Annotated in this window: 53 protein-coding genes and 6 pseudogenes (2 of these 59 running past the window's edge); 38 read left to right on the forward strand and 21 right to left on the reverse strand. The window is 71.0% G+C overall.

The genetic code is table 11. The features are described from left to right. From iolC to SSP29_RS37025, 19 genes are all read left to right on the forward strand, one after another. Positions 1 to 525: the 3' portion of a 5-dehydro-2-deoxygluconokinase gene (gene iolC, locus SSP29_RS36940; RefSeq protein ID WP_089105278.1), read on the forward strand. The gene continues 426 nt to the left of window position 1, outside the view; only the last 525 of its 951 coding nucleotides appear in the window; its start codon lies off the left edge, out of view; its stop codon occupies positions 523 to 525. 71 nt (positions 526 to 596) lie between these two features. Beyond that, on the forward strand, positions 597 to 1,472 hold the full coding sequence (locus SSP29_RS36945; protein ID WP_089105367.1) for a Cgl0159 family (beta/alpha)8-fold protein: 876 nt from the start codon (positions 597 to 599) through the stop codon (positions 1,470 to 1,472). 7 nt (positions 1,473 to 1,479) lie between these two features. Then, positions 1,480 to 2,295, forward strand: coding sequence for a 5-deoxy-glucuronate isomerase (iolB, locus tag SSP29_RS36950; protein ID WP_089105279.1), 816 nt, complete (start codon positions 1,480 to 1,482; stop codon positions 2,293 to 2,295). Further along, on the forward strand, positions 2,292 to 4,163 hold the full coding sequence (gene iolD, locus SSP29_RS36955; RefSeq protein WP_089105280.1) for a 3D-(3,5/4)-trihydroxycyclohexane-1,2-dione acylhydrolase (decyclizing): 1,872 nt from the start codon (positions 2,292 to 2,294) through the stop codon (positions 4,161 to 4,163). Before iolB ends, iolD begins: the two co-directional genes overlap by 4 nt. A 14-nt stretch (positions 4,164 to 4,177) precedes the next feature. Then, positions 4,178 to 5,680 (forward strand): CoA-acylating methylmalonate-semialdehyde dehydrogenase, encoded by a 1,503-nt coding sequence (mmsA, locus tag SSP29_RS36960; RefSeq protein ID WP_089105281.1) that lies wholly within the window; start codon positions 4,178 to 4,180, stop codon positions 5,678 to 5,680. 330 nt (positions 5,681 to 6,010) lie between these two features. After that, positions 6,011 to 7,408 carry an APC family permease gene (locus tag SSP29_RS36965; RefSeq protein WP_089105282.1) on the forward strand — a complete coding sequence of 466 codons (1,398 nt, stop codon included), beginning with the start codon at positions 6,011 to 6,013 and terminating at the stop codon, positions 7,406 to 7,408. 394 nt (positions 7,409 to 7,802) lie between these two features. Next, complete coding sequence (locus SSP29_RS36970; RefSeq protein ID WP_089105283.1) at positions 7,803 to 10,448, forward strand: CocE/NonD family hydrolase; 2,646 nt, start codon at positions 7,803 to 7,805, stop codon at positions 10,446 to 10,448. Continuing rightward, a complete protein-coding gene (locus tag SSP29_RS36975; protein WP_089105284.1) occupies positions 10,445 to 11,308 on the forward strand; it encodes an ABC transporter permease in 864 nt (287 codons plus the stop codon). The genes SSP29_RS36970 and SSP29_RS36975 overlap by 4 nt, the downstream gene beginning before the upstream one ends. 403 nt (positions 11,309 to 11,711) lie before the next feature. After that, positions 11,712 to 13,244, forward strand: coding sequence for a vWA domain-containing protein (locus SSP29_RS36980; RefSeq protein ID WP_089105285.1), 1,533 nt, complete (start codon positions 11,712 to 11,714; stop codon positions 13,242 to 13,244). 144 nt (positions 13,245 to 13,388) lie between these two features. Beyond that, positions 13,389 to 15,299, forward strand: coding sequence for an AMP-dependent synthetase/ligase (locus tag SSP29_RS36985; RefSeq protein ID WP_089105286.1), 1,911 nt, complete (start codon positions 13,389 to 13,391; stop codon positions 15,297 to 15,299). Between the two features lie 198 nt (positions 15,300 to 15,497). Then, positions 15,498 to 15,854 carry a hypothetical protein gene (locus tag SSP29_RS36990; protein ID WP_089105287.1) on the forward strand — a complete coding sequence of 119 codons (357 nt, stop codon included), beginning with the start codon at positions 15,498 to 15,500 and terminating at the stop codon, positions 15,852 to 15,854. 105 nt (positions 15,855 to 15,959) lie between these two features. Next, positions 15,960 to 16,244, forward strand: a complete 285-nt coding sequence (locus SSP29_RS36995; protein ID WP_150135617.1) for a hypothetical protein — start codon at positions 15,960 to 15,962, stop codon at positions 16,242 to 16,244. Between the two features lie 264 nt (positions 16,245 to 16,508). Next, positions 16,509 to 16,748: a hypothetical protein gene (locus SSP29_RS37000; protein WP_107436314.1), complete on the forward strand. Its 240-nt coding sequence runs from the start codon at positions 16,509 to 16,511 to the stop codon at positions 16,746 to 16,748. Between the two features lie 262 nt (positions 16,749 to 17,010). After that, entirely contained in the window at positions 17,011 to 17,256 is a 246-nt protein-coding gene (locus tag SSP29_RS37005; protein WP_089105290.1) for a hypothetical protein, read from the forward strand. 395 nt (positions 17,257 to 17,651) lie between these two features. Further along, entirely contained in the window at positions 17,652 to 17,948 is a 297-nt protein-coding gene (locus SSP29_RS37010) for a hypothetical protein (protein WP_089105291.1), read from the forward strand. Positions 17,949 to 18,254: 306 nt separating this feature from the next. Continuing rightward, positions 18,255 to 18,518 (forward strand): hypothetical protein, encoded by a 264-nt coding sequence (locus SSP29_RS37015; RefSeq protein ID WP_089105292.1) that lies wholly within the window; start codon positions 18,255 to 18,257, stop codon positions 18,516 to 18,518. Between the two features lie 136 nt (positions 18,519 to 18,654). Continuing rightward, a complete protein-coding gene (locus tag SSP29_RS37020; RefSeq protein ID WP_089105293.1) occupies positions 18,655 to 18,906 on the forward strand; it encodes a hypothetical protein in 252 nt (83 codons plus the stop codon). Positions 18,907 to 19,195: 289 nt separating this feature from the next. Then, positions 19,196 to 19,456, forward strand: coding sequence for a hypothetical protein (locus SSP29_RS52635; RefSeq protein WP_145968993.1), 261 nt, complete (start codon positions 19,196 to 19,198; stop codon positions 19,454 to 19,456). A gap of 67 nt (positions 19,457 to 19,523) precedes the next feature. After that, positions 19,524 to 20,354, forward strand: coding sequence for a hypothetical protein (locus SSP29_RS37025; protein ID WP_145968994.1), 831 nt, complete (start codon positions 19,524 to 19,526; stop codon positions 20,352 to 20,354). A 52-nt stretch (positions 20,355 to 20,406) separates the two neighbouring features. Here the strand turns inward: SSP29_RS37025 and SSP29_RS37030 are convergent, their stop codons facing one another. Both SSP29_RS37030 and SSP29_RS37035 read right to left on the reverse strand, forming a co-directional pair. Further along, complete coding sequence (locus SSP29_RS37030) at positions 20,407 to 21,672, reverse strand: NAD(P)-binding domain-containing protein (protein WP_089105295.1); 1,266 nt, start codon at positions 21,670 to 21,672, stop codon at positions 20,407 to 20,409. Continuing rightward, entirely contained in the window at positions 21,672 to 22,931 is a 1,260-nt protein-coding gene (locus tag SSP29_RS37035; RefSeq protein ID WP_089105296.1) for a carboxylate--amine ligase, read from the reverse strand. The genes SSP29_RS37030 and SSP29_RS37035 overlap by 1 nt, the downstream gene beginning before the upstream one ends. Before the next feature lie 164 nt (positions 22,932 to 23,095). Here SSP29_RS37035 and SSP29_RS37045 point away from each other — a divergent pair, with 164 nt between their 5' ends. Further along, positions 23,096 to 24,604 (forward strand): glycoside hydrolase family 26 protein, encoded by a 1,509-nt coding sequence (locus SSP29_RS37045; RefSeq protein ID WP_174856039.1) that lies wholly within the window; start codon positions 23,096 to 23,098, stop codon positions 24,602 to 24,604. Between the two features lie 32 nt (positions 24,605 to 24,636). Here the strand turns inward: SSP29_RS37045 and SSP29_RS37050 are convergent. The 9 genes and pseudogenes from SSP29_RS37050 to SSP29_RS37090 form a co-directional block, all read right to left on the reverse strand. After that, a pseudogene (locus SSP29_RS37050) lies at positions 24,637 to 25,737 on the reverse strand (GNAT family N-acetyltransferase); the annotation flags it as partial. 141 nt (positions 25,738 to 25,878) lie between these two features. After that, positions 25,879 to 26,520 carry a YveK family protein gene (locus SSP29_RS37055; protein WP_089105298.1) on the reverse strand — a complete coding sequence of 214 codons (642 nt, stop codon included), beginning with the start codon at positions 26,518 to 26,520 and terminating at the stop codon, positions 25,879 to 25,881. Further along, positions 26,517 to 27,668, reverse strand: coding sequence for a glycosyltransferase (locus SSP29_RS37060; RefSeq protein ID WP_089105299.1), 1,152 nt, complete (start codon positions 27,666 to 27,668; stop codon positions 26,517 to 26,519). Before SSP29_RS37060 ends, SSP29_RS37055 begins: the two co-directional genes overlap by 4 nt. Before the next feature lies 1 nt (position 27,669). Further along, positions 27,670 to 28,434, reverse strand: coding sequence for a polysaccharide deacetylase family protein (locus tag SSP29_RS37065; protein ID WP_089105300.1), 765 nt, complete (start codon positions 28,432 to 28,434; stop codon positions 27,670 to 27,672). Continuing rightward, complete coding sequence (locus SSP29_RS37070; protein WP_438363833.1) at positions 28,418 to 30,235, reverse strand: lipid II flippase MurJ; 1,818 nt, start codon at positions 30,233 to 30,235, stop codon at positions 28,418 to 28,420. Before SSP29_RS37070 ends, SSP29_RS37065 begins: the two co-directional genes overlap by 17 nt. Continuing rightward, a complete protein-coding gene (locus tag SSP29_RS37075; RefSeq protein ID WP_089105302.1) occupies positions 30,232 to 31,593 on the reverse strand; it encodes an O-antigen ligase family protein in 1,362 nt (453 codons plus the stop codon). Before SSP29_RS37075 ends, SSP29_RS37070 begins: the two co-directional genes overlap by 4 nt. 5 nt (positions 31,594 to 31,598) lie before the next feature. Next, entirely contained in the window at positions 31,599 to 33,029 is a 1,431-nt protein-coding gene (locus SSP29_RS37080; RefSeq protein ID WP_089105368.1) for an exopolysaccharide biosynthesis polyprenyl glycosylphosphotransferase, read from the reverse strand. Beyond that, positions 33,026 to 34,207 (reverse strand): glycosyltransferase, encoded by a 1,182-nt coding sequence (locus tag SSP29_RS37085; RefSeq protein ID WP_089105303.1) that lies wholly within the window; start codon positions 34,205 to 34,207, stop codon positions 33,026 to 33,028. Before SSP29_RS37085 ends, SSP29_RS37080 begins: the two co-directional genes overlap by 4 nt. 52 nt (positions 34,208 to 34,259) lie before the next feature. Continuing rightward, complete coding sequence (locus tag SSP29_RS37090; RefSeq protein ID WP_089105304.1) at positions 34,260 to 35,393, reverse strand: DUF3344 domain-containing protein; 1,134 nt, start codon at positions 35,391 to 35,393, stop codon at positions 34,260 to 34,262. A gap of 361 nt (positions 35,394 to 35,754) precedes the next feature. Between SSP29_RS37090 and SSP29_RS57020 the strand changes: the two are divergent. The 5 genes and pseudogenes from SSP29_RS57020 to SSP29_RS37115 form a co-directional block, all read left to right on the forward strand. Then, positions 35,755 to 35,972, forward strand: a pseudogene (locus SSP29_RS57020) (transposase family protein); the annotation flags it as partial. 136 nt (positions 35,973 to 36,108) lie between these two features. After that, the gene (locus tag SSP29_RS37100) at positions 36,109 to 36,348 is read left to right on the forward strand and encodes a hypothetical protein (protein WP_089105305.1); all 240 of its coding nucleotides are present in this window, start codon (positions 36,109 to 36,111) and stop codon (positions 36,346 to 36,348) included. Positions 36,349 to 36,651: 303 nt separating this feature from the next. After that, on the forward strand, positions 36,652 to 36,933 hold the full coding sequence (locus tag SSP29_RS37105) for a hypothetical protein (RefSeq protein ID WP_089105306.1): 282 nt from the start codon (positions 36,652 to 36,654) through the stop codon (positions 36,931 to 36,933). A gap of 85 nt (positions 36,934 to 37,018) precedes the next feature. Further along, positions 37,019 to 37,513 carry a tyrosinase family oxidase copper chaperone gene (locus SSP29_RS37110; RefSeq protein WP_150135622.1) on the forward strand — a complete coding sequence of 165 codons (495 nt, stop codon included), beginning with the start codon at positions 37,019 to 37,021 and terminating at the stop codon, positions 37,511 to 37,513. Next, positions 37,497 to 38,363 (forward strand): tyrosinase family protein, encoded by an 867-nt coding sequence (locus SSP29_RS37115; RefSeq protein WP_089105307.1) that lies wholly within the window; start codon positions 37,497 to 37,499, stop codon positions 38,361 to 38,363. The genes SSP29_RS37110 and SSP29_RS37115 overlap by 17 nt, the downstream gene beginning before the upstream one ends. A gap of 123 nt (positions 38,364 to 38,486) precedes the next feature. On the opposite strand, the gene SSP29_RS60320 is transcribed toward SSP29_RS37115, so the two are convergent. Beyond that, positions 38,487 to 38,831 (reverse strand): hypothetical protein, encoded by a 345-nt coding sequence (locus SSP29_RS60320; protein WP_245883458.1) that lies wholly within the window; start codon positions 38,829 to 38,831, stop codon positions 38,487 to 38,489. A gap of 52 nt (positions 38,832 to 38,883) precedes the next feature. Beyond that, a pseudogene (locus SSP29_RS60325) lies at positions 38,884 to 39,090 on the reverse strand (NAD-dependent epimerase/dehydratase family protein); the annotation flags it as partial. Positions 39,091 to 39,219: 129 nt separating this feature from the next. Between SSP29_RS60325 and SSP29_RS37125 the strand changes: the two are divergent. From SSP29_RS37125 to SSP29_RS37150, 8 genes and pseudogenes are all read left to right on the forward strand, one after another. Next, complete coding sequence (locus SSP29_RS37125; protein ID WP_150135626.1) at positions 39,220 to 39,591, forward strand: dehydrogenase; 372 nt, start codon at positions 39,220 to 39,222, stop codon at positions 39,589 to 39,591. Next, entirely contained in the window at positions 39,588 to 39,749 is a 162-nt protein-coding gene (locus SSP29_RS58795; protein ID WP_167450081.1) for a hypothetical protein, read from the forward strand. The genes SSP29_RS37125 and SSP29_RS58795 overlap by 4 nt, the downstream gene beginning before the upstream one ends. Then, a pseudogene (locus tag SSP29_RS37130) lies at positions 39,746 to 39,973 on the forward strand (cation:proton antiporter); the annotation flags it as partial. The gene SSP29_RS58795 and the pseudogene SSP29_RS37130, both read left to right, overlap by 4 nt. A 151-nt stretch (positions 39,974 to 40,124) precedes the next feature. After that, positions 40,125 to 40,784 (forward strand): hemerythrin domain-containing protein, encoded by a 660-nt coding sequence (locus SSP29_RS37135; RefSeq protein WP_089105309.1) that lies wholly within the window; start codon positions 40,125 to 40,127, stop codon positions 40,782 to 40,784. A 60-nt stretch (positions 40,785 to 40,844) separates the two neighbouring features. After that, positions 40,845 to 42,314: an MFS transporter gene (locus tag SSP29_RS37140; RefSeq protein WP_089105310.1), complete on the forward strand. Its 1,470-nt coding sequence runs from the start codon at positions 40,845 to 40,847 to the stop codon at positions 42,312 to 42,314. A 144-nt stretch (positions 42,315 to 42,458) separates the two neighbouring features. After that, a complete protein-coding gene (locus tag SSP29_RS37145; protein WP_368669279.1) occupies positions 42,459 to 43,379 on the forward strand; it encodes a MarR family winged helix-turn-helix transcriptional regulator in 921 nt (306 codons plus the stop codon). A 114-nt stretch (positions 43,380 to 43,493) separates the two neighbouring features. Then, positions 43,494 to 43,787, forward strand: coding sequence for a hypothetical protein (locus SSP29_RS52640; protein ID WP_145968995.1), 294 nt, complete (start codon positions 43,494 to 43,496; stop codon positions 43,785 to 43,787). Positions 43,788 to 43,962: 175 nt separating this feature from the next. Continuing rightward, the gene (locus SSP29_RS37150; protein ID WP_089105312.1) at positions 43,963 to 44,610 is read left to right on the forward strand and encodes a TetR/AcrR family transcriptional regulator; all 648 of its coding nucleotides are present in this window, start codon (positions 43,963 to 43,965) and stop codon (positions 44,608 to 44,610) included. Between the two features lie 72 nt (positions 44,611 to 44,682). On the opposite strand, the pseudogene SSP29_RS57025 reads toward SSP29_RS37150, so the two are convergent. Continuing rightward, positions 44,683 to 44,826: pseudogene (locus SSP29_RS57025) on the reverse strand (TetR/AcrR family transcriptional regulator); the annotation flags it as partial. A 20-nt stretch (positions 44,827 to 44,846) separates the two neighbouring features. Then, positions 44,847 to 44,966, reverse strand: a pseudogene (locus SSP29_RS60330) (TetR/AcrR family transcriptional regulator); the annotation flags it as partial. Positions 44,967 to 45,297: 331 nt separating this feature from the next. Between SSP29_RS60330 and SSP29_RS37160 the strand changes: the two are divergent. Then, positions 45,298 to 48,114, forward strand: a complete 2,817-nt coding sequence (locus tag SSP29_RS37160) for an ATP-binding protein (protein WP_089105313.1) — start codon at positions 45,298 to 45,300, stop codon at positions 48,112 to 48,114. A gap of 416 nt (positions 48,115 to 48,530) precedes the next feature. On the opposite strand, the gene SSP29_RS37165 is transcribed toward SSP29_RS37160, so the two are convergent. Together SSP29_RS37165 and SSP29_RS37170 are read right to left on the reverse strand one after the other, a co-directional pair. Further along, positions 48,531 to 48,776, reverse strand: coding sequence for a hypothetical protein (locus SSP29_RS37165; RefSeq protein ID WP_089105314.1), 246 nt, complete (start codon positions 48,774 to 48,776; stop codon positions 48,531 to 48,533). Positions 48,777 to 48,784: 8 nt separating this feature from the next. After that, positions 48,785 to 49,243 (reverse strand): hypothetical protein, encoded by a 459-nt coding sequence (locus SSP29_RS37170; RefSeq protein ID WP_150135629.1) that lies wholly within the window; start codon positions 49,241 to 49,243, stop codon positions 48,785 to 48,787. Between the two features lie 743 nt (positions 49,244 to 49,986). Here SSP29_RS37170 and SSP29_RS37175 point away from each other — a divergent pair. Beyond that, the gene (locus tag SSP29_RS37175; protein ID WP_089105315.1) at positions 49,987 to 50,205 is read left to right on the forward strand and encodes a hypothetical protein; all 219 of its coding nucleotides are present in this window, start codon (positions 49,987 to 49,989) and stop codon (positions 50,203 to 50,205) included. Continuing rightward, a complete protein-coding gene (locus SSP29_RS37180) occupies positions 50,192 to 50,602 on the forward strand; it encodes a type II toxin-antitoxin system VapC family toxin (RefSeq protein ID WP_089105316.1) in 411 nt (136 codons plus the stop codon). The genes SSP29_RS37175 and SSP29_RS37180 overlap by 14 nt, the downstream gene beginning before the upstream one ends. Positions 50,603 to 50,646: 44 nt before the next feature. On the opposite strand, the gene SSP29_RS37185 is transcribed toward SSP29_RS37180, so the two are convergent. Beyond that, entirely contained in the window at positions 50,647 to 51,777 is a 1,131-nt protein-coding gene (locus SSP29_RS37185; protein WP_089105317.1) for a hypothetical protein, read from the reverse strand. A gap of 128 nt (positions 51,778 to 51,905) precedes the next feature. Between SSP29_RS37185 and SSP29_RS37190 the strand changes: the two genes are divergently transcribed. Further along, a complete protein-coding gene (locus SSP29_RS37190) occupies positions 51,906 to 53,219 on the forward strand; it encodes a helicase-associated domain-containing protein (RefSeq protein WP_150135630.1) in 1,314 nt (437 codons plus the stop codon). 9 nt (positions 53,220 to 53,228) lie between these two features. Here SSP29_RS37190 and SSP29_RS37195 read toward each other — a convergent pair whose 3' ends face one another. Both SSP29_RS37195 and SSP29_RS37200 read right to left on the reverse strand, forming a co-directional pair. Next, a complete protein-coding gene (locus SSP29_RS37195; RefSeq protein ID WP_145968996.1) occupies positions 53,229 to 54,527 on the reverse strand; it encodes a hypothetical protein in 1,299 nt (432 codons plus the stop codon). After that, a complete protein-coding gene (locus tag SSP29_RS37200; protein ID WP_145968997.1) occupies positions 54,524 to 55,684 on the reverse strand; it encodes a hypothetical protein in 1,161 nt (386 codons plus the stop codon). The genes SSP29_RS37195 and SSP29_RS37200 overlap by 4 nt, the downstream gene beginning before the upstream one ends. 99 nt (positions 55,685 to 55,783) lie before the next feature. Between SSP29_RS37200 and SSP29_RS37205 the strand changes: the two genes are divergently transcribed. Continuing rightward, positions 55,784 to 56,488 carry a UPF0158 family protein gene (locus SSP29_RS37205; protein ID WP_089105320.1) on the forward strand — a complete coding sequence of 235 codons (705 nt, stop codon included), beginning with the start codon at positions 55,784 to 55,786 and terminating at the stop codon, positions 56,486 to 56,488. Positions 56,489 to 56,499: 11 nt separating this feature from the next. Here SSP29_RS37205 and SSP29_RS37210 read toward each other — a convergent pair whose 3' ends face one another. Continuing rightward, positions 56,500 to 56,513 carry the final stretch of a hypothetical protein gene (locus tag SSP29_RS37210; RefSeq protein WP_089105372.1) on the reverse strand. It continues 301 nt past the right edge of the window, so only the last 14 of its 315 coding nucleotides appear in the window; its start codon lies off the right edge, out of view — the gene reads right to left on this strand; it ends in the stop codon at positions 56,500 to 56,502.

Genomic DNA, 56,513 nt, shown 5'->3' on the forward strand with positions numbered 1-56,513 from the left:
GAGCCCAGCCGTACGGCGACCCTCGCGGCCCTCGCCCACCGCGCCAAGGCTGGGACCACCGTCTTCGACCTCGACTGGCGGCCGATGTTCTGGAAGGACCCGGATGCCGCCCGGCCCTTCTACGCCGAGGCGCTCAAGCACGTCACCGTCGCCGTCGGCAACCTCGACGAGGTGGAGGTCGCGACCGGCGTACGGGAGCCGCAGGCCGCCGCCCAGGCCCTCCTCGACGCCGGTGTCGAGATCGCCGTCGTCAAGCAGGGACCCAAGGGCGTCCTCGCGGTCAACCGCGACGGCGACTCCGCCGAGGTCCCGCCGCTGCCCGTCAACGTCCTGAACGGCCTCGGCGCCGGTGACGCCTTCGGCGGTTCCCTCTGCCACGGCCTCCTCGAAGGCTGGGACCTGGAGAAGATCATGCGGCACGCCAACGCGGCCGGTGCCATCGTCGCCTCGCGACTGGAGTGCTCCTCCGCGATGCCGACGACCGAAGAGATCGACGCCGCACTCGCCGCCGGAGCGGTGCTGTGAGGGCCGGCCGCGTCGCGGGCGCAGGCGCACACCACGAGGGCGGCGCCGGCGCCCCCGCCGGGCAGACGTCCGTGGACATCTCCGCCCTCGTCCACACCCGCACCCACCACCCCGAGGCGATCGCCGAGGCGGCCACGAGAAGAGCCCGCCGTCCGCTCCTCAACGAGGACGGCAAGCTGATGATCGTCGCCGCCGACCATCCGGCCCGCGGTGCGCTCGGCGTGGGCGGCGACAAGCTCGCCATGGCCAACCGGGCGGAGTTGCTGGAGCGGCTCTGCCTGGCACTGTCCCGGCCCGGCGTCGACGGCGTCCTCGCCACCGCCGACATCCTGGACGACCTGCTCCTCCTCGGCGCCCTCGACGGCAAGGTCGTCATGGGCTCGATGAACCGCGGCGGACTTCAGGGCGCCTCCTTCGAGCTCGACGACCGGTTCACCGGCCATCGCGCCGAGGACATACAGCGCCTCGGGTTCGACGCCGGCAAGCTGCTCCTGCGCATCGACTACGACGACCCGGGCTCGCTGACCACCCTGGAGTCCACCGCCCGCGCCATCGACGACATGGCCGCGCGCCGGCTGCCGGTCTTCGTCGAGCCGTTCATCAGCCGCCGCACGCCGGAGGGCAAGGTCAAGAACGACCTCTCCGCCGAGGCGGTCACCAGGTCCATCGCCATCGCCTCGGGCCTCGGCGGGAGTTCGGCCTACACCTGGCTGAAGGTGCCGGTCACCGACAACCCCGACGACATGGCCCAGGTCATGGCGACGTCCACGCTGCCCGCCGTGCTGCTCGGCGGCGAAGTGGGCGACGATCAGGACGGCGCCTACGAGAAGTGGCGCAGCGCCCTGCAACTCCCCACCGTGCGCGGCCTGGTGGTCGGCCGCTCGCTGCTGTACCCGGCGGACGGCGACGTGGCCGCCGCCGTGGACACCGCCGTAGGACTGCTGTGAGGCCCTGATGACGACGAACGAGCTGCACCTGAGCAAGGGTTCCACCGCGAACGCCCAGTACGTGCTCGACATCGACCCCAAGCGGGCCGGTTGGGCGCACAGCAGCCTCCGGATCGTCGAACTGCCGCCTGGTGGTACCCACTTGTTCACCACCGGGGACAGTGAGTGGATCGTGCTTCCGCTGCAGGGCGGTTGTACGGTGCAAACAGAGGGAAACGAGTTCCAGATCCTGGGCCGGGAGAGCGTGTTCAGCGGAGTCTCGGACTTCGTGTACGTGCCCCGGGACGCCCAGGTCCAGATCGCCTCCGGCGCGGGAGGCCGCTTCGCCCTGGCAGGAGCGAAGTGCGAGCGACAACTCCCCGCCCGCTACGGCCCCGCGCCGGAGGTCCCCGTCGAAGACCGCGGCAGCGGCACCAGCGCCCGCCAGGTGCGCAACTTCGCCTCCGCGGACTCCTTCGACTGCGACAAGCTCATCGCCGTGGAAGTCATCACCCCCGGCGGCAACTGGTCCTCGTACCCGGCGCACAAGCACGACGAGTACCGGCCCGGCGAGGAGTCGGAGCTGGAGGAGGTCTACTACTTCGAGATCGACGGACCGAACGGTTTCGGGTACCAGCGCGTATTCCCCTCCCGTGAGGGCGGTACGGACGTCCTCGCCGAGGTCCGCTCCGGCGACGTCGTGCTGGTCCCCGACGGATGGCACGGCCCGTCGATCGCTCAGCCCGGGCACGACATGTACTACCTGAACGTCATGGCGGGGCCCGGAGCGACGCGGGAGTGGCGGATCTGCTTCCACCCGGACCATACGGAGGGTTACCGATGACGATTCGGTCGACCGTCGCGCAAGCGCTTGTCCGCTTCCTCGCCGTCCAGTTCACCGAGCGGGACGGCGAGCGCCGCCGCCTGATCGGCGCCACCTGGGGCATCTTCGGCCACGGCAACGTGGCCGGCCTCGGCCAGGCACTCGTCGAGTACGCGGACGAGATGCCCTACCACCAGGGCCGTAACGAACAGGCCATGGTGCACGCGGCGGTCGGCTACGCGCGTCAATCGAACCGCCTCGCCACGCACGCGGTCACCACCTCGATCGGCCCCGGCGCGACCAACCTCGTCACCGGCGCCGCCCTCGCCACGATCAACCACCTCCCGGTCCTGCTGCTGCCCGGCGACGTCTTCGCCACCCGCCCCGCCGACCCGGTCCTCCAGCAGCTCGAAGTCCCGTTCGCGGCCGACGTGTCCGTCAACGACTGCCTGCGCCCGGTGTCGCGGTTCTTCGACCGGATCAACCGCCCCGAGCAGCTGATCCCCTCCGCGCTGGCCGCCATGCGGGTGCTCACCGACCCCGTCGAGACCGGCGCCGTCACCCTCGCCCTCCCGCAGGACGTGCAGGCCGAGGCGTACGACTGGCCGGAGGAGTTCTTCGCCGAGCGGGTGTGGACCGTACGACGGCCCGGCGCCGACCCCGTCGAACTCGCCGCGGCCGCACGGGCGATCAGGAATGCACGCAGGCCTCTCGTCATCGCCGGCGGCGGGGTCCGCCACAGCCGCGCCGAGGCCGTCCTCGCCGAGTTCGCCGAGGCCACCCGCATCCCGGTCGCCTCGACCCAGGCGGGCAAGGGCTCCCTGCGCTGGGACCACCCGCAGGACGTCGGCGGCGTCGGCCACACCGGCACCGCCACCGCCGACGAGCTCGCCCGCACCGCCGACCTGGTGATCGGCGTCGGCACCCGCTACACCGACTTCACCACGGCCTCCGGCACCCTCTTCGAGAACCCGGACGTCCGCTTCGTCAACCTCAACATCGCCCCTTACGACGGCCACAAGCTCGCCGGCCTGCCCCTGGTCGCCGACGCCCGCAGCGGTCTCGGTGAGCTGAAGAAGGCCCTGGACGGCCACCGCACCGCCGACTCGTACGTCACCGAGTACACCGAGGACAAGGAGCGCTGGGAGCAGCGCGTCGACGCCTGCTATGAGGCCGACGAGCCCGATGTCCGGCCGACCCAGCCGCAGGTCCTCGGCGCCCTCGACGCGCTGGTCGACGAGACGGACGTACTGATCAACGCGGCCGGCTCGCTCCCCGGCGACCTGCACAGGATGTGGCGGACGCGCTCGCACGACCAGTACCACCTGGAGTACGGCTACTCGTGCATGGGCTACGAGATACCGGCCGCCATCGGGGTGAAACTCGCGGCGCCGGAGCGGAACGTGTGGGCGCTGGTCGGCGACGGCACGTATCTGATGATGCCGACCGAGATCGTCACCGCCGTCCAGGAGGGGACAGCCATCAAGGTGCTGCTGGTGCAGAATCACGGCTACGCCTCCATCGGCGGCCTCTCCGAGTCGGTGGGCGGCGAGCGGTTCGGCACCGCGTACCGCTACCCCTCGGACGACGGCACCTTCACGGGTGCCCCGCTCCCCGTCGACCTGGCCGCCAACGCGGCGAGCCTCGGCATGCGCGTCCTGCGCGCGAAGACTGTCCGCGACCTGCGCACGGCGCTCGCCGAGGCGCGGGCCGCCGACACTCCCACATGTGTCTACGTGGAGACCGAAACGGCCGACACTGTGTCGGGCCCGCCTCCCGCGCAGGCCTGGTGGGATGTACCTGTGGCCGAGACCGCGACCCGATCCTCCGCGGTCAAGGCACGTGAGCTCTACGAACGGCACGTCTCCACCCGACGCCGCCATCTGTGAAGGAGTAACCGGTCATGACGAAGATCGTCAACCACTGGATCGGCGGCAAGTCCGTCGAAGGCACGTCGGGCAACTTCGGGCCGGTCACCGACCCGGCCACCGGCGCGGTCACCACGAAGGTCGCGTTCGCCTCGGTCGACGAGGTCGACGCCGCGGTCGCCACCGCCAAGGACGCGTACCTGAGCTGGGGCCAGTCCTCGCTGGCCAAGCGCACGGAGATCCTGTTCCGCTTCCGTGCCCTGCTGGACGCGAACCGGGACGCGATCGCGGAGCTGATCACCGCCGAGCACGGCAAGGTGCACTCCGACGCCCTGGGCGAGGTCGCGCGCGGTCTGGAGATCGTGGACCTGGCGTGCGGCATCAACGTGCAGCTGAAGGGCGAGCTGTCCACGCAGGTCGCCAGCCGCGTCGACGTCTCCTCGATCCGCCAGCCGCTGGGCGTGGTCGCGGGTATCACGCCGTTCAACTTCCCGGCGATGGTCCCGATGTGGATGTTCCCGATCGCCATCGCGACCGGCAACACCTTCGTCCTCAAGCCGTCCGAGAAGGACCCCTCCGCGTCCATCAAGATCGCCGAGCTGCTGGCCGAGGCCGGGCTGCCGGACGGTGTCTTCAACGTCGTGCACGGTGACAAGGTGGCCGTGGACCGGCTCCTGGAGCACCCGGACGTCAAGGCGGTCTCCTTCGTCGGCTCGACCCCGATCGCCCGCTACATCCACACCACCGCCGCCGCCAACCACAAGCGCGTCCAGGCGCTGGGCGGCGCGAAGAACCACATGCTGGTGCTGCCGGACGCGGACCTGGACGCGGCGGCCGACGCGGCCGTCTCCGCCGCCTACGGGTCGGCCGGCGAGCGCTGCATGGCCATCTCCGCGGTCGTCGCGGTGGGTGCGATCGGCGACGAGCTGGTGGAGAAGATCCGCGAGCGCGCCGAGAAGATCAAGATCGGTCCCGGCAACGACCCGACGTCGGAGATGGGCCCGCTGATCACGGCCGTGCACCGCGACAAGGTCGCCTCCTACGTCTCCGGTGCCGCCGCCGAGGGCTGCGAGGTCGTCCTGGACGGCACCGGCTACACGGTCGAGGGCTTCGAGGACGGTCACTGGATCGGCATCTCGCTGCTGGACAAGGTGCCCACGTCCGCGAAGGCCTACCAGGACGAGATCTTCGGCCCGGTCCTGTGCGTCCTGCGGGTGGAGTCGTACGAGGAGGGTGTGGCGCTGATCAACGCCTCCCCGTTCGGCAACGGCACCGCGATCTTCACGCGGGACGGCGGCGCGGCCCGCCGCTTCCAGCTGGAGATCGAGGCCGGCATGGTCGGCGTGAACGTCCCGATCCCGGTCCCCGTCGGCTACCACTCCTTCGGTGGCTGGAAGGACTCGCTCTTCGGCGACCACCACATCTACGGCAACGACGGCACGCACTTCTACACCCGCGGCAAGGTCGTCACCACCCGCTGGCCCGACCCGTCCGAGGCCCCCGCGGGCGTCGACCTGGGCTTCCCGCGCAACCACTGAGAGTGACCGCTTGACCCCGTTGAGGCCGTCCGGATATCGGACGGCCTCAACTTTTTTTGTCAGCGGAGCTGCGGTTCTCGTTTCGACGGGATGAAACGGGTGACTTAAGTTCTTTGCGTTCATGACCTTCAAAAGCAAGGTCATGTGACGCAGGGTCTTGATGATTGCCTCGCTTGGGCACTCGACCCTACGAAAGTTATGTGAGGTCCATCGCCTTAAGAGTGCGGAATCCGAAGGTAAACGGCCATTGACGCCACGGTTTTCGTCGGGGTTCCATGCAGCACAGCCCAACCGCCGGAGGCATCCGCACGAGTCGATCGGAACCGCCGCATGACCGACACGCTCCGCCCTGTCGAGAACGCCGTCACAGAGGCGTCCGACAGCCCCAAGACGCTCAAGCGCTCCATCGGAGTGGTAGGCGGCACCCTCCTCACCCTCTCCTGCGTCACACCGGCCTCCACGCTCTTCGTGGTCGTCCCCGACCTTTTCGGCTCCCTCGGGACCGCCACCGCCCTCACGATCGCCATCGGCTCCCTCCTCTGTATCGCCGTGGCCTTCTGCTACTCGGAGCTGGGCACGCTCATCCCCAGCGCGGGCGGCGAGTACGCCATGGTCTCGACGATGGCGGGCCGCCTCGCCGGCTGGCTGGTCTTCGTCCTCTCGCTCCTGGTCGTGATGATCGTGCCCCCGGTGATCGCGATGGGCACGGCCGACTACCTGTCCCCGATCGTCCACCTGGACCCGGCCATGACCGGCGCCGGCGTGATGCTCCTCGCCACCCTCGCGGGCCTGCTCGACCTGCGGGCGAACGCCTGGATCACCGGCATCTTCCTGGTCCTGGAGGTCATCGCGGCGGGCGTGGTGGCCGTGCTGGGCTTCTCCCACAGCCACCGCGGGGTCGACAGCCTGACCTCCATGCAGGTGGCGGACACGGGCGGCCACACCACCACGGTCACCGCCATGCTCGTCGTCTCCGGCCTGGCCATCGCCCTCTTCGTCACCCAGGGCTTCTCCACGGCGGTCTACCTCTCCGAGGAGCTGGAGGACCCGCGCCGCAACGTCGCCCGCACGGTCCTCGCCACCCTCGCGATCTCCACGGTGGTCATCCTGGTCCCGGTGGCCGCGATCACCATGGGCGCCACCGACCTCAAGGCCCTCACCGGCGGCGACATCAGCGCCATGGTCACCGCCTGGTCCAACTCCGCGGTCGGCACCTTCGTCAGCCTCTGCGTGGCCCTCGCGATCATCAACGCGGGCATCGTCATGGTCATCCAGAACTCCCGCGTGCTGTTCGCCTCGGCCCGCGACAAGGCCTGGCCGGCCCCGGTCAACAGCGCCCTCTCCCGCCTGGGCCGCTTCGGCTCCCCCTGGGTCGCCACCCTCGCGGTCGGCGTCCCCGGCGCGCTGCTCTGCTTCGTCAACCTGGACACCCTGTACGGCGTGACGGGCGTCTCGGTGACGGGCATGTACCTCCTGGTCGCCGTAGCGGCCCTGCTCTCCCGCCGGGGCCACCACAAGCACACCCCCGCCTGGCGGATGCCGCTCTGGCCGGCGATGCCGATCCTCCTCATCGCGGTCCTCGCCTACATCCTCACCCAGCAGGAGACGACCTACCTCCTCTGGACCGGCGGCATCACGGCGGTGGCCACCCTCTACTGGGCCTTCTACCTCCGCCCCCGCAAGGACACCCACTGGGTGGTCTCCCTCCCGGAGGACACCCAGGCATAAGGGGACCCACCGCCCGGTCCGGCACCGCCGTAGTCCGCCGCTGTGGCTGATCGCCGTTGCGGCGGGATGGGGGTGGGGCGGCGGTGGGTTGTAGGCGCCGGCGAGAGCAGTCGCCCCAGGGGCGCGGGGCTGTGTCGATGTGCGGCTCCGCCGCGTGGGCGCGATCAGCCCCCACCGGGCCCGCGGGGACCCACCGTCCGGTCCGGCACCGCCGAGTTCCGCCGCTGTGGCCGATCGCCGTTGCGGCGGGATCCGGGGCGCTGGAAGCGCCCCGGTGTCAACCCGGTGTACCGCGGCCGAAGTACACGGCGACGTGCTCGTACTCCTCGGGGATGGCCGGGGGTTCACCCCACCGTCGGCATCGGATGTCGGTCCCGCCCCGTACCGTTGAAGCATGGATCTTCGACCCCCCGGCCTACGAGCCCTGCTTCGGCGGCCGCGGCGGCTTCTGGCCGCCGCGGCCGCCGTCGTCGTGCTCGTCGGCGCCGGCACGTGGACGGCCGTGGCCTCCGACGGCCCGCCCCCGGTGCAGCAGACCGACAAGGTCATGGCAGTGGACGGGGTGCGTCTCGACACCTCGTTCTTCACCACGGCCGGCACCGGCCGACGCCCCGCGGTCCTCCTCGCCCACGGCTTCGGCGGCAGCAAGGACGACATGCGCGCCGAGGCCGAGGACCTCGCCCGCGACGGCTACGCGGTCCTCACCTGGTCCGCCCGCGGCTTCGGCAGATCCACCGGGAAGATCGGTCTCAACGACCCGAAGGGCGAGGTCGCCGACGTCTCCCGGCTCATCGACTGGCTGGCGAAGCAGCCCCAGGTCCAGCTCGACAAGGCCGGCGACCCCCGCGTCGGCATGGCGGGCGGCTCCTACGGCGGCGCGATCTCCCTCCTCACCGCCGCCTACGACCACCGGGTCGACGCCATCGCCCCCTCCATCACGTACTGGAACCTCGCGGACGCCCTGTTCCCGGACGGCGTCTTCAAGAAGCTGTGGGCCGGGATCTTCTTCAACACCGGCGGCGGCTGCGCCAACTTCCAGCCCGAGCTGTGCGCGATGTACAACCGGGTCGCCGAGTCGGGCAAGCCGGACGCGGCCGCGGTCAAGCTCCTCGAAGAGCGCTCGCCGTCGGCGGTCGGCGACCGCATCAAGGTGCCCACCCTCCTCTTCCAGGGCCAGACCGACTCCCTCTTCACGCTCTCCCAGTCGGACGCGGCGGCGAAGGCGATCAAGGCCAACGGCGCCCCCGTCGACGTCGACTGGATCGCCGGCGGCCATGACGGCGGCGACCTGGAGACCAGCCGTGTCGAGGGACGGGTGACCTCCTGGTTCGACCGGTACCTGAAGGGCGACAAGGCCACCGACACCGGCCCGGCCTTCCGGATCACCCGCACCGGAGGCGTCGACTCCACCGACGGCGCCGCCCAGCTGCGCGGCGCGACCTCGGACAGCTACCCCGGCCTGGAGAGCGACCGCAGGTCCATCACCCTGAAGGGCGGCACCCAGCGCGTCGACAACCCGGCCGGCGCCAGCCCGCCCGGCGTCTCCGCGCTGCCCGGCCTCGGCGGTGGCGGCCTCTCCCAGCTCTCCTCCCTCGGCGTCGGCATCTCCCTCGACTTCCCGGGCCAGTACGCCCGCTTCGACTCGGCACCGATGGCCGACACCGTGCAGATCACCGGCACCCCCACGGCCACCGTCCACCTCACCTCCACCACCGACGACGCCGTGCTCTTCGGCAAGGTGTACGACGTCGGCCCGGACGGCACCCAGCAGGTGCTGCCCTCCCAGCTGGTCGCCCCGATCCGCGTCGAGGGCGCCAAGGCCGGCAAGGACGTCTCGATCACCCTCCCGGCCATCGACCACGAGGTGCAGAAGGGCCATCGGCTGCGCCTGGTCCTCGCCTCCACCGACCTCGGCTACGCCTCCCCGACCGCCCCGGCCACTTACACCGTCTCCCTCCAGAGCCCCCTGAGCGTGCCGACGGCACCCCGGGTGGACACGGCCGCCGCGCCGCTGCCCTCCTGGGTGTGGTGGCTGCCGCTGGCCGGCGCGCTGGCCGCCCTGGCCCTGCTGCTCACCGGCCGCCGCCGCACCGCCGGCCCGGCCCCCGCCCCGGCGCTCGCCGAAGTCCCGCTCCAGATAACGGACCTGAGCAAGCGGTACGCGGGCGCCACCGACCGGTACGCGGTCCGGGAGCTGTCCTTCCACGTGGAGAAGGGCCAGGTCCTCGGCCTCCTCGGCCCCAACGGCGCGGGCAAGACCACGACCCTGCGCATGCTGATGGGCCTGATCAAGCCGGACGGCGGCGAGGTCCGGGTCTTCGGCCACGCCATCCGCCCGGGCGCGCCCGTCCTCTCCCGGGTCGGCGCCTTCGTGGAGGGCGCCGGCTTCCTGCCGCACCTGTCCGGCCGGGAGAACCTGGAGCTGTACTGGCAGGCCACCGGCCGCCCGCCCGAGGACGCCCACCTCGACGAGGCGCTGCAGATCGCCGGCCTCGGCGACGCGCTGGCCCGCGCGGTCCGCACGTACTCGCAGGGCATGCGCCAGCGCCTCGCCATCGCCCAGGCCATGCTCGGCCTGCCGGACCTGCTCATCCTCGACGAACCCACCAACGGCCTCGACCCGCCGCAGATCCGCGAGATGCGCGAGGTGATGATCCGCTACGCGGCCGCCGGCCGCACGGTGATCGTCTCCAGCCATCTCCTGGCCGAGGTCGAGCAGTCCTGCACCCACCTCGTGGTGATGGACCGAGGCCGGCTCGTCCAGGCCGGTCCCGTCGCCGAGATCATCGGCTCCGGCGACACCCTTCTCGTCGGCACCGGCACCCCCGTGGAGGAGCCGGTCGTGGAGAAGGTGGCCGCGCTGCCCGGCGTGGCATCCGTGACCAGCACGGACGACGGCCTGCTCGTCCGCCTGGAGCCCGGCGCCGGCGCCCCTCGCCTGGTCGCCGAACTCGTCCGGCTCGACGTGCCGGTGGCGTCGGTCGGCCCGCACCGCCGTCTGGAAGACGCCTTCCTGACCCTGATCGGAGGTTCCGCATGAGCACGCTCACCGAGAAGGCCGCGGTGGCCTCCGGCTACCGGGCGGGCCGCACCCTGCCGCTCCGCGTCGAGCTGGTCCGCCAGCTCAAGCGGCGCCGCACGCTGGTGATGGGCGGCATCCTCGCCGTACTGCCCTTCGTGCTGCTGATCGCGTTCGCGATCGGCGGCGATCCGAGCGAGCGGAACGGCCAGGTCACCCTCCTGGACACGGCCACCGCGTCGGGCGCCAACTTCGCCGCGGTCAACCTGTTCGTGTCGGCGGGCTTCCTGCTGGTCATCCCGGTCGCCCTGTTCTGCGGGGACACGGTCGCCTCGGAGGCCAGCTGGTCCTCGCTGCGCTACCTGCTCGCGGCACCCGTGCCGAGGGCCCGCCTGCTGTGGTCCAAGCTGGTCGTCGCGCTCGGCCTCAGCCTGGCCGCGATGATCCTGCTGCCGCTGGTCGCCCTGGCCGTCGGCACGGCCGCCTACGGCTGGGGCCCGCTCCAGATCCCCACCGGCGGCGCACTCGACACCACCACCGCCACCCAGCGCCTCACGGTCGTGATCGCGTACATCTTCCTGTCCCAACTGGTCACCGCCGGCCTGGCGTTCTGGCTCTCCACGAAGACCGACGCCCCGCTCGGCGCGGTCGGCGGCGCGGTCGGCCTGACCATCGTCGGCAACGTCCTGGACGCGGTCACCGCCCTCGGCCACTGGCGCGACTTCCTGCCCGCGCACTGGCAGTTCGCCTGGGCCGACGCCGTACAACCGCACCTGGAGTGGTCCGGCATGATCCAGGGCACCGCGGTCTCGATAACGTACGCCCTGGTGCTGTTCGCCCTGGCCTTCCGCGGTTTCGCCCGCAAGGACGTGGTCTCCTAGGGCCTGTCGTTTGGATCAGGCCGGCCTGGCTCACGGTGCCTTGTCGGCCGACCCGAGCGGGGCGTGGTGCGTGCAGCTGCAAGGCGGAGGAGGGCGGCGACGCGGTGGGGGCACCTCCCGGCCGAAGGCTGGGGGACGTCGACAACCGACGACAACGCCGCTGGGGGTCCCCCCACGCCTTTAAGGCAGTGGGGGAGTGCGTGCCACGCCTCGCGACGCCGGCATGATCCAAACGACAGGCCCTAGGTCACCGGACGATCTCCCTCCGGCCTCGGCACCCCCGGTCCGTGGCCTCTTCGAGATCCATCCGCAACGCATCGGGGCGCACGTTCCGGCCCCCTGCGCCGTCAGAGTCGACGACAAGTCAGGAAGTCGACTCCGACCGGCACAGGGGGCACACGCGATGGACCGACACCGGACACGACGGCAGACGTGCGGGGCGCTGCTCGCCCTCACCACCGCGGGCGCCCTGCTGCTGACGGGCTGCAGCGCGGACGAGAACCATGCGAACGGCCCGAACCGCACGACCGCCACCCGGGCCCCCGCCCCCTCCCAGGCACAGGGCGACGAGGCCGCCGCGCCCTCCGACCACCTCTCCACCTTCGCCCTCGACGTCGACACCGCCTCCTACGGCTACGCCCGCCGCACCCTCGCCGACGGCGGCCGCCCCGACCCCTCGACCATCCGGCCCGAGGAGTTCGTCAACAGCTTCCGCCAGGACTACCGGACCCCCGAGCACAACGGCTTCACGGTCACCGTCGACGGCGCCCGCACCAGCGAGCCGAACTGGTCCCTGGTCCGCGTCGGCCTCTCCACCCGCCCCCAGTCTCGGCTTCGCTCGACCGGGGGAACCCCCATCGCCGACGACCCCGACGCCCGCCCGCCGGCCGCCCTCACCTTCGTCATCGACGTCTCCGGCTCCATGGACCAACCGGGCCGCCTCGACCTCGCCAAGAAGTCCCTGGACACGATGACCGACCGGCTGCGCGACGACGACTCGGTCGCGCTCGTCACCTTCAGCGAACACGCCGAGACGGTCCTGCCGATGACCCGCCTCGGCGGCCACCGCGCCGAGATCCACGACGCGGTCGACGGCCTCGCGGCCCTCTCCTCCACCAACCTCGGCGAGGGCGTCGAGACCGGCTACGCCACCGCCGTCGAGGGCCTGCGCAGGAACGCCACCAACCGCGTCGTCCTCATCTCCGACGGCCTCGCCAACGACGGCGAGACCGACCCGAACGCCATCCTCAAGCGCATCGACGGCGACCGCCGCGAGTACGGCATCACCCTGTTCGGCGTGGGAGTGGGCAGCGACTACGGCGACGCCCTCATGGAACGCCTGGCGGACAAGGGCGACGGCCACACGGTGTACGTCGCCGACACCGCGACCGCCGACGACGTCTTCTGCCGCCAACTCCCGCAGAACATCGACCTGGTGGCCCGCGACGCCAAGGCCCAGGTGGCCTTCGACCCGCACACGGTCGCCGAGTTCCGCCTGATCGGCTACCGGGACCGCAAGGTCGCCGACAAGGACTTCCGCAACGACCAGGTCGACGGCGGCGAGATCGGCCCCGGCCACACGGTCACCGCCCTCTACGCCGTCCGCACCAACCCCGGCACGGACGGCCACCTCGCCACCGCCACGGTCCGCTGGCTCGACCCCAACACCCGCTCCCCGCACGAGAACACGGGCTCGATGGAGACCGGCGCCCTGCACGACTCGGTATGGACGGCGTCCCCGCGCTTCCAGGTAACGGCGGTGGCGGCGTACTTCGCGGACGCGCTGGCGGGCGGGGACTACGACATGCCGGGAAGTTCGGACCTCGGCAAGCTCCAGGCCCGCGCCGCGACTCTGGCAAGGACGACTGAGGACAAGGACGTCTCCGACCTCGCGACAGCCATTCGAGAGGCAGTCCATTCCCACACCGAGGGCTGACGCGCCCCTTCAGGGGCGCGGGGCTGTATCAACATGCGGCTACCGCCGCGTGGGCGCGATCAGCACAACGCACCCGGCGCACCACCGCACCCCCTGCGGCGAAACCCATTGACCTCCCCTTACTTCCGAGTAAGTTGACGCCCCATGAGCGTACGCAGCGACCTCAGACGAGCACGCCGGCGGACGGATCTGGCCGACCGGGGCAAGGTCGAGGTCATCAAGGACGAGGCCGGTGTCGTCCGGGAGGCGCGCCGACCGCCCCTCGCCGCCCCGCTCACCACCGGCTCCCTCGCCGACCTTCCGTACACCAACGCGGCCGAGGAACCCCACGCCACAGCGATCCGCCGCAGCGAGGGCACCGTCACGGCGGCCGCGTTCGCCGTCCAAGTGACCTCCATAGCCAAGGGGTTGATCGGCGCCGGCCTCGCCGCAGGCGACCGCGTCGCCGTGATGTCCCGCACCCGCTACGAGTGGACGGTCCTCGACTTCGCCGTCTGGGCGGCCGGTGGTGTGACCGTCCCGATCTACCCCACCTCCTCCGCGAACCAGGTGGAGTGGATCGTCCGGGACTCCGGCGCCCGTCACATCGTCACCGAGACCCCGGAGAACACCGCGACCGTCACCACCGGCACCGCCGCCCACCCCGAACCCCCGCGCATCTGGGAGCTGGACGCCGGCGCAGTCACCGATCTCACCGTCCTCGGCCGGGAGATCCCGGACGAGGAGGTGACCAAGCGCCGTAGCACCCTCACCCCCGACACGACCGCCACGGTCTGCTACACCTCCGGCACCACCGGCCGCCCCAAGGGCTGTGTCCTCACCCACGCCAACCTGCACGCCGAGGCCGCCAACACGGTCGAGCTGCTGCACCCGGTCTTCCAGGCGGTCACCGGCCAGACCGCCTCCACCCTGCTGTTCCTCCCGCTCGCCCACATCCTGGGCCGCACCCTCCAGATCGCGTGCCTGATGGGCCGTATCGAGATGGGCCACTTCCCGAGCGTGAGACCGGACGAACTCCGGCCCGCGCTGCGGGAGTTCCGGCCGACGTTCCTGGTCGGGGTGCCCTACCTCTTCGAGAAGATCCACGACACCGGACGGGCGACGGCCGAGAGGATCGGGCGCGCCGCCTCCTTCGACCGCGCCGAGCGGATCGGGGTGCGGTTCGCCGAGGCGTATCTCAGCAAGTTCCTCGGCACGGGGAAGGGACCCGGGCCGGGCCTTTACGCCGCCTGGGCGTTGTACGACCTACTGGTATACCGCCGTATCCGCAGGGAACTCGGCGGCCGGATGCGGTACGCCATCAGCGGCGGCTCACCGCTCGACCGCGACCTCAACCTGTTCTTCCACGCGGCCGGGATCGTCGTCTACGAGGGCTACGGCCTGACCGAGACCAGCGCGGCCGCCACCATCGTGCCGCCGCTGGCGCCCCGCCCCGGCACGGTCGGGCAGCCCATCCCGGGGACGGCGGTCCGGATCGCCGACGACGGCGAGGTGCTGATCAAGGGGCTGGTGGTCTTCGGGTCGTACTGGAAGAACCCGGAGGCGACCGCCGAAGTCCTCCCGGACGACGGCTGGTTCGCGACCGGTGACCTCGGGGCGCTCGACGAGGGCGGCTATCTCACCATCACCGGCCGGAAGAAGGACCTCCTGGTCACCTCCGGCGGCAAGAACGTCTCCCCGGCCGTCCTGGAGGACCGGCTGCGCAGCCGGTCGCCCGTCGGCCAGTGCCTGGTGGTCGGTGACAACCGGCCGTTCGTCGCCGCGCTGATCACTCTCGACCCGGAGGCGGTCGCCCACTGGCTGTCCGTACGGAAGCTGCCCCCGGACACCCCGCTGTCCGAGCTGGTGCGCGACGAGCGGATGCGTGCCGAGGTGCAGAAGGCGGTCGACTACACCAACGAGGCCGTCTCCCGCGCCGAGTCGATCCGTTCCTTCGCCCTGGTCGAGGGTGAGTTCAGCGAGGACAACGGGCTGCTCACCCCGTCGCTCAAGCTCAAACGGCACGCGGTGACGGCCCGCTATGCCGACGAGATCGAGGCGCTGTACCGCGGCTGACGCGGCATTTGCCGTTGCGCCGTCCGGATTCCCCGCGGTCACTCACTCGATCGGCCGTGCTCGCCTTGCGGGCTGGATCTGCTCGTGGTCATGTCTCCCCGAAAGGCGCATGAAGGACATTCAGGCGCCGTGGTCAAGGGCTCGATCGCCGTCGGCGGCGGGCCCGGCGAACTCCCGGGAGGACCATTGCCCCGCCGTATGCTCCGCTCCGCGGCCACCGTGCTGGTGGTTTCCGCACCGCTCTTCACTGCCGCGCACGCACGGGCAGCGTCGGGGGACTTTCCCTGCGCCGTCGCCATCCAGAAGATCAGCTCCTCGACGACCAGCGGGGTCAGCCTCACCCTTTTCTGCGGTCGGACGCAGACCGTCGACGTGAGCATCGCGGCGGGTGGCGCCGAGCTCGCGAGTCTTCAGGAGACCGTCCAGGCCGGCGTCCAACGGACCGTCAGCCTCACCGTGCCCAAGGTTCCGCAGGTCTGCGCCACGCTGCGGACCGGCGGTGTGAGCACCTCGGTGTGCACCCCCGAAGACAGTCGGTCGTCCGAAAAAAGTTAATAGTTCGATTAGTTACACTCGGTTGGCCGTGTCTGGAATGTGGAGATAAGTGAGGTGCATGTTATCGTCTGTGACGAGTCGGACACGGTCCGTGAAGAGGGTCGTGTGCGTGAAGAAATCGGAGACATCATGCAGAAGCTCAAGAAGGCCGCTGCCGTGGCGGTCATGGTCGGCGGCATCGGGCTTGTCGGGGGAGGGGTCGCCAGTGCCGGTGAGGGGCACTACAGCGACCCGTACCCTGGCGGCTTCGCCGTCAACAACCTGCAGCTCGCGGACTGCCAGCAGTCGTTCGACGGCGGCGCCGCCTTCGTTCCTGCCAATGGCGCGGTCACCGGCGACCTGAACCAGAACATCGGCAACTTCTGCTCGAACGTCAACCTGGGGCACTGATTTCAAGGGCGCCGTGGAGAGCCGGTCTCGTGCTGCTGCGCGAGGTCGGCTCCTCGCCGTGTGCCGAGGTGTCGGGTTGCGGCGGCCGGCTTTGCGGCCTGCCCGCCCGATGATTTATATCCGTTATGGGATTTATAGATCGATTAGAGATACTTGATGGGGGCGTGTCTGAAGTGTGGCGTTAAGTGAGGTGTGTGTTATCTTCTGTGACGAGTTTGGCACGGTCCGTAAGGGGGTCGTGTGCGTGAAGAAAACGGAGACATCATGCAGAAGCTCAAGAAGGCCGCTGCCGTAGCACTCATGGTCAGCGGCATCGGCATCGCCGGCGGTGGTATCGCCAGCGCCAATGACGGTCCGGAGGTTGCCATCGACAACCTGCAGGTTGCGCGCTGCCACCAGACGTTCGACACCGGCGCCGTCTTCGCTCCTGCCAACGTTGCGACCACCGGCGACCTGAACCAGAACATCGGCAACTTCTGCTCGAACGTCAACCTGGGCCACTGATTTCAAGGGCGCCGTGGAGAGCCGGTCTCGTGCTGCTGCGCGAGGTCGGCTCCTCGCTGTGTGCCGAGGTGTCGGGTTGCGGCGGCCGGCTTTGCGGCCTGCCCGCCCGATGATTTATATCCGTTATGGGATTTATCGATCTATTGGCGGTGCTCGATGGGGTGTGTCTGGAATATGGCATTAAGTGAGGCGCGTGTTATCTTCTGTGACGAGTCGGGCACGGTCCGTAAGGGACCGTGTGCGTGAAGAAATCGGAGACATCATGCAGAAGCTCAAGAAGGCCGCTGCCGTAGCGCTCATGGTCAGCGGCATCGGCGTTGCCGGTGGCGGTATCGCCAGCGCCAATGACGGTCCGGAGGTTGCCATCCGCAACCTGCAGGTTGCGCAATGCCACCAGGACTTCGACGCGGGCGCCGCCTTCGCTCCTGTCAACGGTGCGACCACCGGCGACCTGAACCAGAACGTCGTCAACAACTGCAATAACATCGCCGTCCTCGGCCTGCACTGATTCAAGGGCGCTACGGAGAGCCGGTCTCGTGCTGTTGCGCGAGGCCGGCTTCTCGTTGCGTGCCGAGGGTGTCGGGTCTCCGGTGCGCTGCCGGGGAGCGCCTCCGGTGGGTGAGGGTGGGGTGCGTGAGGCCCTCGTTCAAGTGCCCGTCGGAGGCCCTTTGTCGCGTGCGGCCTGGTGCGCCGAATGGCGGGGTCGGTGAACGGGCCGGCCGTGCCTGCTTCTGGTCCAGGTGGTGGGCCGGCTCTGTGGTCTGCCGGCCCGGTGACTTCGATAATTTATGGGCTTTATGGCGCTATTAGGTGCACTCGATCGGGTGTGTCTTGAATGCAGCATTAAGCGAAGTGCGTGTTACCGTCTGTGGCGAGTCGGGCACGGTCCGCAAGGAGGACCGTGTGCGTGAAGAAAGCGGAGACATCATGCAGAAGCTCAAGAAGGTCGCTGCCGTAGCACTCATGGCCGGCGGCATCGGGCTTGTCGGTGGAGGGGTCGCCAACGCCGGCGCGGCGCACTGCAACGACCCGCGCCCCGATGGCGTCGCCATCAACAACCTGCAGCTTGCGGACTGCCGGCAGTCGTTCGACGGCGGCGTTGCCTTCGCTCCTGTCAACGGTGCGACCACCGGCGACCTGAACCAGAACATCGGCAACGCCTGCGTGAACAGCAACGCCCACATCGTCGACGTCGACTGATTCGAGGGCGCTACGGGGAGCCGGTCTCGTGCTGTTGCGCGAGGCCGGCTTCTCGTTGTGTTCCGAGGGTGTCGGGTCTCCGGTGTGCTGTGGGCCGAACGGGAGCTCGGTGAAACGGGCCGACCGTGCCTGCTCCTGGCCCGCGCGGTGACCGGCTCCGTGACCTGCCTATCCGATGAGTTATATCCGTTATAGGACTCATGTATCCATTGAAGACACTCGATCGGGTGTGTCTGGAATGTGGTGTTAGGCGAAGTGCGTGTTATCGTCTGTCACGAGTCAGGCACGGTCCGTAACGAGGGTCGTGTGCGTGAAGAAATCGGAGACATCATGCAGAAGCTCAAGAAGGCCGCTGCCGTAGCACTCATGGTCAGCGGCATCGGCATCGCCGGCAGTGGTATCGCCAGCGCCAATGACGGTCCGGAGGTCTTCGTCGACAACCTGCAGGTCGCGCGCTGCCACCAGGACTTCGACGCGGGCGCCGCCTTCGCCCCTGCCAACGGTGCGACCCTCGGCGACGTGCACCAGAACATCGGCAACTTCTGCTCGAACGTCAACCTGGGGCACTGATCTCGGGACGCCGGCGGCAGTCGGGTCCCATAGGCGGAACAAGGGGATGTCGAGGTAGTGAGAACTCGGCGTCCCCTTGCCGTGTCAGTCGTATCCCGCCGTCGCGGCGGTCGAGAGTCAATACACGGAGGTTTACGTGCGCAGGTTCAAGAAGGTCATGCTGGTGACCAGTGTTCTCGGTGGCGTCGGCCTTGCGGCGGCCGGTACCGCCCAGGCGGCGGACTGCGGCGACGAGCCGCCCCACACCACCGTCAAGAACGCCCAGCTTCTGGACTGTGACCAGGCGTTCCAGTCCTCTCTTGTCACCATCAACGCGCCGATCACTGTCGGCGGAGACCTTACCCAGAACATCGGCAATTTCTGCACCGCGATCGCGCCGGGAAAATGATCGGCTGACGGTCCGGCGGCTGGTGGGGGAAGAGGGCCTGGGCTGTTCGCAGAGATGTACCAATGGGGTCAGCGGCCGCGCACGGCGGCCGCTGACCTTTTTTCACATCAAAGCGCCGACCGTCAATCGCAATTAACCTCAATCGTCCTATGGCGCCATGCGGATGAAAACCGGCCGCGGCTCGGCCGAAAGAGGGGTTACCGCTTGATACGGGTTTTCCCGCTGAGGCACCATCGGGTTCATCCTTCTGCTGAAGAGGGTGTGAGCCGGTCCACGCCTCGGAGGGGACATGGGTAATTCGATCATCATGCCGCGCTGTCCGGAGACGGGGAAAGCGTCGTTCCGCACCGAATCCGAGGCGAGATGCTGGCTGATCAAGCAGCCGCTGCTGGAGAGAATCCCGGACCGCATCTACCTCTGCTCGGAATGTCGCTATTGGCATTTCACCGGGTCCCATCACTGGACCAGTCAGAAAATCGGATGGCAGCGAAACTACGGCAGACGTGAGGCCGCGTCCCGGCGCCACAGCGGACGGCGGAAGAAGAACTGACCACTCACCTGCCGCAGCCGCCCGATTTCCTCTTCCAGCTTCTTCTTCGACCAGAAAGACGACCAGAATGCGACAGAACCTGAGCAAGGGAATGATCGTGGCCGGTTGCGCGACGACCCTCCTGTCGCTGTGGGGCATCCCGGCGCTCGCGGACTCGCGGACCGACGCGGCCACGGCCGAGACACTCGGCACCCTGTCCGGCCACAGCGCCGCCGACGTCCCGGTGGACGCTCCAGCGAAGACCGACGACGTGCCGGCCTACGGGGCGCAGGGGGCCGACCGGGGTGCCGACCGGGGAGCCGAAGGCGGTGACGCCGGCAGGACGAGTGATCACGGTCGCACCGGTGGTCAGCGCGACGTCGACGGTTACGGCGACGACAGCGGCTCCGGCCGCGTGGTCGGGCAGGGTGATTCGGGTGGCTCCGGGGGGATCGCCGGGCAGGGTGATTCGGGTGGCTCCGGGGGGATCGCCGGACACGGTGATTCGGGTGGCTCCGGGGGGATCGCCGGACGCGGTGACTCCGGCGGCTCCGACTGGATCACCGGACTCGGCGATGTGAGCGGCTCCGACTGGATCACCGGGCACGGTGTCGACAGCGGCCGGGGCGACGACGTCACCGGCGACTACGGTGACGACGAAACTCCGCCCACGACTCCCCCCGCACCGCTGCCGTCCTCGCCGCCCCGGGTGGCGACACCGCCCAAGCCGGCTCCGCACGTGCACACCCCGTCCTCCGGGCCGTCGACGGCGCCGCCCGCAGCACGCCCCGAGCAGCCACCGTCCCTCGCAGAGACCGGGGTCGGCAGCGAGACCACGGCTGCCTCGGGCGTTGCCGCGTTCCTGATGGCGAGCGGGGTCATCTTCTATCGACGGGGCCGGGCCGCGTCCCGTCGGTAGTGCTCTGCGGCAGGGGGCCGGACCTGGCACGTCCGACCCCCGAGGCCTACCGTCAGCAGCGGGCCCGCGACGGTGCTTCCGCGGTGCTCCATCCCACCCGCACGGGCGACGCGTCGCTGAGCGGTGTGCCGCGCAGGCGGCGGCGCACCCCTCGTACCAGTGCCGTGGCCGTGAACGTGGCTCCGTGGACGAAACGCATGGCGGGGCCGAACGATGAAGCGGTCAGCAGGCCTGCCAGGAAAAGCCCCGGGTGCGAGGACTCCAGGTCCCGCCCGGCGACCGGGGAGCCGTCGGCCGCCGTCGCGAGGCCGCCGCGCAGCTCGTCGGAGAGCAGGCCGAGCCGGTCCAGGGTCGCCCGGAACCCCGTTGCGGCGATGACGTGTTCGGTCTCCAGTGTCAGCGGCCCCCCGGTCAGGCTGACCGTGTCCAGCCGCACCCCGCCCGGCACCGCACGAGCCGCGGTGATGTCCCGGTCGAGCAGCACCTCCACCGCCGACTCCACCCGGTCCCGCACCCACCAGGCTCCCGCCGGGCCCAGCGCGGTGGCCGCGACGCGGGTGCGGACCGACTCGGGGAGGTGTCGGAAGAGGCCCGGGCGCTCGGCGTAGAACCAGTTGCGCCAGCCGCAGCCCAGGCCGCTGTGCGGCAAGCGGGCCGACTGCCACCAGGGACGCTGCCAGGCAGGTGGCACATCGTTCCAGTGCAGTCGGTCGGCCCGGGCCATCACCCTTACCCGAGTTCCCTGTTGGGCGAGCAGCGCCGCGGTCTCCAGGGCCGCCTGGCCGCCGCCGATCACCGTGACGTCCCTGCCACGGAATTGTTCGAGGTCACTGTGATGGCTGCTGTGCGAGACGAGCGAGGGATGCAGACGGCGCAGCGGAGCCGGCATCTGTGTGAAGGGCATGACACCGACCGCCAGCGCCACCGTCTTCGCGTGCAGCACCTCTCCGTCCTCGGTGACCGCCTCGAACCCGGCCGGATGGGTCGCCACCCGGCTCACCATGCGCTCGTCCACCGGGGGGACGGCGTTGGACGCGAACCACAGACCGTATGCGGCGAACGTCGCCACCGGGATCGGCTCGGCGTGACGGGCCGTCATCCCCTGTGTGGCGCAGTACGCGTCCAGCCGCCAGCGGCCCTCGGGATCCGTGAGGTTGGAGGCCCACGGCTCGGACTTCAGGAACATACCGGGTGGCATGTGGTCCCGCCAGGAGGCCATCGGCCGTCCCAGCACGCGCAGGTTCAGCCCGGCGGCCGCCGCGTGGGACGCGATGGACAGGCCGTACGGGCCGGCGCCCACCACCAGAAGGTCGTACATCAGGAGCTGCTCGCTTTCTCGTCGTCGGTCGAAGTCGATGTGGCTCTCTGAGGGGTCAGGCGCACCGGAGCGGGCGCCGACGCGGCAGCGCCCAGTCGCTGATGCAGTCTGCGTGGCACATGACGGCACCACAGCGCCCACATCGCGCGGCCGGGTGCGGAGTCGTCCCGGGCGTGCCAGGCCAGTTCACGCCCACCCGGGGCCGGCTGCAGCGCGGCGAGCGGCGCGTAGTTCTCCACCACGAAGACCCGCCCCGCCCTCGGTGCGCCCTCCGGCAGCGGACGGTGTGTCAGGTCGAGGTGCAGGGCTCGTACGACGTCCAGGCCGGCGGTGTCGGAGAACAGCCGGAACTGGGCACCGGGACGTGGGTTGAAGTCCAGCAGGTGGTAGCGTCCCGTCGCGCCGCACTGCCGGAAGTCCATGTCGAGGACGCCGCGGTAGCCCAGTTCGGAAGTGAACCGCTCGGCCAGCGCCCGTACCTCCGCGTTGGGGGCCCAGTAACCGACCGCGGTCAGCCCGGCCCCGCGCGGCCAGGCTCGCTGTTTGCATCCGACTCCGCCCGCGCGGACGATGCCGAAGCGGTCGGCGTACCCGTGGAAGAACCAGTCGCGGCCCGGCCCCGGTGGCAGACGCTGCTGCAGCAGGAGCGGGCTGCCCGCCTCATCGGCGCGTGCATACAGCTCCCGCGCCTGCTGAGTGGATGTCACCACCGTCGTGCTGCGCAGTCCGCCGCCGGCCGGCAGCAGCCAGGGCCGGCTCCATTTCGCGACCGCCGGCAGACCCAGTCGAAGGACGGCGCCGACGGCCTGGGCCGGACTGTCCGGGACCAGGGTCACCGGATGCGGAACGCCCACGGACGCACACAGGGCGGCCAGTTCCGCCTTGTCGGCGAGGCGTTCGGGCAGCACACCGGAAGCGGCCGGCAGCAGATAGAAGGGCGCCAGCGCCTCGCCCATGCGACCCACGGCGATCGCGCTCGCGTCGTCCATGGGGATCAGAACGGCGGGATGCGCGATCCGGGCGGCCACCTGACGCAGCACGTCGGCGATCTCGCGGGGGGAGGCCCCGAACGGTGGCGGAGGATGCATCCGGTGCACGAAACGCGATCGGGATACGGGACTTCCTGCGGAATCGGCGACCACGTGTACCTCCACACCGGCTCTGCCGAGTGAGCGCACGGCCCCCAGCGTTCCGTGGTGAAAGGGATTCCGGTCCACGCGCAGCACAACTGCGGGGACGCGGATGTCGAGAAGTGACACGGGCTTTGTTCCTTCGCGTCGGTTGACCCGTTCGGGCGAGCAAGGCACTCGAAAGCCATGGGGCGGTGGCGTTTTTTCATTTCATGTGACTGACTTCATATGACAGGGCGTCAGCAATGCGGATGGACAGGGCGCAGACAATGCGGCAGTGGAGAGGAACAGGAATGGCCCCACAGCAGAGCCGGGTCCGGACGGGGCGGCTGGCAGTCGTGGCCGCGACAGTCGTCGCCTCGGTCGCGCTGGCGTCCGGCACCGGCCTCGCGGCGGGGACGGTGCGCCCGGCCGGCAGCCCCGTTCCGACCCCGGTCACGACGCCGCCCGCGGTGACCGCACCGTCCGCGCCGTCCGCATCGGTGGCGCCGGCCGTGCCCGCGACCACGCCGGTCCCGTCCGTCCCCGAGCCGCAGAAGCCGGTCCCGTCCAGGCCCGCCACCGCGACGAAGCCGACCACCGCGACGAAGCCGACCACCGAAACGAAGCCCGCCACCGCAACGAAGCCGACCACCGAAACGAAGCCGACCACCGCAACGAAGCCCGCCACCGAAACGAAGCCGACCACCGCAACGAAGCCCGCCACCGAAACGAAGCCCACCGCCGCGACGAAGCCCGCCACCGCGACGAAGCCGACCGCCGCGACGATGCCGACGCCCCGGGAGGAGACTCCCGCGTACGGTGCCTTTCTCGGTTCCGGTTCCCTGGGGATGGCTCGCATCGAGTCCTTCAGCCGCTGGCTGGGCGGTGCAGACGTGCGCGTCGGCCACACGTATTTGCCGGGCGACCACTGGCAGGACATCGAGGGCGATCCCCGCTTCCTCGACACGTGGGTGCGTTGGCGCAGGGAGAAGGACGACCGGATGCTCGTCCTCAACGTGCCCCTGCAGGAACACAACGAGGAGGGCCTCTCCGACACCACCGTCCGGGCGCTGTTGCGGCAGGGCGCGGCCGGAGAGTTCGATCAGCACTTCCGTGTCCTCGCCGAGCGGCTGGTCGCCGCGAAGGTGCCGGACACGGTCCTGGTGCTGGGGTGGGAGATGAACGGCACGACGTACACCCACCGCTGCGGGCCGGATCCGGAGGCCTGGAAAAAGTACTGGAGAAGAATCGTCACCGTCATGCGTTCGGTGCCGGGCCAGAGGTTCCGGTTCGACTTCGCACCGAGCCGCGGTCTGGACGCCGTCGCCTGGACCCGGTGTTATCCGGGGGACGACACGGTCGACATCATCGGAATGGACGCGTACGACCAGCCGCGCGGTCTTTCTTTCGACGAGCAGGTGAAGGAGCCCTACGGACTGCAGGCGCAGGTGGATTTCGCGAAAGCTCACGGCAAGCCCATTTCCTATCCCGAGTGGGGTCTCTTCCGAAACGGCGACAACCCCGTGTACATGCGGCGCATGCTTGAGTGGATGGACCAGCACAAGCCGCTGTACAACACGCTGACCGACTACTGCCCTCACGGTGTCTGGGAGTGCACCTCCCATTCCCTCTCGTCTCTGGTCTACCGGTCGTTCCTCTTCTCTTCGGCGAGCCGGCCCGTCGCGTCGGCCGCATCCACGGCATCCGCCCCGCAGCCGGCCGCGATTGGTTGCCCGCCGTCGGCCCTCGGCGACTGGCTCCGGCACTCGCTCGGCGTGCTGCCGTGGCTGCGCCCCGAGTCGTGGTTGTGCGCCCGGTGACGGTCCGCGTCGGCGGCGGGCGCCGGGGCCGGTCCGCCGTCACCGGCACGCGCGGCCAGGCGGCGCAGCACCTCCTTGCCGCGCCGGCGCGCGACCACGTCCCAGGCGACCGCCGACATCAGCGGAGCGGTGGGCCGCCGGGCCAGAAGCAGCCGATGGTTGGGGACCGCCCGTGGCCGCCAGTGGTGCTTGTACGGCTCGTCGCCACGCAGGAGGCTCAGCGTGGCCGGCCCGTCCGCACGCATGTGCCGGGTGCACGCATCGAGCAGCATGACCGCCACGTCCGCCTTGCGTTCGCGCAGGCGCGGATGGGCGCCGTACAGATAGGCACCGGCGAGCCGCCGCGACAGCAGGGTCAGATCCACGGCCACCACGTCGTCGTCGATCCGGAACTCGGTGACCATCGCGCTTCCCGAGCGCACCATCGGCCCCACCGACCGCACCAGGTGTTCGCAGAACCGGCTGCGCAGATGCTCCGGCGTCACCTTTCGTTCCTGCCACTGGAGCCGGTGCAGCTCCAGCAGTCTGCGCAGCGCCGCGTCCACCTCGTCCGGCCGTACGACGTTCCGCTCCACGCCGAGCGCCTGGAGCCTGCGGAGCTTGGCCCGGACCCGCTGGGCCCTGCCCGAGGGCAGCCGGGAGAGCAGTTCGTCCATGGGCAGGGCGGGCAGTTCCAGGCACAGGGAATCCTGCATCCGCAGCCTGGGGCCGCCCCAACGGTCGTACACCTGCTCGACAGCGCTGCCTGGGCGTACTTCGCGGAAGTCGATCAGCGCGGTGCGGGCGGCGGCCGACAGGCCGTCCGCGAGGGCGGCGGTCGCACGGTCGGCGCGCTCGTCGTCGATCAGTACGTCCGAGTGGTCGGAGATGCTGCCGCCCAGCGGGATCAGCACCGGCAGCGGGCGGCGCCGGAGCATCAGGGGAGCGGCGGCGACCAGGTCGCCGCCCTCCCGTACCAGGAGCAGCCGGAGCCGGCCTTCCCGGCCGTAGGACAGCCACCACGAGTGCAGCCAGGCGTGGCTCTGGAACGGGGTCGCCGTGCCGCACCGCGCGTACAGCCGTTCCCAGTCCGTCGCCAGTTCGGCGAAGGCGGACCCTTCGGTCACGAGTTCGGTGGAGAACGCGGGCCTCACCGGGTGCTCCGTTCGCGCTCCGGATGCCGGCGGTGTGTGCTGCGTGGGAACCGATCCTGCACAGTTACCTCCTTTGCGAGGAATCCGGGTTGGTGCCAACCCGGCGCGTGTCGGTCGCATACACGATCGACCCAAGCGGTGTCAGTGGGCGTCGGCGGCGACGGCCGGCCCCGGAACGAGCGCCGTGGGCACGGCATCCTCCTTGGACCTCCGGGGCCGCGCGAGCAGGAACAGGCCGCCGAGCAGCCCGCCCGCGCTCGCGCCGACGGCACCGGTCACCACCGGCGACGCGGACGTCGGCAGAGTCGGCCGCACCGCCGGGGAGAATTCGAGGAGCTGGATGTGGGTGCTGTCCTTGGTGCCGTTCGCGTGCCGGACCAGCGCACGGGTGACCCCGTTGGCCATGCCGGAGGCGAGGCGGGGCCGCGAAGAGGTCGCCGAGACCGCGACCACCGGCGCGTCCGGAGAGGCCGCCGTCCGCACACTCCGCTGCAGTGTCCGGACCGGCACGCGCGCCTCTGCCTGGGCGTCCAGGAGGACCGCGAGCTGGGTGGCGGCTCGGCCGTATGCCTGGGCGAAGCCGAGCGCGGTGCCCGGGTCGGAGCGGTCGGTCGGGACGACGACCACGTAGCTGGTGGCCGTGTACACGGGGCCCCGGTACACGGCGTAGCCACCGCCCAGCGCACCGCCCACGAGGGTGCAGCCCGCGAGCATCGACCAGGACAGGAGGGCCCGACGGGCCGAGTGGCCCAGCCACCGGCGCCGCGTGAGGTTGTCGGTCATGGCGAAGTGACTCCCTGAGGTGAGGGGGACGACGAACTGGACACCGCCGCCGCGTACACGTCCATGAGCCGGGCGGCATTGCGGGCGATGCTGTAGCGGCGGGCGGCGTCCGGGGCCGTTCGAGGGCCGGGGCCGGCTGCGCGGACCTCGGCGACGGCACGTGCGTACGCCTCGGGTCCGCCGCGCACGCGCCGGGCGTCGGGGGCGGCCTGCGGGGGCAGGTCCTCGATCGCCGGGCAGGAGGCGTAGAGCACGGGCAGTCCGGACGCCAGGGCTTCCACGACAGCCAGCCCGAAGGACTCCTCCGGCGACGGCGACGCGAGCAGGTCCATCGCGCAGGTGAGGGCGGGCAGGTCGAGGCCGCTGGAATCGTCGGACAGGTAGGGGCGCTCGCCGGCGAACACGACGCGGCCGGCCACGCCGGCCTCGTGGGCCGTGCGGTGCAGGACGCTCTCCTGAGGACCGCCACCGACCAGCAACAGCCAGTGATCGTCGGGAAGCCGGGAGATCGCCCGGACCAGGACGTCGAAGTGCTTGCCCTCGGCGAGTCGGCCGATACAGCCGACGACGTACGCCTCGTCCGGCAGTCCCAGATGCCGGCGGGCGCGGTGACGTCGTACCGGGTCGAAGCGGAAGCGGGCCAGGTCGATGCCGTTCGGGACGACCTCGATGCGTGGGGCGGGCACTCCCCAGCGCCTGAGACGGTCGGCGACCGTGGGAGAGACGGCGACCGTGGTGGAGCCGAGCCGCTCGGCGGCCAGGTACAGCGCTCGGACGCCCGCGGTCAGCCTTCGGCCCTCCATCTGGGAGTCGCCGAGGGAGTGTTCCGTCGCCACGACGGCTCTGACACCGGCGAGCCGGGCGGCCGGCCGGCCGTAGACGCAGGCGCGGTACAGATGGGTGTGCACCAGGTCGTAGCCGCCCGCGCGGATCAGGCGGACCAGCCGCGGAAGTGCGGAGAGGTCGCGGTTGCCGCGCATGCCGAGGTGGTGCACGCGGATACCGTCGGAGACCAGCCCGGTGGCGACGGCACCCGGATTGGTGAGGGCCACCACTTCGCCCTCCACGGGAAGATGCCGCAGCAGCAGGCGGAGTTGCTGTTCGGCGCCGCCGATGCCGAGGCCGGTGATGATGTGCAGCACCCTCATGTCAGACACCCCCCACCGGACGCCGACGCAGCCGGTGGAGCCGGTACTTGAGGTGGAGCCGCCAGGAGGTGTCGTTCTGGCCGACGTGCAGGCGGGGCAGGGCGTGCCGGCCGGTCAGCGGACCGGGATCGATGGCGCAGGCGTAGGCGTAGCCCGCGTCGCGCACGGCGGAGACCACGCGCCGGTCGACCGTGCCGTACGGGTAGCAGAAGCCGTCGACCGGGGCGCCGGTCAGCTCCTCCAGCAGCGCCCTGCTGTGGGCGGCCTCGGCTCCGAGGGTGATGTCGTCGACCCGGGTGAGATCGACGTGTGTCAGCCCGTGCGAGCCGATCTCCACCCCCGCGGCGGCCGCGTGCCGGACGCCTTCCGCGGTGAGCAGCGCCTTGCGCGGGCCGAGCGGATCCCAGGAGTTGACGCCGCCGAACCGCCCGGGCAGCACGAAGAGGGTGGCACCGCAGTTCCAACGGTGCAGCACCGGAAGGGCGTGGGTGAGGAAGTCGGCGTATCCGTCGTCGAAAGTGAGAGCGACCAGGCCGCGCCCCTCGCCTCGGGCACGGGCGGAGAACAGCTCGCGCAGCGTCACGCCGCGCAGTCCGCGCCGGTGCAGCCAGGCCAGCTGCTGCTCCAGCCGCCCGGGGGTGACGGTGATGCGGTACGGGTCGTCCGAGCAGTCGCCGACGGAGTGGTACATCGCCACCCACGGCACCGTGCCGGCGCGCACCGCCGGTCGACTGCTGATGCCGGCGGAGTCAGTTGGAGCGGCCATGAGTCAGCCTTCGTGTGACGGTGTGTGCGGACTGGAGCACGGCCGTGCAGCCCTGAGCGCCCAGGGCCCGGCCGAGCAGAACGAAGACGGCGGTCACGGTCAGGCTCCCGGCCGCGAGACCCGCCACAGGGGAGCCCGGCCCGCGCGCGGCGAGCGTTCCCGCCAGCGTCGCGACCGCGGCCGCCAGGGCGGGCCTGCTCAGCTCGGTCAGTACCTGCCGGACACGGATCGGGACTCCGCGGGCGCCGGTGTGCGGCATGACTCCTCCTCGGGGTGCCGCGGCCGGTGCCGGGACCGCGACCGTGCCCGGGGCGTGGGGCCGCTCACCGCTTCCGGCGTCCTCCGCACCGCAGGAGGGCCCGGCGTTTGGGACCTTGGCTGAGGCGTTCGGCTCACCCGCAAAACCGACGAGCAGCAGCGCTGCCGTGACGGTGATGCCGGCCGCGTTGGCGGCGGCGATCCCCGACACGCCCCAGGAGCCCACGGTCCCCACACCGATCCAGGTGGTGGTGACGACGCCCGCGGCCATGGTGAAGAACGGGTACCAGGTGGCCCGTCCGGTCGAGAAATAGGAGCGGATCAGGACTCCCACCAGGGTCTGGCCGAGCAGACCGAGGGCGTACACCCGCAGCACGCCCGCCGTAGCGGCCGTGTCGTGCGCGGTGAACGCGCCCCGCTGGAAAAGGAGTTGGATGATCTGTGGGGCACAGGCGATCACTCCGGCCGTGCCGAGGAGTACCAGGCAGGAGGCCAGGGCGAGGTCCCGCTCCACCCGGTCCCGGGCCCGTTCGAGGGCGCCGTCGGCGATGGCCCGCGCCACCAGCGGGAAGGTGACGGTGCACAGCATCAGGGACAGCGTCATGGGGATCTGGGCGACCTTCTGCGCGTAGTTGAGGTGCGAGATGGCCCCGGCGGGCAGCGTGGAGGCGAGGAAGCGTTCGATCAGGACCTGGGACTGACGGCACAGCGCGAACAGGAGAACCGTGGCGACGAGGGCGAGGCTCATCGGCCGTACCTCGGCCGGGGCACCGACGGCGGCGCGGGTGCGTCTGCGCAACTGCCGCCACAGGGAGGGAAGCTGCACCATCGCCATCAGGCAGCCGCCCACCGCGACTCCGGCCGCCGCGGATCGCACGCCCCAGCCCGGGCCGAGCAGCAGCATCGAGGCGATGATGCCGGCGTTGTAGACGACGTAGATGGTCGCGGGCGGCAGGAAGCGCCGGTGCGCCCGTAGGGCCGCGCTGCAGTACCCGGCCAGGCCGAAGGTCAGTGCGCAGGTCGCCGTCAGCCGGGTGCAGTCGACGGCGAGGCGGGGGTCGGGCAGGCCGGGGGCCAGCGCCTCGACCAGGTAGGGGGCTCCGCCGGCGATCAACGCGGACACGGCGACGAAGCCGAGGGACAGGCGGGGCAGGGTGGTGGCGACCAGGCTGCGGACCGGATCCCCCGGAGCTCCTTGCGTGCGCCGTGCCAGCGCCATGCTGAATGCCGGGATCAGCGCGAAGGCCAGTCCGTCCTCGATGAGCAGTGTGGCGGCGAACTCCGGCACGGTCCACGCGATCAGGAAGGCGTCTGTCTCACTGCCCGCCCCGAACAGGCGGGCCAGCGCCTGGTCGCGCACCAGTCCGAGCAGTGCCCCGAGGATCGAGAGTGACGCGGTGATGAGCGTGGCCTTGGCGAGAAAGTCCCCGGTGACCGCGGCGGGTCCGGTATGTTCCCCGGCCCGCGCGGCGGCCGGCGCCGAGGGGCCGGCCGTACCCTCGCAGGGAGCGTCGGCAGCACGCCGGGTGCGCGGAGTCGTCATCGCCATAGCCCGACGGCCTCCTTCGCCGTCCCCGGCATCGCGACCGGTGCTCCGGCCTCCTCCTCGTCGGTCCCGCCCAGTGCGCACCACGCCACCAGCCCGAAGACCACGGAGGTCACCACCGTGGAGTGTCCACCGATGTCGCTGTAGGCGAAGTCGGTCAGCTGCCATACCAGCAGTCCGCAGGCGACGAGCGCGCAGTCCATGCCGTGTCGCGGCGTGGTCCGCGTCCGCCGCAGGCGGCGCAGCGCGCACACCAGCAGGGCCAGCCAGCTTCCGACGAGACAGAGCAGCCCGATCAGACCCTGCTCACCGAGGACCAGCAGATACATGTTGTGCGGTGACAACAGCGGCTGCCTCAGGTACGCGGAGCCCGCGCCCTCGGTGTCGCTGGCCGACGACAGCGCCACCGAGGCGTAGCCGTCCCGGTACTCGGGGAAGCCCTTCAGCCCGACGCCGGCCACCGGACGTTCGCGCCACATGGCGGTCGAGGCCGACCACATCGCGTACCGGTCGGCGACGGACTGGTCGGGGGCGTCGGCGACCTGCGTGATGCTGTCGATCCGTTCCTGCAGCATCTGGGTGCCGACCCCCAGGCCGCCCACCAGGACCACGCACGCCGCAGCCGTGGCCGCGGCGACCTTGAGCGCGCGCCGCAGTCCGGCCAGCACCAGCTGCAGCGTGCAGGCCACGGCCGTCGCGATCCACGCACCCCGGCTGAAGGACAGTGCGAGCGGCAGCAGCAGCGCCAGCGCGCACCCGGCGGCACCGGCCCGCTGCCGTACGGAGGAGTGCCCGAGCGCGAGACCGACCGCGCACACCATGCCCACGGCGACCACCGTCGCCATGCCCATCACGTCCTGCGGCCCGAACGTGCCCACGGCCCGGATGTCCTCGCCCTGGTAGGAGGCACCGGACCCGGTGACGTACTGGTGCACGCCGACGGCGCCCTGCCACAGCGCGAGCCCCACGAACGACCAGGCCAGCAGCCGGACGTCCGCCCGGCCCCGGACCAGCAGCAGCACGGCCGCCGGCACCAGGACGAAGATCTGCAGATAGCGGGCCAGGCCGATGATCCCGCCTTCGGCCGAGGGCGCCCCCAGCGCGGCGACCGTGACCCCGACGACCGGCAGGCCCAGCACCACCGCGGCGGTACGCGACAGGGGGCGCCGCCGGTCCCGTACGAGACGGAACACGCAGACCAGCACGACCAGCCCGGACGCCACGTCGGCCGGCCCAGGGCCGTCCGCGCCGGCCGAGGAGGGCGGCAGTGCCAGCAGGCCGAGCACGGCGACCGCGGGCAGTACCGGCGGCAGCGCGGCGATACGACGGGACGGCGGGGCCGGAACATGACTCACGGCGGTCAGCTTCCCGTCGGGCGTACGAGCGCGGCGGCGGTGCGCAGCAGGATGCAGACGTCCTGCCACAGCGACCAGTTGTCGATGTAGGCGTTGTCGAACCGGCAGCGGTCCTCGATCGAGGTGTCACCGCGCAGCCCGTGGACCTGGGCGAGGCCGGTAAGGCCGGTCCGCACCCGGTGACGTGCCGCGTAACCCGGGTGTTTCTGGCTGAACTGCGCGACGAAATAAGGACGTTCGGGGCGCGGTCCGACCAGGCTCATGTCCCCCCGGAGCACATTCCACAACTGGAGCAGCTCGTCGAGCGAGGTGCGCCGCAGAATGCGGCAGAACCGGCGCATCTCGTGCTCGTTCGCCACGCTCCACCGGGTCGCCGCCTCGTGTTCGTCGGCCGGGCGGTGCGTGCGGAACTTGAGCAGCGTGAACGGCCTGCCGTCCTTTCCGATCCGCTCCTGCCGGAACACCACGCCCGGCCCGTCACAGATCCGCAGCACCACCGCACAGGCCAGAAGCAGCGGGCTGACCAGCAGCAACAGCGACCCGGACAGGACGACGTCGAGCACGCGCTTGCCGAAACCGCCGCGGCGCTGCGCGGCCATCTCCAGGCGCCGGCACGGGAATCCGGCCAGCCGGCCCCTCGGCCCGTACGACGGTGTCTCCGCGTCGAGCTCCCAGATCAGGCAGCCCGACTTGGCCAGAGCCCGCAGCAGCGGACCGTGCTCGGTCCGCGCGGAAGGGTGGACGGCCAGCACCGCGCGCACTCCGTTCTGGATGGCCGCCCGCTGGACCTCCTCGCCCGTCGTCAGCACCGGCAGACTCCCGGTGCCGTCCGGACGGTCGGCTACGACGCCCACCGGGCGCACCCCGCACCCCGGATGCCGCAGCACGGCCGCGGCCACGCGCTGGGCGGTGGCCGCCGGGCCGATGACGAGCGCGGTGTGCGGGTGGCGCAGCAGCGCCGCGCGTCGCCTCGCGTCCACGGCTCCGCGCAGGGCACAGCTCGCCGCGATCTGCACGGCGAGGCCCGCCAAGAGCACGCGGAGGGACAACGTGTGTTGCGGCCGGTACATCGCCACGAGTGCCGCGAGCGCCAGCCAGGCGACCGCGATCCGCCCGCACACGGCGGGCAGTTGCTCCAGGAACCCCTCTTCCGGCGATCGTGCCCGGTCCGGACGCAGCAACAGCGACGCGGCCACGAGCACGCTCACGGACAGCGCGGGAAGCGCCGCTCCGAACGGCGTCAGGCCGGCCAGCACGGCGGCCGCACCATCGGCGACGAGCAGCGGCACCGGCGAGGCGAACCGGGCCGGGGCCCTGCGGACGGGGGACCGGAACCCAGGGGCGGTGCCGCCGCGCGGCGGCATGACCGAGACGGGCGAGAATCCGTGGCTCCGAGGCTGTGCGCCGGGGAGGGGAACGGTGCTTTCCGCGGTCACGAGTGGATGGACTCCCTGTGCGAGGTGGGCGCGGAGGGGGGCGCCGCCCACGGACCGATCAGGTCGCGGTAGAGGTCCGCCACCGCCCCGGTGGCGTGCCGCACGTCGTGCCCGGTGAGTACGTGCCTGCGTCCCTGGTGACCGAGCGACTCGCGCAGCGGTGGGTCGAGCAGGAGTGCGGCGAGCGCCTCGGCCAGCGCTGTCGGGTTCCCGGCCGGGACCAGGCAGCGCGGGCCCAGTGAGGGTGGCAGGCTTTCGCGGGCGCCGTCGACATCCGTGACCACCACCGGCCGCCCGCAGGCCATCGCCTCCAGCGGGGCCAGTGCCATGCCCTCCCAGCGCGACGGCAGAACGACCAGATCCGCCGCCTGGTACCAGGGGACGACGTCGGCCACGCCTCCTGCGAACAGCACCGAGGCGGGCGCCCGGCGGAGCAGGAGATCGCGGTCCGGTCCGTCGCCGACCAGGGCGAGACGTGCACCGCGGACCCGGCCGGCGACCGCGTTCCACGCCTCCAGCAGGACGTCCTGGCCCTTCTGCCGGCACAGGCGTCCCACGCAGACGACGAGCGGCGTGGCGGGGTCGAGTCCTCGTAGCGGTGCCGGTCGGATGTTCTCGGCACCGCCGGGGGCGGGCCGGTACCGCTGCGGATCGACGCCGTTGGGAATGACGCTCCACTGTGCCTCGATCCCGGCGCGCACACCGGCTGCTCGTTCCGCCTCGCTGACACACACGACGCGCGAGGCCCAACGCGCTCCCCACCGCTCCCACCGCAGGGCGAGCGCCGAGGTGAACCCGCCCACGGCCTGGAACGACCACGCGTGCGGCTGGAAGACGGTGGGGAGGCGCTTGCGGACGGCGAGCCGTCCGGCGATCCCGGCCTTCGCGCTGTGCAGGTGCACCAGATCGGGGCGTACCTCACCGACGATGCGGGCCAGGTCACGTACCTCCCGGACGAGTGGCGCACCGGGCGACCGTGTCGCGTGCCAGCGCCGTACGTCCGCGCCCAGCGTCCCCAGTTCGGCGGTGAGCGCGCCGTCGGGGCAGGCGACCGTGACGGCGGCTCCGGCGGCGCGCTGAGCCCGTACCAGGTCCGTCACGACCCGCGCGACTCCGCCGTCCACGGGCTGCGTGACGTGAAGGACACGGGGTCGAGGGCCGGTTGCTGACAGATGCATACGCGATGTCCTCGCTCACAGTGGCGCTCGGTTCGGCACGGGGGAGTACGTCTCACCGCTGGGCGTCGACGGCGACGAAGAACGCGCCTGCCCAGGCCGTGTCCTGACGGGACGTCAGCCGGAAGGCCAGCCGGTCGCCGCCGTCCCGCAGCGCTCGTGCGAGGTCGAACACGTCCGAGTCGTAGCCGAGGGTGTTGGCGTAGGCGGGCACACGGTCCGGCGGGGTCTTACCGGGCTGGCTGATCGTCGAGTTGAGGACGTCGTCGACCGGGTCGGCCGGATCGGTGAGCACGGTGACGGCGGTGCGCTCACCGTGCGCGGTCGCGCGGGTGGTGGTGAGGCGGAGCGTGTCACCGCTCACGCCGCGGTCACCGTCGTACGCCACCAGGCCCGCGCGGCCGCCGGCGCCCGTGGGGAGACGCCGCGCGATTTTCCCGAGGCCGACCTCCCCGGTCGGCGTCAGCGCTTCGAAGCCGTCCCAGAGAGAAAGACGCCGCAGTGGATCCGCCGGGTTCTCGTACGCCACCACCAGCGTCCAGCCGCCCCACGCGCCGGCCGCGGACGTTCCCTTCGCCACGTTGACCTGGGCCACCGTGTACAGGCCCGGCTTGCTGTCCCGCACCATTTCCGTGACGTCGGCGGAGGCCTGGAAGGCATCGGCGCCGTTCGCCACGCGGTGGCCGACGACCGTGTCCGCGAGGACCTCCTTGTACTCTCCGCCGGGTTCGGCGATCAGTACGCGCCCGTTGTCCTTCGGCGGCTTCTGCTCACCGACCCGGAGGTTGCCGCCCCAGTACAGCCGTGCGTAGCTGACCCGTGATCCTTCGGGAAGACGGACCTCCGCGCGCGAGGAGTTGTATGTGTTCGGGTCCCGGTCGACGTCGATGTACGTCATGTCGAAGGCGCCGTTCACCCCGGTTTCCCCGGTTCGCACCGCCGGACAGGCGGCCGCCGTCGTCGTCGCGGGAACCGGTTGGTCCGCACGGCAGGTGATGGAGGTGTTGGCGGCGCGCACGATGCCGCCGTGCTGCAGGGCCTGGTACCGCTCGGTGAACGGGATACGGTCCGCCTCCGGTGACGGTGGCGCCGCGGAGGCGGCGGCCAGGGCAGCGGGTGCCAGGATCCCGGCCAGGGCAAGGGCGGTGACCGCCCCATGGCGCAGCGGGGGGAGCAAGGAGTCGCGCATGACCGGTTTTGGGCCTTCCGGAAAGGTTGTGAAAGGAGGGGAGGACGCCATGGAGACGATGCGTGCGCCGCGCGGGGCACGCCGGAGGTGAGCAACTCTAGACGCCGGTGGTACTTATCTGGCGAAACCGACGAAAGTGTCGTAATTGTGAATGTTGGTCGGGCATCGTGAGGTCATGCCGGAACAGGCCGGTTCGTGTCCTCGCGGGGGACAGCGGTTCCCGGAGGCGGACGGTCCCGCCCTTTCCGGTACCGGTCCGGGCCGTGCGGAATCCGTGAGCCCTTTTGGCGTGGCGCACCCGGCCTGCTGCGCGCCCTGCGCGAGGCCGACGCCGAGTACGTCCTGCTGGACGGCACCCTGGGCCGGTCCCTTGGGGGCGACGCCCCTCGGACGCCCGCCGGGCCGTGATCTGACGCCGACCCTGCACACCGTCAACCGGGCGCTGTCCGCAGCACGGGCGCCGGTCGAGTGCGGCGTCGCACGTATGAAGTCCTGGCGGATCTTCCGCGGTCCCGGTGCAGTCCGAATCGAATGTCGTCAGTCTCCGCGGCCGTCCTCACTCTGGAGCGGCAGTGCTGAAAGAGCTTCGTGAGTCATGGATCTCATATGAGGACTCGGTAATTTCGGCCCACCTGGTTTCCGGATCGTCCGGGGCTCGTTGATTACGACGACAGCATTACCGCTGGCTGTTTACCCATCGAAGAAAGGAACACCAATGAAGTCTCTGAAGGCTGCCGCCGTTGTTGCCGGGTCCCTCGTCGTGGCCGGTGCCGCCGCACCCGCGTTCGCGGTGGACGTGCCGTCCGGCCTGAATGGCACGGTGAAGACCGTGACCCAGGGAGTGGACGGGCTCGGCGTCACGAAGAACGGCCCGGTGAGCCACACTCTGCAGGGCGCCACCGGCGCTTTGAACGGTCAGAAGCCGCTTGTCGGCGGTCTGCCCCTGGGCGGCTGACGATGCCGCGATCTCCGCTGGCCGCTGTTTCTTGACCGGCGCTCACCGGCGTATCGGTGACGTTTCGAACAGGCCGATTCCGTAGCGTGCGGAGTCGGCCTTCGGTCTCTTCGGCGCTCCTCACCGGCTTTCGCAGGAGGGTGGGAAGAAACCATACGGCAGAGGCCGTTCCCGCGATTGAGCTTTGAATGCGTATGGGGAATTTTCCGGTGAGGGGGTTTCCGGCGTCCTCGTGGCTCGTTGACCGTGGTGGGGCCATGCTCTTCGCAGACCCGCATGTTTCGCTGATGAAAGGAAACCACCATGAAGCCCTTGAAGCCCATGAAGGCTGCCGCGCTCGTCATCGGCGCCCTGACCGTTGCCGGTGCGGCCGCGCCCGCCGTAGCCCACGGCGGCACCGGGGCCAAGGACGCGGATCTCGCCGGAGTGGTGAAGCAGGTCACCGGGGGGCCTGTCAGCGTGCAACCGCTGCAGACCCTGCACACGCTCGCCGCGAACGGGGAAGGGGCTCTCCCCGGCCCCCTCAAGGACGAGGGGCACACCGTGCACCAGCGCACGGTCGGCCGGGTGGTCGGCGGACTGTAGAACCGGCCGGTGCCCACGGACGGCCGGGGATTCCCGTCCTGCCGCCGGTGCCGGAACGACACTCGACGGGAAGTTCGGAGGAGCATTGACCATACCGGTGAACACCGCGTCGAACCCCGCGGAACCCGTGGGCTCCGCGAAGCCCACGGAGCGGCGTTGGGTGCTGTGGGGGCTGCTGGCCACGGGCACCATGGCGGCTATGGCACCGGCCCCGCCGGCGCCGGGGCGGTCCGCTCCGGAGAAGGCGCGGTTCGTCGAGACATACCGTGGGCGGCGCATCACCGGAGTGAGGCACGGCGTCGGCCCGTCCGGGGACCCCTGCTGCGAAATGTGGCACGTCACGGTGGACGGACGCCCGCTGCCCCTGATGCGCCGGGCGGACGGCAGCTGGATGACCATGGTCGACCACTACCAGTCGTACCCGACCCCGCTCTTAGCCGCCCGCGCCGCCGTGGACGAACTGGGCCCCACCGCGCGGCCGGCGGCGCCGGACGGGAACGACGGCCGCATGGACCACAGCGGCGAGCGGAGTGAGCAGCCGAGATCCCCGAAGGACCATGTCCATGGTGTACACGCGTAAGGATGTCAGCACGCTCACCCGTTCCGAGCGGCGCCGGTTCGTCAACGCGGTGCTTGAGCTCAAACGCAGCGGTGAATACGACGAGTTCGTGCGCATGCACATCGCGTACTACACGCCCGACGGCGAGAGGGGTCTGCGTGCCGCCCACATGACACCCTCCTTCCTGCCGTGGCACCGGAAGTTCCTGGTGGACTTCGAGCGGGCACTGCGCCGCGTGGACGCGTCGGTGACCGTGCCGTACTGGGACTGGACCCGCAATCGCGGCCCGACCGCCGTACCGTGGACCGAGGATCTGCTCGGAGGCGACGGGCGGCGTTCCGACCGGCAGGTCAGATCCGGCCCCTTCGCGTTCCGTAACGGCCGGTGGACCATCACGGTAGGGGTGACCGACACCGAGTACCTCATGCGTGATCTCGGCCGTTCCCACGATCCGATCGCCCTGCCGACGTCCCGGGACGTGGAGTCGGCCGTCGCCGATCCCCTGTACGACACGGCTCCCTGGAACTCCACCTCCCCCAAGGGATTCCGCAACAAGCTGGAAGGGTGGGGGCCGGGACACCCTCCGGCTTCGTGGCGCAACCACAACAGGGTTCACCGTTGGGTGGGCGGTCACATGGTCAGCGGCGCGTCCGTCAATGACCCTGTGTTCTGGCTGCATCACGCCTTCGTCGATCTCCAGTGGTCCCGCTGGCGGCAGCGCCATCCATCTGCCCGCTACCTCCCCGCGAAGCCGCCCGCCCCCGGCGACACCCAGCACGGCAGGATCGTCGCACGGCGGGAGAAGCTGCCACCCTGGGACGTGACACCGCAGCAGATGGAGGACCACGGCGGGATCTACCGGTACGCGTAGCCCGTTCGGGCGCCGCGTGGCCGGGGGTTGGCCGTGACATGGTTCCGGTGTCGAAGGACCCGGAAGGGTCCGGTGCGGGGCCACCGGACCCGGTACCGGGCGCAGCGGGTGCCGGGCGGAGATTCAGTTCGTCACAAGCGTCGAGCGGTACCACTGTTCGGCACGGCCGAACCACGTGGCGAAGCCACCGCCCGGACACCGACCGAGATCCGCCCAGAGGGCGTCGGCCTCGAAGAAGTGGTCCGTCGTCAGGATGTCGAGCGTGGCCGGCGGGACCCCCTTGGCCGCGAGGATCGCCTTGGCCCCCTCGACGGTGAGGTTGTCACTCGGCCAGGGGATCCCGGCGCAGTCGGCGACCGCCCGCAGCGCGCTGCCGACGGTCACCGGCGTCGGATCCGCGGCGTGGTACACCCGCGAGGTCAGGACCCCGTCCGGGGCCGGCGCCGTGGCGACCAGCAGCCGTGCCACGCGCGTTGACCGCCTCGTTGGCCGCGGTGCTGCCGCCGATCTGCGCCGCGCAGTGCAGGAGTACGTCGACCCCGTCGCACACCCCGCGCAGCGAGCCGGGGTCGGTGAGGTCGGCGTGCACGGTCCGCGCCCCGGGGCAGGACCGGGGCAGGGACCGGCGGTGGCTCATGAGCCTGAGGTCGGCCCGCCGGCGCTGTGCCTCGCGCGTCACGTGGGCGCCGACGAACCCGGACGCGCCGGTGATGAGAAGGACGGGCACGGGGACTCTCCCGGGGAGCGGTCGGGGTCAGCGGACACGTGGCCGCAGGACGAGTCTCGAAATCCGTGTCCCCACCGGGGGCGCGGATTTTTTGTTTTCCTTCCGCCCCGACTTGAGGAAGTGTGGTCGATGCCTGTTTCCACCCGGACACCCGTCGGTCGATGGACGGGTACGGTCACGCACGACGGCGAGGTGGACGAATACACCGTCGCCTTCGCCCCGGACGGCTCGCTCTCGGTCACCACGCGCAAGAGCACCGGCACCGGCTCCTGGACCGTCACCGGCGACGACTCCCTGGAGTTCTCCCTGCGCGGGGACTTCAACCTCGACGTCACCCAGATCAGCCCCAACGGCCACCGGGCCGCGTACATACAGATCGACATCACCGCGCGGCACGACGGCGACGCGCTCACCGGCGAGGGCAAGGCCGTCGTGCACGGCCCCGACGACGTCGTGATCTACGCGACGGGTGCCCGCACCGAAGCGCGCCGGGTGTCATGACGGACGAAGTCGCCCGGCTCACCGATGTGCTGAGCCTGCGGGACCTCGCCGGACGCTATCCGGCCGGCCTCGACGAGGGCGGTTTCGACGCGACCTGGGCGAGGTCCCTGTTCACCGAGGACATCGAGATGACGTTCCCGGTGGGCAGCCACCGATGAACTGCCGGGGTCTGACCGAGCTGATCGTGCTCAACATCGGGCTCGGACCCGGTGTCATCGGGCCCGAGCTGTTCACCGTCCTGGTGCTGATGGCCCTGCTCACCACGGCCATGACCAGCCCCGCGCTGACCCGGATCCGCAAGGGGATCGACGAGGACCTTGAGCGGGAACCGGCCGGAATCGGCCAGGACGAGCCCGTTCTGGAGATCGCGAGAACCCGCTGACCTGCGCCTTCGGGTGCCGCAGTGGCGTCAGCCGCCGACCGGCGAATAGTTCAAGCCCTGATGGTTGGTAGATTGCTAGTTGGGAGATTGATAGATAAGTAGGTTGACGATACTCTCGCAGTGCGACGACGAAGCAGTGAGGGAGAGAACGATGAGCCAGGACTTCAAGAACCTCGACATGACGATGATGTTCGTGATCCACGACGCGCTCCGCCGCGAGCTGGAGCGGATCGCCCGGATCACCGCGCGGGTCGACGAGGACCCCCGGCACGTACTGAGCGCGGCGGTCGGCTGGGAGCTGTTCAAGAAGTTCCTGACCATCCACCACACCTCCGAGGACGTGAAGATCTGGCCGGTCATGGAGGCGGCCCTGGCCGGCCGGAGCTCCGAACTGGCCCTGCTCGCCGACATGGAGGCCGAGCACGGCGTCATCGACCCGCTGCTCGCCGACATCGACGCGGCCCTGGCCGACCGCGACTCCGGCCTGGAGCGCCTGACCGGCCTGACCGACACCCTCTGCACCAAGCTCGGCGGCCACCTCGACCACGAGGAGCGGGACGCCCTGCGGCTGATGGACATCACACTCTCCCAGGAGCAGTGGGCGGACTTCGCCGCCGAGCAGCGCACCCGGGTCGGCGACGACTCCGCCCGCTACCTGCCCTGGCTGCTCGACGACATCGACGCCGCGAAGGCCGCCAAGCTCCTCGGCAGCATGCCCGAACCGCTGCGCAACGCCTACGAGAACGACTGGCGCAAGGCCTACCAGGACCTCGACATCTGGACCCCGAAGACCGCCTCCGCCAGCCGCTGACCGGACCCCGAGGGTTCCGCTCGACACCCCCCAACCCTGAGACAGACACGGAGACATCCCATGTCGCTGCAAGACCGCACTCAGGCCGTCCCCAAGGCCGCGGCCCCGCCGCAGCAGGACGGCAGGCCCGGACTCGCGTTACTCGTGATCGCCGCGGCCCAGCTCATGCTCGTCCTCGACAACACGATCGTCGCCGTCGCCCTGCCGAGCATGCAGAGCGCCCTCGGGCTCAGCGAGTCCGGCCTCGGCTGGATCGTCACCGCCTACGCCCTGGCCTTCGGCGGTCTGCTGCTGGCCGGCGGCCGCGCCGGTGACCTCTTCGGCCGCCGCCGGGTCTTCCGCACCGGCCTGGTCCTGTTCACCGCCGCCTCGCTGCTCGGCGGCCTCGCCCAGAGCGGCGAACTGCTCATCGCCGCCCGCGTGATCCAGGGCGCGGGCGCCGCCATCGCCGCCCCCACCGCCCTGTCCCTGCTGGCCACCACCTTCCCGGCGGGCCCCGCCCGCAACAAGGCGCTCGGTGTCTACGGCGCGATGGGCGGCCTCGGCTCGGTCGTCGGCCTGCTGCTCGGCGGCGCGCTCACCGAGTACCTGAGCTGGCGCTGGGTGATGTTCGTGAACATCCCGATCGCCCTGGCCGTCCTGTTCGGCACCGGCGTTCTCGTCGAGGGCGAGCGCGAGCGCGGCAAGGTCGACGTGCCCGGCGCACTCACCGCCACCCTGGGCTTCGGCTCGCTCGTCTACGCCATCAACCGCGCCGGCGACAAGGGCTTCGGTGACAGTGTCACCCTGATCGGCCTGGGCGCCGCGCTCGTCCTGATCCTCGCCTTCGTCCTCGTCCAGCGTGCGAGCAGGGCGCCGATGATCCCGCGCGGCGTGCTCGCCGACAGGAGCCGGGTCGGCGCCGACCTGATCATGTTCCTGGTCGGTGCGGGCATGCTCGCCACCTTCTACTTCCTGACCCTCTACATGCAGCTGGTCAAGGGCTACGCCCCTATGGTCACCGGCGTCGCCTACCTGCCCTTCGCCCTCGGCATGGGCATCGCGGCCGGCGGTCTCGGCCCGCAGCTGCTCGCCAAGCTGCCCGAGCGCAACGTGATCGCCCTCGGTCTGCTGATCGGCACCGCGGGCATGGTCTGGTTCAGCTTCATCGAGCCCGGCCAGAACCCGTGGGCCGCGCTGCTGCCGGCCCAGCTGGTCGCCGGTCTCGGCCTCGGCATGGTCTTCGTGGCCGTCACCGTCGTCAGCGTCCGCGGGGTCGCCCCGCAGGCCACCGGCGCGGCCTCGGGACTGGTCAACACCGCCCAGCAGATCGGCGGCGCCATCGGCCTGGCCGCCCTCGCCGCGGCGGCCACCGCCATCACCGACCACGAGCTGCCGGGCAGCGTCCCGCACGCCCTCACCACCGGCTACTCGTACGGGTTCCTGCTCGGCGGCGGCTGCTACCTGCTGGCCCTGATCGTGGCCCTGGCCACCCTCCCGGGTACCCGCCCCCAGCAGCAGGACGCCGAACACCCGCCCGTCGCCCTGTGACCGACCCCGGCGGCCCCGCCCCGACCACTCCGGGCGGGTTCGCCGGTTCCCCGGTGCCGGTACCGGTGCCGGCCGGGAAGCCGTCGATATACTCGGGCAGGAGGTGCTGCCTTGCGGTACGAGAGCGACGACGAGCGCGGCCCGGTGACCCGGACCGAGCAGACCGCGGAGGTCCCCGGAGTCCTCCCGGACGCCCTCACCGACTTCATCGGCTATCTCCTGCGCCGCGTCTACGCGCAGTTCTCCGCCACCGACGACGGCGGCGACAGCGACTCCCGCGACTTCCTGGTCCTCGACGCGCTCACCGGCCGCGACTGGGAGTCCCAGCTCGACCTCGCGGAGCGGCTCGGCATCAACCGCACCATCATGGTCGGCGTCATCGACCGCCTTGAGGCCCGCGACGAGGTCCGGCGCACCCGCAACCCCGACAACCGGCGCCAGTACGTGCTCTCCCTGACCGACACGGGACGCGAGGCCGTGGAGGCCAGCCGGCGGGCGGTCGCCGAGCGGGACGCCCGGCTCACCGCCGTACTGACGGACGAGGAGACCGCCCGGCTCGACGAGCTGCTCGGCCGGCTGCTGCCCGAGTCGGCGCAGCCGCTCGTGCAGGGCACCGAGTACCTGGTCGCGCAGGCCCACCACCGGCTGCGCAAGCTCGGTGACGACCAGCTGGCAGGCACCGGTCTGAGGGTGCGGCACTACGGCCCGCTGTCCGCTCTCGACGTGCTCGGGCCCATCGCCCAGCAGCGGCTCGCCGAACTGCTCGCCATCACCGGGCCCGCCGCCTCCCAGCTCGTCGACGAACTCGTCAGACTGGGCCTGGTGCGCCGGGGCCGCGACCCGCACGACCGGCGCCGGTACGCCCTGGAGGTGACCGACCTCGGCCGAGAGCAGCTCGGGGTCGTGGCCGGAGCCGTCGCGGGACTCGCCGCGGACGTCTCCGCCATGCTCGGTCCCGGCGGCGAGGACGAACTGCGCGGACTGCTGCTGAAACTCCTCGCCCCGACGCATTCCGGCCCGGCATTCGCGGAGAACACCAAGCCATCTGTCCCCGCCAGGGGTTGACCCTCTGGCCAAAGGCTGTCCCGCTTAATTCGGCGGATTCACCGCGCCCTTTTCCAGGCTCTTCGCAGCGCCCTTCCGGTTGTTCTCCGGAAGGGCCACGAGGGGCCTTTTTTCATGCGGATCTCTCCTGCGCCGCACTCAACATGCAGGCGATGTCCCGCCTCGCCCCCGCCGACCGGCTCACCGGCAACGGCCTCTGCCAGACGGCCGTTTCAGCTCGCCGGGGTCCTCGCGGTCGCGCTCGTCGCCGCCCTGCTCGCCGCCCACACGCCGGCGCCCGGCACCGGTCCGGCCGTCGCCTGCCGGCCGGCACTGGCCCTGGTCGCTGCCCTCGGCCTCCTGGGCCTGTTCGTCGGCCTCACCGGCCTGATCCGCACCCCTCCCTCCTCACTCCACCACGGGGAATGACCATGGACCAGACAACGCAGACCGGGGTCTTCGACGACCTGGACGACGAACTCGACGAAGTGGTGTGTCAACGTTGTCCAGAAGGGTTTCCGGGCCCTCGCTCAAGGTCCGCACCGGGGCGGTCATGTCAGAATGAGGGCGCCCGCCGTTCGTCCGGTCTTCATCGAGGTTGTCCGTGTCCCAGCCCGTCGGCCGAGTGCCGCAGCGTAGCAACGCACGGTCCAACCGGGCGCGGATCCTCGCCACCGCCCGCCAGGAACTCGGCCGGAACCCCGACATCACCCTGGAGGAGCTGGCCCGCGCCTCCGGTGTCGTACGGCGCACGCTCTTCGGGCACTTCCCGGGGCGGGCCGCGCTGCTGGAAGCCCTGGCCGAGGAGGCCGCCGAGGCGCTCCAGGCCGCCCTGGCGCGGGAGGCGGAGCCGGCGGAGCCGGCCGACCGGGCCCTCGCGCGCTTCTCCCTGTCGCTGTGGCCGGTGGGCGACCGCTACCGGATGCTGCTGGCCCTCGCCCACCGGGACCTGGGCGCGGAGCGGGTCGCCGAGGTCCTCGCACCGGCCCGGGTCCGGGCCACGGCCATCGTGGAGCGCGGGCAGCGGGACGGCGTCTTCCATCCCCATCTGCCGCCTGCGGTGCTCAGTGCCGCCCTGGAGGGCATGTCGATCGCCCTGCTGGAAGAGGTCAACACCGGAGCGTTCGAGGACGACGGCACCCGCACGGCCGTCGCCACGCTCATCGCGGCCGGGGTCCCCGAGAAGCAGGCGCACACCGTGGTCGACGAGGTCGCCGCCGAGGCCGCGCCGGAGAACCCCGCCGGGACCTGAACCGGGCGGCCCCGGGGCCTTCCCCTCTCCCGGCGGCGCACGGGGCGGCCGCCGGGGGCGTCGGCGGAGCCGTCAGCCGATGTCGGGCAGGGGGCGCCGGGCCACCTCGCGGGCGTCGTCCGGCGGTACGCCCGGCATGCGCAGGGCCATCTCGGCGAGGTCTGCCGCGGCCTCGTCGCCGTCCGCCTCGGGGCGGGCGAACCTCGGCTCCACCAGCCGACCCGTCCGCCGTAGAGGCGCCGGGCCACCTCGCGGGCGTCGTCCGGCGGTACGCCCGGCATGCGCAGGGCCATCTCGGCGAGGTCTGCCGCGGCCTCGTCGCCGTCCGCCTCGGGGCGGGCGAACCTCGGCTCCACCCAGCCGACCCGTCCGCCGTGGACGCGCCCGACCTGCTCGGCCACCACGCCCGGCTGGGCGCCGCACGCCGGGAGCGGTCCGGGTGCGGGCGCCGCCCTTCCCGCCGGGTGAACGAGCCGTCGTACGGGTTCCGCAGTGGTGCGTGGTCGCGTGGTCGCGTGGCCGGCGGGACTACGTGGTTCACGGGATGCGATGCCGTCGGGCGCGGAAGAAAGCTGGGGGCGTGCTGTCCGGGTACCTGGAGAGCTCCGATCGCGTGGCGACCGCTCGCCCTCTCTTCCACGGCCCGGGGAGCGCACTCGGGCACCGGACGACGAGCGTGGGAGTTGAGTGGTCTTGGGTCGTAGCACACCGCTGCGGGGTCGTTCCGACCAGCTGTCGCTGGGGCTCGCCGTATTACGCCGTACGGTGCGGTCCGGCCAGAGCGGGATCGTACTCGTCACCGGCGAGCCCGGGATGGGCAAGAGCGCGCTGCTGGACGCCCTGACCTGCGAGGCCGCCCCGCTCGGCTTCGTGGTCGGGCGGAGTTCGGTGGACGAGATAGCGCGGACCACGCCCGGTGCGCCCCTGCTGATGGCGCTCAGGTCGGGGCCGCTGGCCTCGGCCTCGGCCGGGGCCGGGACCGGGACCAGGACCGGGACCGGGGAGATCGCCGAGCTCGACGGGCTGTCGGCGCGGCCCCTCACCTTCATGGACCGGATCGGCGAGATCCTGGAGCGCGCCGCGGCGGACACCCCCGTCCTGATCGCCGTGGACGACGTGCAGTGGGCCGACCAGCTGAGCCGTACGGCGCTGTCCGCGCTGCCCGGCTGGCTCGCGGGGCATCCGCTGGTGTGGGTGTTCACCAGCAGGGACGCCGACTGCCCGGTCTTCCGTGACCTGACGGCCCGCACCACCCCCTCGACACCCGTCACCGTCGTCCCGCTGGCGGCCCTCGGCCGGGACGACGTCCTGCAGATCGCCCGGGACCGGCTCGGCCGCCCGCCCTCGGAGCCGGTCCGCCGGATGCTCGACGGCGTCGGCGGCAGCCCCTTCCTGGCGGTCCAGCTCCTCGAAGGGCTGCTGCGGGCCGCGGCGCGCGGCGAGCCCGCCGACCGCGTTCCCGACGAGTTCATCGCGGGCGTCCGCCGGTCGCTGGCCGGTCTCGACCCGGCCGCCGCCGACGTGGTGCGGATGGCCTCGGTGCTGGGCCGGACGTTCGCCGTGGACGAGATGGCCGAACTCCTCGCCCCCCGGCACGACCACGCGTCGGTCGCCACCGGCGTGGAGGCGGCCCTCGCCTCCGGACTGCTCGGCACCGTCGGGCACCGGATCGGCTTCCGCCACGACCTGGTCCGCGAGACCGTCTACGGCGCCCTCTCCGACGGCGCCCGGCGCCGCTTCCACCGCGGCTGCGCGGCGTTCCTGATCGACGGCGGCCACAGCCCCCTGGAGGCGGCCCCGCACGCTCGGCTCAGCGTCACCCCGGACGACGAGGCCTGCGTCCGGATCCTGCGGGACGCCGCCGAGGAAGCCGTACCGGCTCTGCCCGAGACCGCCGGGAAGCTGATCACCGAGGCGTTCCGGCCGCTGCGGCCGGGCAGCCGGACGTGGCGCGAGACGGGGGAGCACTGCGTGGACGTGCTGGGCCGGGTGCAGCGGGCGGCCGACGCGGTGCACCTCGCTCAGACGCTGCTGCGGCGCACGAGCGAGCCCGAGGCGACGGCCCGGATCCAGGTGCTGATGTCCCGCGCGCTGTGGCTGACCGGCAGCCTCGGCGACTCCGTGGAGCGGATCGGCAGGGTCCTGGCGCTGCCCGGCATCTCACCGGCGCTGCGGGCCAGGCTGGAGGCGGCCCGGGCGCTGGCGCTGACCGGCCACGACGCCACCGCCGCCCGGGCCGTGGCGCCGGCCGCGCTCCAGCAGGCGCGGGCGGTGGACGACCGGGAGGCCATGGTGCTGGCGCTCCAGGCGGTCGGGGAGGTCGGCCGCAACTCCGGGCACCACGTCGACGCCATGACCGCGTTCCGCGAACTGCGGCAGCTGGAGGGCGTGAACCACGTCGCCGGCGAGATCATCGAACTGCAACTCCTCGACCGCTACGAGGAGTCCGAGGCACTCATCGCCGCGGCCCTCGCGGACGCCCGGGACGAGGTCGAGGCGGTCCGGCCCTCCCTGCTGTCCGCCCAGATGTGGCACGACTTCAACCTCAGCAGGCTGGACGACGCCGAGTCGGGGGCCCGGGCGCTGATCTCCATGAGCCAGGAACTGGGCGGCCACGTCTACGAGTTGGACGCCGTCGTGGTGCACGCCTCGGTGTGCGCGCTGCGCGGCGAATGGGAGCAGGCCAAGCGGCTGGTCGCGGACCGGGAGAGCCGGAGCAAGGCCGACGACGGCATCCGCAAGCCCAGCCTGAGGCTGATGCGCGGCTGGTTCGCCGCGGCCGAGGGGCGGCCCGCGGACGCCGTGGACATCCTGGCCCCGGTCCTGTACACCGCCCGCGAGTCGAGGACCTGCTGGCCCTGGTGGCCCGGCTGGACGCGGTTGCTGCTGGCGATCGGCACGGCCGCGGGCGACGAGCGCTTCGCCAAGGAGGCGCTCACCCTCGCCGAGGAGGGCGCCGCGCGCAATCCGGGCATCGCCAGCTACGAGGGGATCGCCTACCAGACCCAGGGCCTGGCCCGTGCGGACCTCACCCTGCTGGAACGGGCCGCCGACACGCTCGGCCGCAGCCCCCGCCCCGAACTCCAGGCCGGCGGGGCCGCCGACTACGGGAAGCTGCTCGCGGCCCGGGGGCGGCGCGCGGAGGCCGCCGTCCACTTCGACCGGGCCTGGGCCGTCTACGAGCGGATGGGCGCCCGCCCGGCACAGGACTCACTGCACCGCGCGGCCCGCAAGGCGGGCATCCGGCGCCCCGAGTGGTCCGCCGGGGCCGGGAACGCCCGCCCGACCCACGGCTGGGCCGCCCTCACCGACGCCGAGACCCGGGTCGCGGCCCTCATCAGCGCCGGCCACACCAACCGGTCGGCGGCCGCCGAACTCGGCGTCTCGCCCAACACCGTGGGCACCCACCTGCGTTCGGTGTTCGCCAAGCTCGACGTCAACTCCCGCGTCCAGCTGGTCAACGCCCACCGCAACCGCACGGACGAGACGTTCGGAATCCGGTAGCGAGAGCCCCGGTGGAATGGAGGGCGCCCTCCCATTTCGAGCCACAGGCGCCCGGGGCGCCCGGCCGGGAGGGCGGCGTATCGCCGAAACGCGGTGCTGACCTGCGACGATGTCCAGAGAGGTGCGAACCGCGGGTGGCGCCCCCGGCGGGAGCCCCAAAACATGGCTGGTCGTGCGCACGGCGCTGACCTGCGCATTTGCGCCACGGTGGTGGTTGAGGGGCGGTCTCGGCTGGTGCCGGTCCCGCTGCGGGCGGTCTCGGCGGTGGATGAACCCCCGAGTGCGGCGCTGAAGACGAGCCCCGGCTGACGCCTTCGATGAGTTCGGTTGACATGCCGGAAGACGGGGACGTCGACGCTTGGGCATGGGTGGCTCGAAAAGGCGCTCGGTGGAGCCCAAGGGCTCCACCGAGGCGACTACTTGCGTCCGGGCTTCTTTTCCGCCGTCTTCGTCATCCAGGACTGACAGGCCCATCGGGCAAGGCCGCCCACGGCGAGGGACACGAGAAGGGCGCCCCAGTCGACGATGTGCGGGAGTCCGGGGAAGAAGGCGAAGAAGGCGAGCGTGACGACGAGGCCGACGAGGAACGAGGTGATCCCGACCCGGCGTCGGCGTGTTTCCCACGCCTGGTCCGAGTTCTGCCCCTCTTGCTGCTCGGTCATGAAACGACTCACTTCGTGATGTGGTGGCACTGGCTCACACGGCGCACCCCGTTGACGTAGAGATGGGCACACGCTTTGCCATAACGAGGCAGCCTCTGGGGAGAGTTGTTCCTCATCGGGTCGATCTTGCATTCGCTGTGGGTCCGGCCCTGTGACGTGCGGTAGGTCCGGTTGTTGGTGTCGGCGTACGTGAAGTCGATGCGCCAGTTGCAGAAACCGCTGCTGAGCGCTCCCACGAAGGCGCAGTCGACGCCGGCGTTCTGGTACGTGATCTTCCTGCCGCTGCCTCGGATGATGTGTGTGAACATGCAGCCGGTCGGGACCTTCATCGTCACGCCGCCCACGCTGTACTCGAAGGTCTGCACGGCAGTCGACCCGAGCGCGGTGGCGTGCGCACCCGTCGGCGCGGTGAGAACGAGGGCTCCTGCGGCGGTCAGAGCTGTGGCGAGGCGCGTGATGTAGGGCATGACGAAGCTTGTCCCCTTCTGTGATCTTTCGATGAGTACCTGGGACAACCGCGTCCGCCGTTGGTCGGTTGCTGGATTCAGGCTGATTCACTGCCTTGAGTGATCAAAGAATAAGTGGGCTGACCAGCAGAAACGTTAACAGTGTCGTTCCGGGTTCCCGGAAGGGATGACCTTGACGGATGTCGAACCCGCGAGGGTGGCGGGGGAGGATACCGGTCTGGGCTGAGACTTTCCCGGGTTCGGCGGGTAGGACGGACAACTGGTGCGTCGGCGAGATGGTGGGAGGCATGACGAATGCAGATCGTGCGCAGTCGATTCCCTCTCCAGGGGGTGGCAGATGGGGACCCCCACCCACCGTTCATGTCCGGTACGTCGTTGTCGACGGGCCGGAGGGCGAGGAGTTGGGACGGCGTCAATTGAACGTGATCCGCGACATCCTGAAAATCCTGGCGGATCAAGAGCAAAGCGCGTGTCGCCCCGGAGACAGCGAGCAGTGACGTCGGGGCGACCATGAGTGTTCAGCGTCTGGCATGGGTCACACGACCAGCGATCGCCGATGGTGCCGGTGAGGGTCCTGACGCGGCACGGCGTCTCGGGGGCGGGATCGCTCCGGAGTTCAGCCGCGTGGTTGTTCTGTGACGGGGAGGCTCGCGGGCAGGGGTTCTGGCCGTGACAGTCACGGTCACCGTGGCGGGCGTGGCGACGCTATCGTGGATGTACGGCGCGGTGGAGAGGAAGCGGTCATGACCTCGGCGTACGACTACAGCGAACTCCATGAGCTCATTGATCGCCTGGAGCCCGAGCAGGCTGAGGAACTGCGGCGTCATGCTCTGCGTCTGGTGAAGCCCGCGCCGAGCAGATTCCGGATACTGCGGACCTTTGAAGGTCCGGCAACCGATCTCGGCGCCCGGGCGAGGGACATCGTACGGGCGGAGATCGGCGAGGGCGATGCTGATCGTTGACTCCGGTCCGCTCGTCGCCTTCCTCAACCGCAACGATCCCGATCACGAGCGCTGTGCAGAGCTCCTGGAGTCGTTCGACGGCGACCTGCTGGTCACACCGTACGTGCTGACCGAATGCTGCTACCTGATCGGGAAGTATCTCGGCGCCGAGGCCGAGATCAACCTGGTGGAGTCCGTCGTCGGTGGCGACCTGGTACAGGTGTTCCCCGAAGAACGGGACATGGCCCGGATTTCTGACCTCATGAACCGCTACCGGGGCTTTCCGCTGGGCGTCGCGGACGCTTCGGTGGTCGCTGTGGCGGAGCGACTGAAGCTGACCAGCGTCGCGACGCTCGACCACCGGCATTTCCGGGCGATCGCGCCCGATCACGTTCCCGCCTTCACGCTCCTTCCCTGAGGGCGCGCCTGCCCAGGTTCTCCCGGCGTGCCAGCGGTGGGGTGTCACCGGAGGCCGTGAAGGTCGAGACGGTGAATGAGGCCGGGGCGGCGCTGGTAGCGCTCACGCAGGTTGACGAGGCGTTTTTGGAAGTCTGTGCTCCGTCCAGTGTGGGCGTACGCGTCACGCAGCTCCGCGATGAGGGCGACGGCCTGGTCGTAGGCGTTGGTCTTCTTGGTGGCGATGTGCGCCTCGATCTGCTGCCAGGCGGACTCGGCCTCGCTCGCGAGGCTCGTCAGGTGCTGGGCGCGGGCTGCGGCTCGTTCGTGTTCGACGCGCTGTCGGCGCTCGGTGCGCCGTGAGTGGGCGGCGTCCAGGAGCTGGGCGGCGGAGCGGCGCCCCGGGACGGTGGCCGGGGCAGCGGTGCCGCGCAGGCGGTACAGGAGTTCGGTGCGAAACCGGGGCTCCGGGCCGAGGGCGAGCCGTAGCAGCAGTGCGTCCTTCTCCCCCTGGGGCAGAGCGGCGATGAGCGGAGCGAGTTCCTTCTTCGTGGGCCCGGCCGACTTCTCGGGTGCGGCGGGACTGGCCTGGGCCGCGACTGCCAGCAGGTCGCCATCCACGCGCAGGAAGTCCACGAGCGCGCGCTGCGGGGCGGTCAGTTCGCTGAGCCCGGCCGGGACGGGCGGTTCGGGGCAGGTCCGGTACTTCTCTTCTTCGTCGTCTTCGAGTTCCCAGGCGGCGAGCGCGGAGAGCCAGGCGAGGTAGAGGGGGCGCAGGTCGCCTGTGGCGAGTTCGTCGCGTACGCCGATGAGGGCGGCCAGTGAGTCGTCGGCGCCTTCGATCCAGTCGCCGCCTTCGTCCTCGCTGGTGAGGTCGAGCAGGAGGTGGGTGCGGGTGGTCCAGGCGTCGACGTGGTGGTCGAGGCAGTACGGCTTCGCTGTGGGCAGGGCCAGGGCTTGCCTCGGCAGGCGGAACATCAGGCGGTGGGTGCCCCAGTTGGTGACGTACAGGTGGGCGTCGAAGTGGCGCTCGACCATGCGGCGCGGATTGCCGCTCAGGTCACCCCAGTTGTAGGTGTTGGTGAAGCTGGTCGCGGTGATTCTCGCCCGGGTGGAGATGGCCCGCAGTTGCTCCTGCTCCTCGCGGGTGAGCGGACGGTCGAGGGCCTGGAACTCGTAGTACTGGTACTCGCTCACACGGCGGACCCTATCGCCGCCGCAGGTGGGCTCGGACACGGAGGGACCACGGCAGCGGAGCCGACCGGACGCCGCGCTCGAACGCCGGAGGGTGAGCCGAGGCGAGCCGTAGCGGGGAGGAGCGTGCTGTGGCGGTGTGGATCGAGCGGGCGATGGAGCACGATGCGAGAACGGAGCTCGCGGCCGTGCTGCAGCTGGCCGCCGCGGGCAGGCTGCGGTGCAGCGACAAGACGAAGCGCCCCTCCGCGGCCACCCTCCGAGCGCTGGGCGAGGTTCTCGTCGGTGGTGACTTCTACGAGGGCGAGGCGGTCAGGGCCTTCGCCTGGCCGCTGCTGCTCCAGGCCGGCGGTCTCGCCGAACTGTCCGGTGGCCGCCTGGAGTTGACAGCGCGGGGTGGCAAGGCGCTGGCCGCGTCGGCGCACGAGACGATCCGCCACCTGTGGCGGCGTTGGCTGGGCCATGGGGTGCTGGATGAGTTCAGCCGGATCGAGGAGATCAAGGGCCAGCGCGCGGCGAACGTCCTCAGTGCGGCCGGTCTGCGCCGCAGGGCGGTGGGTGCGGCGCTGGCCGAGTGCTGTCCGCCGGGGGAGTGGGTGACGGTGGATGAGTTGTTCAAGGCGATGCGCGCCGCGGGGCATGACCCGTATCCGGTCCGTTCCGAGCGGGCGCTGTGGGAGCTGTATCTGGAGGACGCGCAGTACGGCAGCCTCGGTTACGACGGTTATCACGACTGGCCGGTGCTGCAGGGCCGTTACACGTTGTGCGTGCTGTTCGAGTACGCGGCCACGCTCGGCCTCGTCGATGTCCAGTACATCGACCCCGAAGGTGCCCGGGACGATTTCCGCCACATGTGGGGCGCCGACTGGCTGGAGCGGCTCAGCCGCTATGACGGGCTGCTCGCCGTCCGGCTCAATCCCCTCGGCGCGTACGCGACGGAGCACGCCGACGACTACCGGCCGGGCCCGGCACCGGCCGGTGCGGCGCGGCATGCGGTCAAGGTGCTGCCGAACTTCGACATCGTGGCACTCGACGGCCTGGCCCCCGCCGAGGCGCTGCTGCTTGAGGCCTTTGCCACCCGGTCCGCCGACCACGTCTGGACGCTGTCCACGGCCTCCCTGCTGAAGGCCCTCCACGCAGGCCGCGGCATGGAGGAGCTGCGCCGCTTCCTGGCGGAGAGCAGCGCAGGAGAGGAACTGCCGCAGACCGTCGCGGCCTTGCTGGCTGACGCCGCCTCGCGCACCGAGAGGGTACGGGATCTGGGTACGTGCCACCTGCTGGAGTGCGTGGACGAGGCGCAGGCCGTGATGATCGCGAAAGACCGCAAGGCGGGCGCGCTGTGCTCCCGGATCGGCCCCAGGCACCTCATGGTGGCCCCCGGCGACCTGTTGGCCTTGCGCACCGCGTTGCTGAAACTCGGTTGCGTACTGCCCGCCCGGCCCTGAGCGGGAGGATCACATCCAGGGTGTGGTCCGTGGGGCGTGGGCGTGTGCTCGGAGTGCGGTCAGGGCGGCGGCTCGGCCGGTGGGGGTGAGGGAGATTGTGGAGCGCCGGCGGTCACGGTATGCCAGGAATTCGAGGGCCTCGCCAGGACGGAGCCACTGCCACAGAAAGTGGCGGGTGTCGTCGGAGCGTGGGGTGCTGCCGTCGGTGAGGGTGAACGCCTCGGCGGCCAGGGTGTGCACGGCGGCGGTGAGGTCGTCGAGTGTGAGTTCTCCGCCGAGCAGGGCCGCCGCGGCGGCCTCGGCGAGGTCGGCTCGGACTCCGTCGCCGAACCAGGCGCGGGCGGCGGTGGCCTGTAGCAGGGCCGGGTCGGCGAGGTGCTGTCGGCCGCGGGTGGTCAGTGCGAGTTTGCGGTGCCGCTTGGCGAGCAGTCGGGCCGCGCGGGCCAGTTCGTGCAGTTCGGCGAGGCGAACGACGTCGTACTCGGTGCGCGGCACCATGCCAGGTAGGTACCAGTTGTAACGCTCGGCGGCCTCGATGACCAGAGTCCGCGGCAGGTAGCCGGCCTGGGTCAGCGTTACCCCGTCGCCTACCGCCTCCAGCAGCCAGCGAAGGGGTTCGGCCGTGTCGGCGGGCGTCTCGGGCGCCACGCTCAACAGGTCCATCACCGTGCCGCGCATGCGTTGCCGGGCTGGGGGCACCTCCCACGCCCTTAAGGCAGTGGGGGAGGGTGGGGCCTCGGCCCAGGTGCGGCGGCGCTCGCTGTGGACGGCGTCAAGCGGGGTGCGGCCGTCGTGCGCTGGGTGCGGGGTGGTGAGCCAGCGCTCCACGTGCTGGATACGGGCGGTGGTGTAGCCGCGGGCGCCGGGCACCAGCGCGCCGTCGTCCAGTGCCTGCTCCAGCAGCCGGGAGGCGTTGCTGCGGACGACGGCCTCGTCGATACCCATCACCGGCCCCCAGCTGAGCAGGTCGGTGTCCGGCGGGGTCACCGGGGAGGCGTCCACGGCCCGCCGGTAGGTGGCCCGCCCCTGATCAGGCGAGTGTTGCCATGCGTCGAGGATCTCGCGGGTGGCCTCCGAGGTGCAGACGGCCGCGGCCCTGGGCCGGCCGGCGTCCTGGAGGAGCTCGGCCAGGGAGGTGAGGATGTGCGGATATTCGGCGGGCTCCGCCATCCACTTGACCGGCAGCTCGTACCAGCAGAACCGCTCCACGTCCTCCTGGGCGAGCGAGCTGGCCGGGCCGCCGCCGTCCGGCAGTAGCCAGCCGAGCAGCCGGTCCCTCACTTCCCTTTCGTCGCCTGTCCGCGTCATGTGAGGCCTTCCCCGTCGAGTTCGATGGACCGGCACCGTACCCAGTCCCGATGGAACCCCGGCCGGTCCGCAGCCCGTAGCACGGCGCGGGCGCTCGCGCGGTCACCGAGCTGCAGGGCGCTGGAGACCATGGCCTCCAGCGGTTGCCAGTCCTCCGAGCCCAGCACGGTCGCGGTGGCGGTGAACCGGTCCACCGCTCCGGCCGCGACCTGGGCGTAGACGCGAAGGCCCAGGATCTCGCGGGCGCGGAAGTCCCAGCGGGCGGCGGCGTACTCGCTGTGCAGTGTGCGGGTCAGAGTCTCCACCAGGTCCACATCGCTGCGGACCCCGGCGTGCAGGAACAGCTCGGCCTCCTGCTGGTACGTCCCGCCGAAATCGCCGACCTCACCGAGGAGTTCAAGGAAGTCCTGCCAGAACACGTTGGCGGGCATCGCCGTCCGGCGCCAGGGGACGGCGGCGTACTCGGCCACCGCCCGGCGCAGCCATTCGCCCAGTGTGCCGCACGAGTCGTCGCACACCCGCAGCGCCCGCACCCCGCACGTCAACGCGGCCCGGCGGACGGCCAGCAGCTTCGCCGTGTTCCCGTCTGGTTCCCCCACCTGGGCGACGGTGGTTTCCGCCAGAGCCTCTGCCACCGCCATCGTCGCCCACTGGCCATGATGCCGATCCAGATCTACAACCTCGGCGAATGCTTTGTAGGGACCCTGCGGCGACACTGGGAAGCGCGGCCATGCTCCGGTCAGAGCCCGCTCGGACAGGCGCCGACTCGGAGTCCGGCGCATGGGCGCCGTCTTCGCCCGCCCGTCCAGCGGCTGCTTCCACACCTTGGAACGGGCCCGGGCGACGACCTTCGGATCACGCGCCGCGCCTCCGGCCAGCTCGGCCGCGCCGAGTCCGGCCGCCATAAGGCGCTCCCGTAGATCCAGCAGATGGCTCCACAACGGTTCCAGATACGTCCCGCGCATCACCCCACCCGACCGCTCCCGCGTCAGGCGAACATCGAAGGCCTCCCAGTCGCCGCCGCAGTCCACCACGCACGCCACGGCGAACCACACGTCCCAGTACGACCACTCGCCAGAGGGTGCCGGATGAGGCCACGGTTCCGGGCCGAACGTCGGCGGCCTGCGCCTGCTTGTGGCCTTGTCCGCTGTGCTCACCAGCGCATTGTCGCACCGGAGACGACGGCACTCGCAGCGTACGACGGAGGTCCCCCTGTTCGAGCACAGCCGAGAACTTGGGGGAGTAGCCTCGCGGCCATGACCGGGGCATGGACCGACCACGCGCTGAAGGCGCTCCGCGCCGCCTGCCACACCGCGGACGGCCCGTCCCTGCTCGCCCTGCTGCGTACGCATGACCCCGCCGGCGTGCTGCAGCAGTGTGGAGACGCACTCACCGCAGCAGTTTCCCGGGGCCTGCCCGGCGCCCAGGAGGCGGCGTCCACGTGCGCATCCGCCCTGCGCGAACGGGGCTGGCCCGGAGACGAGATCCTCGCCGAACAGCTCGACATGGTGGCCGGTGGTGCCGTCTTGGTACTGCGGCCGCTGCCGGTTGACCTGGAGGAACTCTCCAGTCTGCTTGAAGGCGATCCGGCCTGGAGTGGTGGCCGTATCGACCTGGACACCGGTGAGTGCCGGCCTGCCCTCGCGGACACGGAGGAGTCCTGGGACGAGGACGAACCGGAAGGCACTGAGCGGTGGCTCGACGTCCCGTGCGAGGGATCGCGGGACGCCTACCGCGACATGGGGGACTTCATCACCACCCTCGACGACCCGGACCTCGCCCACTACCTCGGCATCGCGATCCAAGGTCCAGGAGTGTTCCGCCGCTTCAAGGACATGCTGGCCACCTCACCGACGGAGCTCCAGAGGTACTGGTTGTTCTCCGCGGAACGGCAGCAGGCCCGGGCCCGGGCCTGGCTCGCCGATCACGGCTACCGGCCGACGCTGTCGGGCGGCCACTGACCCGGGCGCCATCACGGTCCCCAGT

It is taken from the genome of Streptomyces hyaluromycini, from assembly GCF_002217755.1.
GTDB lineage: Bacteria > Actinomycetota > Actinomycetes > Streptomycetales > Streptomycetaceae > Streptomyces > Streptomyces hyaluromycini.

Excerpts from the sequence above, each read along its gene's own strand:
- iolB (WP_089105279.1), top strand. The coding sequence starts at position 1,480 with ATGACGACGAACGAGCTGCACCTGAGCAAGGGTTCCACCGCGAACGCC.
- iolD (WP_089105280.1), top strand. The coding sequence starts at position 2,292 with ATGACGATTCGGTCGACCGTCGCGCAAGCGCTTGTCCGCTTCCTCGCC.
- mmsA (WP_089105281.1), top strand. The coding sequence starts at position 4,178 with ATGACGAAGATCGTCAACCACTGGATCGGCGGCAAGTCCGTCGAAGGC.
- SSP29_RS36965 (WP_089105282.1), top strand. The coding sequence starts at position 6,011 with ATGACCGACACGCTCCGCCCTGTCGAGAACGCCGTCACAGAGGCGTCC.
- SSP29_RS36970 (WP_089105283.1), top strand. The coding sequence starts at position 7,803 with ATGGATCTTCGACCCCCCGGCCTACGAGCCCTGCTTCGGCGGCCGCGG.
- SSP29_RS36975 (WP_089105284.1), top strand. The coding sequence starts at position 10,445 with ATGAGCACGCTCACCGAGAAGGCCGCGGTGGCCTCCGGCTACCGGGCG.
- SSP29_RS36980 (WP_089105285.1), top strand. The coding sequence starts at position 11,712 with ATGGACCGACACCGGACACGACGGCAGACGTGCGGGGCGCTGCTCGCC.
- SSP29_RS36985 (WP_089105286.1), top strand. The coding sequence starts at position 13,389 with ATGAGCGTACGCAGCGACCTCAGACGAGCACGCCGGCGGACGGATCTG.
- SSP29_RS36990 (WP_089105287.1), top strand. The coding sequence starts at position 15,498 with ATGCTCCGCTCCGCGGCCACCGTGCTGGTGGTTTCCGCACCGCTCTTC.
- SSP29_RS37000 (WP_107436314.1), top strand. The coding sequence starts at position 16,509 with ATGCAGAAGCTCAAGAAGGCCGCTGCCGTAGCACTCATGGTCAGCGGC.
- SSP29_RS37005 (WP_089105290.1), top strand. The coding sequence starts at position 17,011 with ATGCAGAAGCTCAAGAAGGCCGCTGCCGTAGCGCTCATGGTCAGCGGC.
- SSP29_RS52635 (WP_145968993.1), top strand. The coding sequence starts at position 19,196 with ATGGGTAATTCGATCATCATGCCGCGCTGTCCGGAGACGGGGAAAGCG.
- SSP29_RS37025 (WP_145968994.1), top strand. The coding sequence starts at position 19,524 with ATGCGACAGAACCTGAGCAAGGGAATGATCGTGGCCGGTTGCGCGACG.
- SSP29_RS37030 (WP_089105295.1), bottom strand. The coding sequence starts at position 21,672 with ATGTACGACCTTCTGGTGGTGGGCGCCGGCCCGTACGGCCTGTCCATC.
- SSP29_RS37045 (WP_174856039.1), top strand. The coding sequence starts at position 23,096 with ATGGCCCCACAGCAGAGCCGGGTCCGGACGGGGCGGCTGGCAGTCGTG.
- SSP29_RS37055 (WP_089105298.1), bottom strand. The coding sequence starts at position 26,520 with ATGACCGACAACCTCACGCGGCGCCGGTGGCTGGGCCACTCGGCCCGT.
- SSP29_RS37060 (WP_089105299.1), bottom strand. The coding sequence starts at position 27,668 with ATGAGGGTGCTGCACATCATCACCGGCCTCGGCATCGGCGGCGCCGAA.
- SSP29_RS37065 (WP_089105300.1), bottom strand. The coding sequence starts at position 28,434 with ATGGCCGCTCCAACTGACTCCGCCGGCATCAGCAGTCGACCGGCGGTG.
- SSP29_RS37070 (WP_438363833.1), bottom strand. The coding sequence starts at position 30,235 with ATGACGACTCCGCGCACCCGGCGTGCTGCCGACGCTCCCTGCGAGGGT.
- SSP29_RS37085 (WP_089105303.1), bottom strand. The coding sequence starts at position 34,207 with ATGCATCTGTCAGCAACCGGCCCTCGACCCCGTGTCCTTCACGTCACG.
- SSP29_RS37090 (WP_089105304.1), bottom strand. The coding sequence starts at position 35,393 with ATGCGCGACTCCTTGCTCCCCCCGCTGCGCCATGGGGCGGTCACCGCC.
- SSP29_RS37100 (WP_089105305.1), top strand. The coding sequence starts at position 36,109 with ATGAAGTCTCTGAAGGCTGCCGCCGTTGTTGCCGGGTCCCTCGTCGTG.
- SSP29_RS37105 (WP_089105306.1), top strand. The coding sequence starts at position 36,652 with ATGAAGCCCTTGAAGCCCATGAAGGCTGCCGCGCTCGTCATCGGCGCC.
- SSP29_RS37115 (WP_089105307.1), top strand. The coding sequence starts at position 37,497 with ATGGTGTACACGCGTAAGGATGTCAGCACGCTCACCCGTTCCGAGCGG.
- SSP29_RS37125 (WP_150135626.1), top strand. The coding sequence starts at position 39,220 with ATGCCTGTTTCCACCCGGACACCCGTCGGTCGATGGACGGGTACGGTC.
- SSP29_RS58795 (WP_167450081.1), top strand. The coding sequence starts at position 39,588 with ATGACGGACGAAGTCGCCCGGCTCACCGATGTGCTGAGCCTGCGGGAC.
- SSP29_RS37135 (WP_089105309.1), top strand. The coding sequence starts at position 40,125 with ATGAGCCAGGACTTCAAGAACCTCGACATGACGATGATGTTCGTGATC.
- SSP29_RS37140 (WP_089105310.1), top strand. The coding sequence starts at position 40,845 with ATGTCGCTGCAAGACCGCACTCAGGCCGTCCCCAAGGCCGCGGCCCCG.
- SSP29_RS52640 (WP_145968995.1), top strand. The coding sequence starts at position 43,494 with ATGCGGATCTCTCCTGCGCCGCACTCAACATGCAGGCGATGTCCCGCC.
- SSP29_RS37165 (WP_089105314.1), bottom strand. The coding sequence starts at position 48,776 with ATGACCGAGCAGCAAGAGGGGCAGAACTCGGACCAGGCGTGGGAAACA.
- SSP29_RS37170 (WP_150135629.1), bottom strand. The coding sequence starts at position 49,243 with ATGCCCTACATCACGCGCCTCGCCACAGCTCTGACCGCCGCAGGAGCC.
- SSP29_RS37175 (WP_089105315.1), top strand. The coding sequence starts at position 49,987 with ATGACCTCGGCGTACGACTACAGCGAACTCCATGAGCTCATTGATCGC.
- SSP29_RS37180 (WP_089105316.1), top strand. The coding sequence starts at position 50,192 with ATGCTGATCGTTGACTCCGGTCCGCTCGTCGCCTTCCTCAACCGCAAC.
- SSP29_RS37195 (WP_145968996.1), bottom strand. The coding sequence starts at position 54,527 with ATGACGCGGACAGGCGACGAAAGGGAAGTGAGGGACCGGCTGCTCGGC.
- SSP29_RS37205 (WP_089105320.1), top strand. The coding sequence starts at position 55,784 with ATGACCGGGGCATGGACCGACCACGCGCTGAAGGCGCTCCGCGCCGCC.